Annotated in this window: 55 protein-coding genes, 1 tRNA gene and 2 pseudogenes (2 of these 58 only partly in view); 31 read left to right on the top strand and 27 right to left on the bottom strand. The window is 61.2% G+C overall.

Annotated features, from left to right (window positions below):
* The 3 genes in view from B5P46_RS08130 to B5P46_RS08120 are tightly spaced (at most 3 nt apart) and all read right to left on the bottom strand, a layout consistent with a single transcriptional unit that may run on beyond the window.
* Positions 1 to 447 carry the 5' portion of a hypothetical protein gene (locus B5P46_RS08130; RefSeq protein ID WP_129418229.1) on the bottom strand. It extends 258 nt beyond the left edge of the window, so 447 of the gene's 705 nt are visible here — the first part of the coding sequence; it begins with the start codon at positions 445 to 447; the stop codon falls past the left edge of the window.
* Positions 444 to 1,574 carry a hypothetical protein gene (locus tag B5P46_RS08125; RefSeq protein WP_129418228.1) on the bottom strand — a complete coding sequence of 377 codons (1,131 nt, stop codon included), beginning with the start codon at positions 1,572 to 1,574 and terminating at the stop codon, positions 444 to 446. Before B5P46_RS08125 ends, B5P46_RS08130 begins: the two co-directional genes overlap by 4 nt.
* Before the next feature lie 3 nt (positions 1,575 to 1,577).
* Positions 1,578 to 3,863: a sensor histidine kinase gene (locus B5P46_RS08120; protein WP_129418227.1), complete on the bottom strand. Its 2,286-nt coding sequence runs from the start codon at positions 3,861 to 3,863 to the stop codon at positions 1,578 to 1,580.
* Positions 3,864 to 4,009: 146 nt separating this feature from the next.
* Between B5P46_RS08120 and B5P46_RS08115 the strand changes: the two genes are divergently transcribed.
* Both B5P46_RS08115 and B5P46_RS08110 read left to right on the top strand, forming a co-directional pair.
* Positions 4,010 to 5,509 (top strand): Eco57I restriction-modification methylase domain-containing protein, encoded by a 1,500-nt coding sequence (locus tag B5P46_RS08115; RefSeq protein WP_129418226.1) that lies wholly within the window; start codon positions 4,010 to 4,012, stop codon positions 5,507 to 5,509.
* Positions 5,506 to 5,934, top strand: coding sequence for a very short patch repair endonuclease (locus B5P46_RS08110; RefSeq protein WP_129418225.1), 429 nt, complete (start codon positions 5,506 to 5,508; stop codon positions 5,932 to 5,934). Before B5P46_RS08115 ends, B5P46_RS08110 begins: the two co-directional genes overlap by 4 nt.
* Before the next feature lie 25 nt (positions 5,935 to 5,959).
* Here the strand turns inward: B5P46_RS08110 and B5P46_RS08105 are convergent.
* Positions 5,960 to 6,033 (bottom strand) — tRNA-Gln (locus B5P46_RS08105).
* Positions 6,034 to 6,196: 163 nt separating this feature from the next.
* Between B5P46_RS08105 and B5P46_RS08100 the strand changes: the two genes are divergently transcribed.
* The 3 genes from B5P46_RS08100 to B5P46_RS08090 are packed head-to-tail and all read left to right on the top strand — an operon-like array spanning position 6,197 to position 9,315.
* Entirely contained in the window at positions 6,197 to 7,108 is a 912-nt protein-coding gene (locus B5P46_RS08100; protein ID WP_129418224.1) for an MBL fold metallo-hydrolase, read from the top strand.
* Positions 7,109 to 7,138: 30 nt separating this feature from the next.
* Complete coding sequence (locus B5P46_RS08095) at positions 7,139 to 7,597, top strand: thiol-disulfide oxidoreductase DCC family protein (protein ID WP_129418223.1); 459 nt, start codon at positions 7,139 to 7,141, stop codon at positions 7,595 to 7,597.
* Complete coding sequence (locus B5P46_RS08090) at positions 7,594 to 9,315, top strand: SDR family oxidoreductase (protein ID WP_129418222.1); 1,722 nt, start codon at positions 7,594 to 7,596, stop codon at positions 9,313 to 9,315. Before B5P46_RS08095 ends, B5P46_RS08090 begins: the two co-directional genes overlap by 4 nt.
* Before the next feature lie 653 nt (positions 9,316 to 9,968).
* Here the strand turns inward: B5P46_RS08090 and B5P46_RS08080 are convergent.
* Positions 9,969 to 10,880, bottom strand: a complete 912-nt coding sequence (locus B5P46_RS08080) for a DUF1499 domain-containing protein (RefSeq protein ID WP_129418221.1) — start codon at positions 10,878 to 10,880, stop codon at positions 9,969 to 9,971.
* 339 nt (positions 10,881 to 11,219) lie between these two features.
* Between B5P46_RS08080 and B5P46_RS08075 the strand changes: the two genes are divergently transcribed.
* Entirely contained in the window at positions 11,220 to 11,612 is a 393-nt protein-coding gene (locus B5P46_RS08075) for a hypothetical protein (RefSeq protein ID WP_129418220.1), read from the top strand.
* A gap of 15 nt (positions 11,613 to 11,627) precedes the next feature.
* On the opposite strand, the gene B5P46_RS08070 is transcribed toward B5P46_RS08075, so the two are convergent.
* Positions 11,628 to 11,873 carry a hypothetical protein gene (locus B5P46_RS08070; RefSeq protein WP_003546063.1) on the bottom strand — a complete coding sequence of 82 codons (246 nt, stop codon included), beginning with the start codon at positions 11,871 to 11,873 and terminating at the stop codon, positions 11,628 to 11,630.
* Positions 11,874 to 11,997: 124 nt separating this feature from the next.
* On the opposite strand from B5P46_RS08070, the gene B5P46_RS08065 reads away from it, so the two are divergent.
* Entirely contained in the window at positions 11,998 to 12,195 is a 198-nt protein-coding gene (locus B5P46_RS08065; protein ID WP_003546062.1) for a hypothetical protein, read from the top strand.
* Between the two features lie 307 nt (positions 12,196 to 12,502).
* Complete coding sequence (locus tag B5P46_RS08055) at positions 12,503 to 12,781, top strand: hypothetical protein (RefSeq protein ID WP_129418218.1); 279 nt, start codon at positions 12,503 to 12,505, stop codon at positions 12,779 to 12,781.
* A gap of 38 nt (positions 12,782 to 12,819) precedes the next feature.
* Here the strand turns inward: B5P46_RS08055 and ppdK are convergent, their stop codons facing one another.
* The 7 genes from ppdK to B5P46_RS08015 form a co-directional block, all read right to left on the bottom strand.
* Positions 12,820 to 15,528 (bottom strand): pyruvate, phosphate dikinase, encoded by a 2,709-nt coding sequence (ppdK, locus tag B5P46_RS08050; protein ID WP_129418217.1) that lies wholly within the window; start codon positions 15,526 to 15,528, stop codon positions 12,820 to 12,822.
* A gap of 982 nt (positions 15,529 to 16,510) precedes the next feature.
* Complete coding sequence (locus B5P46_RS08045) at positions 16,511 to 19,972, bottom strand: chromosome segregation SMC family protein (RefSeq protein ID WP_129418216.1); 3,462 nt, start codon at positions 19,970 to 19,972, stop codon at positions 16,511 to 16,513.
* Between the two features lie 219 nt (positions 19,973 to 20,191).
* Complete coding sequence (locus B5P46_RS08035) at positions 20,192 to 20,962, bottom strand: DsbA family protein (protein ID WP_432431467.1); 771 nt, start codon at positions 20,960 to 20,962, stop codon at positions 20,192 to 20,194.
* 216 nt (positions 20,963 to 21,178) lie between these two features.
* Positions 21,179 to 21,403, bottom strand: a complete 225-nt coding sequence (relB, locus tag B5P46_RS08030) for a type II toxin-antitoxin system RelB family antitoxin (RefSeq protein ID WP_129418213.1) — start codon at positions 21,401 to 21,403, stop codon at positions 21,179 to 21,181.
* A gap of 92 nt (positions 21,404 to 21,495) precedes the next feature.
* Complete coding sequence (locus tag B5P46_RS08025) at positions 21,496 to 22,062, bottom strand: Fic/DOC family protein (protein WP_129418212.1); 567 nt, start codon at positions 22,060 to 22,062, stop codon at positions 21,496 to 21,498.
* Positions 22,063 to 22,065: 3 nt separating this feature from the next.
* Positions 22,066 to 22,263: a hypothetical protein gene (locus B5P46_RS08020; protein WP_064647302.1), complete on the bottom strand. Its 198-nt coding sequence runs from the start codon at positions 22,261 to 22,263 to the stop codon at positions 22,066 to 22,068.
* A 117-nt stretch (positions 22,264 to 22,380) separates the two neighbouring features.
* On the bottom strand, positions 22,381 to 22,878 hold the full coding sequence (locus B5P46_RS08015; protein WP_018069144.1) for a DUF721 domain-containing protein: 498 nt from the start codon (positions 22,876 to 22,878) through the stop codon (positions 22,381 to 22,383).
* A gap of 108 nt (positions 22,879 to 22,986) precedes the next feature.
* Between B5P46_RS08015 and mutY the strand changes: the two genes are divergently transcribed.
* From mutY to B5P46_RS08000, 3 genes are read left to right on the top strand one after another with little or no spacing between them, the layout of a single operon-like run.
* On the top strand, positions 22,987 to 24,090 hold the full coding sequence (gene mutY / locus B5P46_RS08010) for an A/G-specific adenine glycosylase (protein WP_129418211.1): 1,104 nt from the start codon (positions 22,987 to 22,989) through the stop codon (positions 24,088 to 24,090).
* Between the two features lie 2 nt (positions 24,091 to 24,092).
* Complete coding sequence (locus tag B5P46_RS08005; RefSeq protein ID WP_129418210.1) at positions 24,093 to 24,707, top strand: HAD family hydrolase; 615 nt, start codon at positions 24,093 to 24,095, stop codon at positions 24,705 to 24,707.
* 5 nt (positions 24,708 to 24,712) lie between these two features.
* A complete protein-coding gene (locus B5P46_RS08000) occupies positions 24,713 to 25,078 on the top strand; it encodes a nuclear transport factor 2 family protein (RefSeq protein WP_129418209.1) in 366 nt (121 codons plus the stop codon).
* 111 nt (positions 25,079 to 25,189) lie between these two features.
* On the opposite strand, the gene B5P46_RS07995 is transcribed toward B5P46_RS08000, so the two are convergent.
* The 3 genes and pseudogenes from B5P46_RS07995 to B5P46_RS07985 form a co-directional block, all read right to left on the bottom strand.
* Positions 25,190 to 26,344, bottom strand: a complete 1,155-nt coding sequence (locus B5P46_RS07995) for a site-specific DNA-methyltransferase (protein WP_129418208.1) — start codon at positions 26,342 to 26,344, stop codon at positions 25,190 to 25,192.
* A gap of 142 nt (positions 26,345 to 26,486) precedes the next feature.
* Positions 26,487 to 26,837: pseudogene (locus B5P46_RS07990) on the bottom strand (antibiotic biosynthesis monooxygenase family protein).
* Positions 26,834 to 27,163 carry an NIPSNAP family protein gene (locus B5P46_RS07985; protein ID WP_129418207.1) on the bottom strand — a complete coding sequence of 110 codons (330 nt, stop codon included), beginning with the start codon at positions 27,161 to 27,163 and terminating at the stop codon, positions 26,834 to 26,836. Before B5P46_RS07985 ends, B5P46_RS07990 begins: the two are co-directional and overlap by 4 nt.
* A 72-nt stretch (positions 27,164 to 27,235) precedes the next feature.
* Between B5P46_RS07985 and B5P46_RS07980 the strand changes: the two genes are divergently transcribed.
* Positions 27,236 to 27,922: an ArsR/SmtB family transcription factor gene (locus B5P46_RS07980; protein ID WP_129418206.1), complete on the top strand. Its 687-nt coding sequence runs from the start codon at positions 27,236 to 27,238 to the stop codon at positions 27,920 to 27,922.
* 46 nt (positions 27,923 to 27,968) lie between these two features.
* On the opposite strand, the gene B5P46_RS07975 is transcribed toward B5P46_RS07980, so the two are convergent.
* Entirely contained in the window at positions 27,969 to 28,400 is a 432-nt protein-coding gene (locus tag B5P46_RS07975; RefSeq protein ID WP_245456114.1) for a hypothetical protein, read from the bottom strand.
* Between the two features lie 377 nt (positions 28,401 to 28,777).
* On the opposite strand from B5P46_RS07975, the gene B5P46_RS07970 reads away from it, so the two are divergent.
* The 4 genes from B5P46_RS07970 (at position 28,778) to B5P46_RS07955 (ending at position 32,792) form a co-directional block, all read left to right on the top strand.
* The gene (locus B5P46_RS07970; RefSeq protein WP_129418204.1) at positions 28,778 to 30,610 is read left to right on the top strand and encodes a methyl-accepting chemotaxis protein; all 1,833 of its coding nucleotides are present in this window, start codon (positions 28,778 to 28,780) and stop codon (positions 30,608 to 30,610) included.
* 181 nt (positions 30,611 to 30,791) lie between these two features.
* Positions 30,792 to 31,481 carry an HAD family hydrolase gene (locus tag B5P46_RS07965; protein WP_003546036.1) on the top strand — a complete coding sequence of 230 codons (690 nt, stop codon included), beginning with the start codon at positions 30,792 to 30,794 and terminating at the stop codon, positions 31,479 to 31,481.
* A gap of 247 nt (positions 31,482 to 31,728) precedes the next feature.
* On the top strand, positions 31,729 to 32,364 hold the full coding sequence (locus tag B5P46_RS07960) for a DUF433 domain-containing protein (RefSeq protein WP_129418203.1): 636 nt from the start codon (positions 31,729 to 31,731) through the stop codon (positions 32,362 to 32,364).
* Positions 32,361 to 32,792, top strand: coding sequence for a type II toxin-antitoxin system VapC family toxin (locus B5P46_RS07955; RefSeq protein WP_129418202.1), 432 nt, complete (start codon positions 32,361 to 32,363; stop codon positions 32,790 to 32,792). Before B5P46_RS07960 ends, B5P46_RS07955 begins: the two co-directional genes overlap by 4 nt.
* 151 nt (positions 32,793 to 32,943) lie before the next feature.
* On the opposite strand, the gene B5P46_RS07950 is transcribed toward B5P46_RS07955, so the two are convergent.
* Entirely contained in the window at positions 32,944 to 33,591 is a 648-nt protein-coding gene (locus B5P46_RS07950; RefSeq protein WP_129418857.1) for a hypothetical protein, read from the bottom strand.
* Between the two features lie 275 nt (positions 33,592 to 33,866).
* On the opposite strand from B5P46_RS07950, the gene thrC reads away from it, so the two are divergent.
* The 4 genes from thrC to B5P46_RS07930 are packed head-to-tail and all read left to right on the top strand — an operon-like array spanning position 33,867 to position 40,146.
* The gene (gene thrC / locus B5P46_RS07945) at positions 33,867 to 35,291 is read left to right on the top strand and encodes a threonine synthase (RefSeq protein WP_129418201.1); all 1,425 of its coding nucleotides are present in this window, start codon (positions 33,867 to 33,869) and stop codon (positions 35,289 to 35,291) included.
* Positions 35,292 to 35,294: 3 nt separating this feature from the next.
* Positions 35,295 to 36,593 carry a M16 family metallopeptidase gene (locus B5P46_RS07940; protein ID WP_129418200.1) on the top strand — a complete coding sequence of 433 codons (1,299 nt, stop codon included), beginning with the start codon at positions 35,295 to 35,297 and terminating at the stop codon, positions 36,591 to 36,593.
* A gap of 29 nt (positions 36,594 to 36,622) precedes the next feature.
* A complete protein-coding gene (locus B5P46_RS07935; RefSeq protein ID WP_129418199.1) occupies positions 36,623 to 37,237 on the top strand; it encodes a GNAT family N-acetyltransferase in 615 nt (204 codons plus the stop codon).
* Positions 37,234 to 40,146, top strand: a complete 2,913-nt coding sequence (locus B5P46_RS07930) for a sensor domain-containing phosphodiesterase (protein WP_129418198.1) — start codon at positions 37,234 to 37,236, stop codon at positions 40,144 to 40,146. The genes B5P46_RS07935 and B5P46_RS07930 overlap by 4 nt, the downstream gene beginning before the upstream one ends.
* A gap of 25 nt (positions 40,147 to 40,171) precedes the next feature.
* Here B5P46_RS07930 and B5P46_RS07925 read toward each other — a convergent pair whose 3' ends face one another.
* Both B5P46_RS07925 and B5P46_RS07920 read right to left on the bottom strand, forming a co-directional pair.
* Positions 40,172 to 40,681 (bottom strand): nucleoside kinase, encoded by a 510-nt coding sequence (locus tag B5P46_RS07925; protein WP_129418197.1) that lies wholly within the window; start codon positions 40,679 to 40,681, stop codon positions 40,172 to 40,174.
* 373 nt (positions 40,682 to 41,054) lie between these two features.
* Positions 41,055 to 41,681 (bottom strand): class I SAM-dependent methyltransferase, encoded by a 627-nt coding sequence (locus B5P46_RS07920; RefSeq protein ID WP_129418196.1) that lies wholly within the window; start codon positions 41,679 to 41,681, stop codon positions 41,055 to 41,057.
* Positions 41,682 to 42,309: 628 nt separating this feature from the next.
* Here B5P46_RS07920 and B5P46_RS07915 point away from each other — a divergent pair.
* The 5 genes from B5P46_RS07915 (at position 42,310) to B5P46_RS07895 (ending at position 46,664) form a co-directional block, all read left to right on the top strand.
* Positions 42,310 to 43,440 (top strand): TRAP transporter substrate-binding protein, encoded by a 1,131-nt coding sequence (locus B5P46_RS07915; RefSeq protein ID WP_129418195.1) that lies wholly within the window; start codon positions 42,310 to 42,312, stop codon positions 43,438 to 43,440.
* A 59-nt stretch (positions 43,441 to 43,499) separates the two neighbouring features.
* Positions 43,500 to 44,147, top strand: a complete 648-nt coding sequence (locus B5P46_RS07910) for a TRAP transporter small permease subunit (RefSeq protein WP_011649261.1) — start codon at positions 43,500 to 43,502, stop codon at positions 44,145 to 44,147.
* Complete coding sequence (locus B5P46_RS07905) at positions 44,144 to 45,571, top strand: TRAP transporter large permease (RefSeq protein WP_020047374.1); 1,428 nt, start codon at positions 44,144 to 44,146, stop codon at positions 45,569 to 45,571. Before B5P46_RS07910 ends, B5P46_RS07905 begins: the two co-directional genes overlap by 4 nt.
* Before the next feature lie 34 nt (positions 45,572 to 45,605).
* Positions 45,606 to 45,788, top strand: a complete 183-nt coding sequence (locus B5P46_RS07900) for a hypothetical protein (RefSeq protein ID WP_129418194.1) — start codon at positions 45,606 to 45,608, stop codon at positions 45,786 to 45,788.
* Positions 45,789 to 46,313: 525 nt separating this feature from the next.
* Complete coding sequence (locus B5P46_RS07895) at positions 46,314 to 46,664, top strand: DUF2200 domain-containing protein (RefSeq protein ID WP_129418193.1); 351 nt, start codon at positions 46,314 to 46,316, stop codon at positions 46,662 to 46,664.
* Between the two features lie 87 nt (positions 46,665 to 46,751).
* Here B5P46_RS07895 and B5P46_RS07890 read toward each other — a convergent pair whose 3' ends face one another.
* Complete coding sequence (locus B5P46_RS07890; protein ID WP_129418192.1) at positions 46,752 to 47,450, bottom strand: TetR/AcrR family transcriptional regulator; 699 nt, start codon at positions 47,448 to 47,450, stop codon at positions 46,752 to 46,754.
* A 192-nt stretch (positions 47,451 to 47,642) separates the two neighbouring features.
* Between B5P46_RS07890 and B5P46_RS07885 the strand changes: the two genes are divergently transcribed.
* The 5 genes and pseudogenes from B5P46_RS07885 to B5P46_RS07865 all read left to right on the top strand — a co-directional run bounded on the left by B5P46_RS07885 (position 47,643) and on the right by B5P46_RS07865 (position 50,617).
* Entirely contained in the window at positions 47,643 to 48,128 is a 486-nt protein-coding gene (locus B5P46_RS07885; protein WP_129418191.1) for a RidA family protein, read from the top strand.
* Between the two features lie 142 nt (positions 48,129 to 48,270).
* Entirely contained in the window at positions 48,271 to 48,696 is a 426-nt protein-coding gene (locus tag B5P46_RS07880) for a hypothetical protein (RefSeq protein ID WP_129418190.1), read from the top strand.
* A 134-nt stretch (positions 48,697 to 48,830) separates the two neighbouring features.
* Complete coding sequence (locus B5P46_RS07875) at positions 48,831 to 49,139, top strand: Dabb family protein (protein WP_129418189.1); 309 nt, start codon at positions 48,831 to 48,833, stop codon at positions 49,137 to 49,139.
* Positions 49,140 to 49,298: 159 nt separating this feature from the next.
* Positions 49,299 to 50,028 (top strand): annotated as a pseudogene (locus B5P46_RS07870) (IS3 family transposase); the annotation flags it as partial.
* 166 nt (positions 50,029 to 50,194) lie between these two features.
* Complete coding sequence (locus B5P46_RS07865) at positions 50,195 to 50,617, top strand: hypothetical protein (RefSeq protein ID WP_129418188.1); 423 nt, start codon at positions 50,195 to 50,197, stop codon at positions 50,615 to 50,617.
* 150 nt (positions 50,618 to 50,767) lie between these two features.
* Here the strand turns inward: B5P46_RS07865 and B5P46_RS07860 are convergent, their stop codons facing one another.
* From B5P46_RS07860 to B5P46_RS07835, 6 genes are all read right to left on the bottom strand, one after another.
* Complete coding sequence (locus B5P46_RS07860; protein ID WP_129418187.1) at positions 50,768 to 51,667, bottom strand: metal ABC transporter solute-binding protein, Zn/Mn family; 900 nt, start codon at positions 51,665 to 51,667, stop codon at positions 50,768 to 50,770.
* A gap of 16 nt (positions 51,668 to 51,683) precedes the next feature.
* Positions 51,684 to 52,556: a metal ABC transporter permease gene (locus tag B5P46_RS07855; RefSeq protein WP_129418186.1), complete on the bottom strand. Its 873-nt coding sequence runs from the start codon at positions 52,554 to 52,556 to the stop codon at positions 51,684 to 51,686.
* Positions 52,553 to 53,302, bottom strand: coding sequence for a metal ABC transporter ATP-binding protein (locus B5P46_RS07850; protein WP_129418185.1), 750 nt, complete (start codon positions 53,300 to 53,302; stop codon positions 52,553 to 52,555). Before B5P46_RS07850 ends, B5P46_RS07855 begins: the two co-directional genes overlap by 4 nt.
* The gene (locus B5P46_RS35260; RefSeq protein ID WP_281022438.1) at positions 53,299 to 53,427 is read right to left on the bottom strand and encodes a hypothetical protein; all 129 of its coding nucleotides are present in this window, start codon (positions 53,425 to 53,427) and stop codon (positions 53,299 to 53,301) included. Before B5P46_RS35260 ends, B5P46_RS07850 begins: the two co-directional genes overlap by 4 nt.
* A 442-nt stretch (positions 53,428 to 53,869) precedes the next feature.
* Positions 53,870 to 54,355, bottom strand: coding sequence for a peroxiredoxin (locus tag B5P46_RS07840; RefSeq protein ID WP_011650769.1), 486 nt, complete (start codon positions 54,353 to 54,355; stop codon positions 53,870 to 53,872).
* A 105-nt stretch (positions 54,356 to 54,460) separates the two neighbouring features.
* On the bottom strand, positions 54,461 to 55,312 hold the full coding sequence (locus B5P46_RS07835; protein WP_129418184.1) for a protein-disulfide reductase DsbD domain-containing protein: 852 nt from the start codon (positions 55,310 to 55,312) through the stop codon (positions 54,461 to 54,463).
* A gap of 141 nt (positions 55,313 to 55,453) precedes the next feature.
* On the opposite strand from B5P46_RS07835, the gene B5P46_RS07830 reads away from it, so the two are divergent.
* Positions 55,454 to 55,461: the 5' portion of a YqgE/AlgH family protein gene (locus B5P46_RS07830; RefSeq protein ID WP_129418183.1), read on the top strand. Its footprint extends 598 nt past the window's final position; the window shows 8 of its 606 coding nt (coding positions 1-8); its start codon is at positions 55,454 to 55,456; its stop codon lies beyond the right edge, outside the window.

The raw sequence follows: 55,461 nt of genomic DNA, 5'->3' as shown, positions 1-55,461 counted from the left end.
TATGCGCCCCTTGTTTTTCAGGTAGTGCTCTGAGAATTGCATGTGAACATGCGGACCAAGCTGCTCACGATTTTTTAGATCATGATGAAAATGTAAAATCTCTGAATCATCATCCGCATTGTAGATCCGGATGTGGGTAACCATTTTTTTTATGTTCCACAGGGATGTTTTTTTGGATTGCCCATCACTTTCGAATGTTGATTCGAACTGCCAGCCGACCTTTACTTTATGAGGTGTTTTATCAGGGCCATCGTACCGCTCTGCTTCTTTAGTCACAATTGGCCTGTCTAATTTCCAATCGAAAGCTGGTCGAAGGTTGTCTCGGCCGTTTTCAAGCTGATCCTTCAAAGCTGACAACGCGCGATGAGACTCCTTACCGATGAACGGTTTCAGCGCGTCGATCCAATAGCTCAGTTCCGTAGCGTATTTTCTAAGATTTATTCTCATTCGGAAACTTCCAGAAGTTCACGATCCTCATAGACTACTTTTGCCGCTAGTTTCCGATCCGCACGCGCAGAAGCGGTGAGTACCCAAGCAGGATCGATACTTGCTGGAAAATCTTCGTCAGTTACTCGTACACAGTCACTTGCTTCGGCAATCTCATCGGTTTCTACTAGATCGGCATCAGAAACCAAAACCGGTTCAGATTGGGAAATCCAAACGACCTCGACGTTGTCAGAGAGTTGCTGTAGGGCCGGACGGAAGCCGGCACCGTCCTGAGAGAGATGCCATGCCAGGTCGTCAATCGCCGCGCGCCACCATCGCGGCCCTAAGAATTTCGATAGAGGCCCCTTGTATCTACAGGCCTTAAACTTTGTTTGATAGAGATTGGTATCCCCAGCGGATTCTACAGCGTTTACGAGTGCTCTAAAGCTCGCTGGCGTTAGCTCAAGACGAAGGGCCGCTTGCCTATCGGTTAGCAAAAACGACGGGTATGGCAGTATATGTGCGAGCAGCCAGCCTACTATAGACTGAGCGGTAGTCGGACCAGAGGTGTTTGATACTTCGCGCGGAGGGCGGGCGCGATCGATCTGGCGCATGGCGCTGTTTGCCCATTCCGCATCGCGCGACACACCTAGGATGTCAAAGCATAGGCTTGCAGGATCGTAAGTGCCGAACTGCTTGTTATCGAGGGGAGTAATCAGAAGGTTATTGCCAATGAGATCTGCTGCATCAGCAAGTTCTACGATCCGATCCAATGTTTCCTTTGTTTTCGTCCCGACCCATTCTACGCCGTGCTTTTGTGCAATTACATGATGACGTTCGAAAGGGCCAAGGGGTGCCCCTACAGCTCTTTCTATATCGCTGCTGACGACTACTGTAGTTGGGCGGCCCCCGATAGTCGCCTTCCATTTCTGGAATAGACTAAGTCCGTTCTCATCTCCGTGTTCCGTATGAGCTGGGGCAACTAAGAAAAAATCAAATAGCCAAACATTCGCCGCCTGCGCAGCGTTGAATGCGAGATCGTTCGAGCCATTTTCCTCAAACTCAAACGGCGTTATCCGGGCGCCGTGCGCTCCTGCCTCGGACAGAAGGTCATTTGGAGTATCATCGATGTATACGATATCGGTCATGGGTTACCTCATCGGAATTCTGAAGCGTACCGCCGTCGCAAAACCGCTTGATGGCGCGATGAAATCGATTTCGCCGCCATACTCCTGAACGAAGGCGCGGGTGATCGTAAGTCCCATGCCCATGCCTTGGCCCAAAATGGCGTCAGGTCGCTCGGTAGTGGACACGAACGCATCGAAGAGACGCCGGGCTCGGGATAGATCCACGGCTGCACCGGTGTTGGAGACCTGAACCTCGCAGAAACCGCCGTGCTCACGTGCCGAGACTTCGATACGTCCGCCGGCGTCGCTGAACTTGACCGCATTCGACAGCAGGTTGGTGAATATTCCGGACAACTCGGACGGGAACATCGGCGGGCTTCGAATATCGGCCGGGATATCGTTAATCAGCGTGATGTTCTTTTGTTCGATCCTGGATTCGAAGAACAATCGTACGGTTTCGAATCTGTCCCGCAACGTTAGTCGCGCACGCCGCCGACGTCCTTCGAAACTGGTCGCGTCGACCAGGTAGGTGGCATTGCGCCGAATCCGATCGGCAAGGTCCAAAGCCCTTTGTCTGGCCTTGCGGATCGCCGTTCGGGTGCGTGCAAGATCATCGATCGTCAGGGCATTCTCAAGCTCACGAGCCAATGCCGATATCTGAAGCCCAACGGCATTGATCTCGTGAACGAAGGCCGCGAGTTCGGCGCCCAGCGACGCCAGCACGCGCCACTGTACGGCCTCGCTCCCGAACTGGTCGGCCATCTCGCGAATCTCGGAAAGATTCGGCTGCAACTCTCTGGCTTCACGCGTGGCCGTTACGAAATCGTTGCGTTCGACGGCCTGCTGGATATTGGCGAAGCTGCGCTCGACTTGCAGCGCGTGTTCTCTGACTCGCAATGCAGTCGGGGTTTCGTTCACATCCGAGCGCAGGGCCGCGTCCCTTTGCGCTACGCGCTGCTGATTCTTGATTTCCTTCGCTTCTTTGCGGGCAACCGACCCCAATCGGACAATCAGGTCGGTGGTCACGCGAGCCCATTGAGTAATGAAGTCGAATGCTGCTCCAGGAAGGAAGCCCTCGCGGCTGACGACCATTTCAAGTCCTGGACTGCTCGACCTGTGCAGGAAAATACCGCCCATGTAGGCGTGATTGCCTTGAACCACGAGCTCTTCCGCTTCCAGGCCGGCGGGAATTTGATCTGCATTTAAGGTTGCCAGGCTCGTCAACTGACGTTTCTGTCGAGAAAGATAGGTGCGTTCCAGGCCCAGCCAGTCGTCGCGAAGATCGCCATAGGGCGACACACGAAAGCCTTCCATGAATACGCGAATGCCTTGAACTTCAGCTTCCCAGGACGCTTGGGAACGTTGAAGTATCCGTCCAGTGAAAGACGGCCCTGCGCCTGGGCCAAGATTTTTTTCTAACCGGAAACCCTCCGCGCCGGGAGCGTTGCGAACTCCCGCTTTCGTAGGCGACAAAGCTATTCGGAGCATGCCTGTGTCTCGATCGAAAGACAGTTCCGCGATCCAACTGGCTGCGGCTGCCACATCGGGCAGAAGGCGATCACCAAGATTGAGATCTCCGCCGAAGACGACTTCGAATCCCGGATCGCCCGTCTGTTGATCTCGGATCGGCAAGGTCTCGAACAGCAGTTCCTCGGCCACTATGCCATCCGGCAGCTTCTTCCACGTTGCGGCCAGAGGTGCGAGCGTAGCGGCCTCACGCAGGAAGCTCGAGCGTATACGATCGGACCATGCCGTTCGTAGCGGTGAGATCTTCAATGTCGTACCGCTATCAGGCTTGGATGGCTTCGCGTGTTCATCGACGCGCACAGCGCCGGACCCGTCGATCTGATCCAGCGTCTCCAGCGCTTCAATGGCACGCCAGTCTATCCGAGCGACCACCTCCGAAATCGCCGGCGGGAGAGCGATTGCGCCTCTAGGCGCCGGGCCGGCTTTGCGCGATTGAACCTCTACGACCGTCCCCAGTTTGTGAGAGGCGAGACGTCCCACGCCCTTTTCGCCGGTGTAGCGACGACCAAACACCGGAGATCGCCGGTCGCCAGAATTTTTGGTGCGGCCCGCGATGGTTAGAAAGCCACGCCGGAATTCGCCGCCATCCATGCCAACTCCATCGTCGGATACGACAATGCTGCCACTTGTCGCATCGCCAAGATTGACGCCAGTCACTGTTACCAAGGTGGCATCGGCGTCATAGGCATTTTTGACCAGCTCGACGAGAGCAGTGCTCTCTTTCGCGACCAGCAGTTCGCCGAGTTCTTGAAAGAGCTTGGTATCGACACTAAAGCCTGTCATTCGGATGAAATCTGGCAGGCGGCAAGGCCTGGCCGTTGGATGCTCATCGTTTCTTCAACCCTCGACCATATCAATGGTTTTCTAACTCCCCTTCGGGCCACGATATTGTTATAAGCACTGAATAGAAATTGCCAGAGGACGAATGAATGGAACTGCACGCAGCGATAGAGCAATTGCACGATCGTTGCGCAATATACACTTCGGCTCCCACTGCGGCCCGCTTGCTTGATTTGATTGATTGGACGCCCACCACGGACCTATCGCAGGCAGTTCTCTTGGAACCTTGCGCCGGGGAAGGCGCGATCCTCTTGGAAGCAGTTCGCCGTCTTATTCGCTCGTTCCATTCGCACGGCCAGACAGCTTCTCTGGCGACTTTGAAACCACGAATCAAGAGTTTCGAGCTTCATGCGGGAGCGGCAGCTACGGTGCGACGATTTCTTCGGGCGCTTCTCGTAGAGGAAAACCTTGGCCCACACCTCGCCGACCAACTCGTCCTAGAATGGGTAGCCGAGCGCGATTTCCTTTTAGAGAAGCCAGGACGCGCCACGCATGTTGCGGCAAACCCGCCTTACGTCCGTTGGAAAAATCTTCCGCCTATTTTGGCAGATATATATCGTGAGGCCTTGCCGACCATGAGCACGCGAGGTGACCTATCTGTCGCTTTCTTAAATAGAATGCAGGAGTGGGCCGAGGATGGGGGTTCTATTGCTGCGTTGACAAGCGATCGTTGGATGTTTGCACAGTACGGTGACGCATTTGTGGAAAACAGCAAGTCGCGAGGCTGGACGATTACCGTAGCGGACGAGCGTCCATCGGATCCATTTTTGCGAACGGTAGGCGCGTACAGCGCGATCGTCGTTTTGACGAAAAGTGATCGGTCGATCCATCGCGTATCTTCGAACAGGAGAGAAAAAGCGCGAGCGATACAGCGCGAACTGCTTGCGCGACATGGGAGTCTTTTCGAGGCTGGTTGCGTCGTCCGCGTGGGACCAGCGCTCGGGGCGGGCAGAACGTTTATACTAGAACCTGAGCAGGCCGCAGAAGTGGAGGACGAACTCATTCGACCTTTTCTCGAGCGAAGAGATTTGACCGATCCCGTGGTTGAGACCACGCGGTTGCGGGTAGTGGTACCGTATGACCGCTGCGGCATGCTTATCGATCCTGCGCAGTGGCCAGGCTTCGCCGCTTGGATCGAGGGGCACAAGGAAGCACTCGGCAAGAGAAGTCACTTCAGGGAAAAGGGCGAATACTGGCGTACGATTGATGCCGTTCCTGCCCTTTGGTCAGAAAATCCCAAACTTCTAATGCCCGAACTATGCAACAAACCGTTTGTCACCCTGGATCGAACGACGGCAATTCCGACACATTCCATCTACGCGATCTGGCCAGGAGAATGGCCGGTAGAAGTACTCCAACGGGTTCTAAACGGCGGCCTACTCGAGCTGACAGCAAAAGCAGAAGCGCCAGCACTTAAACAAGGTTGGATGCGTTTTTACAAACGTTTCTTGTTGAAAACGCCCTTGCCGAAGTGGAGTCATCTATCGTCCGAAGACCGCTCCGGTCTCGCGGGTGACAACTGCCTTCAGTTCGATAAGATATTCGAAAGGCTGTTCGGATTTACGCCTGGCGCTACCTTGGTGCCATGAAAACTCGCGATCTTTTTGCAGATGTCCCTGAGCAGCGCCGCCGGTTGATGGCAAAGGTGAGGCCGACCGATAGCAAGCCCGAAATGCTGGTAAGACGCGCAGCGCACGAGCTGGGCTTCCGATATCGGCTTCACGTTCGGACGCTCCCTGGCACGCCTGATCTCGTTTTTCCTCGGCTTCGCAAGGTTGTATTTGTCCATGGGTGCTTTTGGCATCGCCATCCGGGATGCATTCGAACCACTACGCCCAAAGCACATGCAGAATATTGGCAGCAAAAATTCGATGATAATGTCAGAAGAGATGAGGTAAGTCAGTCACGACTGGAGGCGCTTGGTTGGACTGTATTGGTAATCTGGGAATGCGATACGAACGACCAGGCAGGTCTAGCATCGCGCTTAAATGAGTTCCTGTCGGAAAACCAATGAATGCCAGAACGAACCATTTCAAAAATGGCTGGGGCGCCTGGATTCGAACCAGGGGTGACGGTACCAAAAACCGTTGCCTTACCGCTTGGCGACGCCCCACCAGAGCTTGAGCGGAAACCACCTGCTCAAATCGACGCCTGATTAGCAAAGCTCTTCGCCTGTCACAATGACTAAGTTTAACCCGGCGCAGATTTTATGCGCTGCGCGGTGCCGGCAGTCGTGCTAGAAATCGGCGACGTCATCGGCTCGAGATCATTCCTTCATGGACAGTCCCGCATTCGACCTCGCTTTCGAGCCGGCCTATGGGCAGGCCGTGCCGGTTGTTTCGGGTGTCGAGCGGGTTACAGTGAACAATCCCGGTCCTTTCACCTTTTTCGGCACCAACAGCTATATCGTCGGCTCTTCCTCGGTCGCGGTCATCGATCCCGGCCCGGAGGATGAGGCGCATTTTCAGGCTCTGATGGCAGCCCTTGGCGGACGCGAGGTGACGCATATCTTCGTCAGCCACACGCATCGCGACCACTCGCCGCTGGCCAGGCGCCTGCAGGCGGCAACGGGGGCGGTGACGGTGGGGCAAGGGCCGCACCGGCCGGCGCGGCCGCTCAGGGATGGCGAGATCAATCCCTTTTCCGAAAGCTCGGATATATCCTTCGTGCCGGATATCGCGCTCAGTGACGGCGAGACGATTTCGGGCGATGGCTGGGCGCTGAGCGCGGTGCTGACGCCGGGGCATACGGCCAATCATGCCGCCTTCGCGCTTGAGGGGCGCGACGTCCTGTTCTCCGGCGATCACGTCATGGCCTGGTCGACCTCGATCGTGGCACCCCCGGATGGCTCGATGGCGGATTACATGGGCTCGCTCGAGCGGCTGATTGAGCGCGAGGACGGCCTGCTGCTGCCCGGCCATGGCGGGCCGGTGACGGAACCCTCGACTTTCCTCCGGGCTCTGAAGGTGCATCGCCTCAGGCGCGAGCAGGCGGTGCTGGCGCGTGTCCAGGCGGGCGACCGTGGGATTGCCGAGATGGTGAAGGTGATCTATCGCGATACCGATCCGAAGCTGCATGGGGCGGCGGCCCTTTCCGTGCTCGCCCATATCGAGGATCTTTTGGAGCGCGGCGAGATTGCGGCGGATGGGCCGCCTTCGCTTGCCGCCACCTACCGGCCGGCGTCGTGAACACGAGGGTGGGGTCATGAGGATGGGGACATGACGATGAAGCCGCAAGCCGATTACAGCTATCGCGACGATCCCGATGTGCCCGCCTTTGCCGATGACCGGCCGTTGATCGTCTTCGATGGCGAATGCGTGTTCTGCTCCGGCTGGGTGAAATTCGTGCTGAAACATGACAAGCGGCAGCGATACCGTTTCCTGGCGGCGCAGACGCCGCTCGGCGAGGCGCTCTATCGGCATTACGGGCTCCACGCGCGCGACTACGAGACCAATATCCTGATTGAAAATGGCCGCGCATTCTTCAAGTCCGACGGCTCGATCCGCATGGTAGCGGGCCTCGGCTTTCCCTATTCGCTGGTGAAGATTTTCCGGCTGCTGCCGCGGCGGGCGGCCGATGCGCTCTATGAATTCATCGCCCGCAACAGGCTGAAGATTGCCGGGCGGCAAAGCTGCATGGTGCCGACGCCCGAGCAGCGAAGCCGCTTCATCACATGAGCGAGGACCGGTTTTCGCTGCTCATCATCGGCGGTTACGGCACTTTCGGCGGGCGGCTTGCCCGGCTGCTCGGCGATGAACCGCGGCTCAGGCTGCTGGTTGCGGGGCGCTCGCTGGAAAAGGCTGACGATTTCGTTGCAGATCTCCGGACGCCGAAAGATGGAGCCGAGGGCCTGGGAAGCAACAATCTCGGCGCGATGGTGCAGGCAGTAAGCTTCGACCGAGACGGCGATCTCACCGAACAGCTGACGCGGCTGAGGCCGCATCTCGTCGTCGATGCCTCGGGGCCGTTCCAGACCTTCGGGAAGGATGCTCATAAGGTGGTCGAGGCCTGCATCGGCCTCGGCATCGATTATGCCGATATCGCCGACAGCACCGGCTTCGTCGCCGGCGTCGGTGGGCTCGATGCTGCGGCCAAGGCAAAGGGCACCTTCGCGCTTTCGGGGCTCAGCAGCCTGCCCGCCCTCTCCTTCGCAGCGCTCGATGCGATGGCGCCGCATTTCTCCCGGATCGAATGTGTCGCGGCGGGCATTGCCCCTTCGGCGCATGTGCGGATCGGGCTCAATGTCGTGAGGGCGATCGCGAGCTATGCCGGCAAGAAGATCACCGTTCGGCGCGATGGGCAGCCGGCCTCGGGGCGCGGGCTGATCGATGCGATGCGGGTGACGGTGGCGCCGCCGGGGGTTAAGCCACTGCTCAGCCGGAAATTCCTGCTGGTGGATGCGCCGGATCTTAAGCTGCTGCCGCAGCACTTTTCCGATCTCAAATCCAGCTTCACCGGTGTCGGCACGGAGCCGCAGCCGCTGCAGCACTTGCTCAGCCTTGCGGCCAGGCTCGTCCGCCTGCGGCTGCTGCCGTCGCTGCTGCCGTTTTCTCGGGCGCTGCAGCGTGCCAGCCATAGCTTCGCGATCGGCGAACATCGCGGCGGCATGTTCGTCCGCGCCGGCGGCGTCGATCACGCGGGAAAGCGGCTGACCTGCGCCTGGCATCTGATTGCCGAAGGTGATGACGGGCCGTTCATTCCTGTTATCGGGGTGGACGCGCTGGTGCGCCGGCTGCTAACCGGCGTGCGGCCGGAGAATGGTGCCCGGCCGGCGGCGGGGGAATTGCAGCTTGCGGATTTCGAAGCGGCCTTCCGGCGTTTTCAGATCACATCCGGCATCAGGATGGAAAACGAGGCGGCGCCCCTGCCGCTCTACCGGCAGATTCTCGGCAGCGCCTGGGAGCGGCTGCCGCCGGCCATCTCAGCTCTCCATGCCGGCGGCACGCGCGTCGCGTCCGGCCGGGCGCGGATCGAGCGTGGCGGTGGGCTGCTGGCGAGGATCGTCGCCGGGGTGATCGGCTTTCCCAAAGCGGGCGAAGATGTGCCGGTCACGGTGCGTTTCGCCGCCGATGGCGACAGGGAGGTCTGGACACGGGATTTCGGCGGCACGGTGTTCCGCAGCTGGCAGGTCGAAGGCAAGGGCCGCGACCGGCATCTGCTCGCCGAGGTCTTCGGGCCGTTCCGGGTGCTGATGGCACTGGTGCCGGATGGGGAGAAGCTGGGGCTCGTCGTGCGCGGCTGGCGGTTTTTAGGGATTCCGCTGCCGATGTTTCTGGCGCCTGGCGGGGATACTTATGAGGAGGAGCGTGATGGGCGGTTCCACTTTCATGTGGAGATCGGCGGGCGGCTGACGGGGTTGGTGGTGCGGTATACGGGGTGGTTGGTGGTGGAGTGAGGGGTGCGCCTTTGACCTTACCGGGCTCGGGCCTAGCGAGAGGTAGCGAAGGAACGGAGAGATTGCTGCATGTGTCCTCTTCTCCCCAGCGGGGAGAAGGTGGCCCGAAGGGTCGGATGAGGGGGCTACACGGCACGCCCTCTCATCTTAACTATCCAGCCATGCCGACGCCAGCGCGGTCGAACCCCGCATGAACGTTGTGAGGAAGGACCGGCTTCGCCGGCCCCCTCATCCGCCCTACGGGCACCTTTGCCTGGGTTGAGCCACCGGTCTCAACCCGTCCTTCGGACCCCAGCTGGGGAGAAGAGGGTATCGAGAGGTCGCCGCAAATCTCTTCTCCCCTCGGGGAGAAGGTGCCGGCAGGCGGATGAGGGGGCCACACGGCACACCCGTAATAACCTATCCGGCGACTGAGACGACGCGAGTGGTGTAGAACTCACATGGTGTTGTTGGAAAGACCGGCTTCGCCGGCCCCCTCATCCGCCCTACGGGCACCTTCTCCCCGCTGGGGAGAAGAGGGAATCGAGACGTTGCGACCCGCAGCCTGTTGAATTTGCCGCACCGTATCCCGGCCCTTCGCTTTGGGCTCAGGGCGTTCGCCGCTGCAATCGATTCACTGGATCGATTGCTGCCGCCTCTGGCGGCACCGCGGCTCACCCACCCGCAATCCCAAGCAGCTCGGCATCCAGCGCCTTCAGATAATCGCCGGCGATTTCGGCGCTGAAGCCGAGGTCGTGTTGGCCGTAGCGGGAGGCGACGCGGATGTCGACGAAGGTGGTTTCGGCCTCTTCGCGCAGGCGAATGATGATATCGAAACGCAGGCCGAGGATCAGCGTGCGGGTGGTGCCCTGCAGCGTCACGCCGTTGACGCCGCGAATGAGCTTGGCGACGTCGTCGTCATAGGGGCGCGGCATCGGCACGGGAACGATATCGGGCGCATCGGCCACCGCATCGTCGCCCGGCTGCGGCGGCTTGACCGGCTTGTCCTCGGGATCGCGGCCGGGCTCGGTGTCGCCGCTGCTCCTGGTGATGGTCATGCCGCTCATCTTGGCGACCTTGCGCACCGCTTCGAGCACGCGGTCGAGCGCGCCCTCATAGCGCCGGCCTGTCAGTTCGGGATAGGCGGTGAGCTGCTTTTCGCGGTCTTCCGGCGTCACATCAACGTTTCGTTTCAGCCAGATCTGGTCGGAATAGGGCGGCGAAAGCCAGTCGGGTGCGGAGACCGGATCGGTGGAAACGTCGTAGATATCAGGCAGCGTCATGTAACGCTCGGTGGCATAGGCGCCAAGCCCCAGCGGAAAGGCGGCATAGATCAGCGCCGCGAGTGCGGCCAGCCCACCTTCGGCCCCGGTCATCCAGAGGCTGCGCAGCCCGAGGGCGGCGAACATGGCGGCGAGCAGCGCGCAGCCGGCGGCGGCAATCAGCAGCAGCACCAGATAGGGCGTGGCGAGGCCGCCGAAGCGATGGGCGATCATCACCGCCAGCGCCAGCACCAGGGAAAACGCCCCGAGCAGCCGCGAAAAGCGGGCGGCGTTGGAAACGGGGCGGTCGTAGCGGATGGGCATCAAACTTACCGGTTGCTCGTCAGCGCCCGCGTCCTGAACCACGCAAATCGCCTCAACCCTGTTTAGAGCATGATGCCGAAAAGTGTGAAGCGGTTTTCGGACGACATCATGCTCTATTCTTTGATTTAGATCCGGATTCAGATTTTAGGCCGGCCCGGCCTAAAATCATCCGGATCTGGGGCAAGATTCGGCTAAATTGAAACTATTGTCTGAGGCATTGCGTTGGAATCCACGGCGAAGGCCATGGCGAAACGGGGGCTGCTTCATAAGCCCTTGCTGATATGTCAAAAAAAGGCCATTCTGCCGCGGTTTCATCTCCAGATGCAGAGGAGAGACGGGATGATTTCACCCGAGATTGCAGCAAGGCCGCAGGCGTCTGCGCTTGGCGGGATCGACCACCAGTCCGAGCCGATGCTGCCGATGGAGCTGCTCGAGCTCGAACTTTCGCTCGAAGGTTATGCCGGCGGCGATGCCGGTTTCTGCGAGGCGGTGCGCCAGGCCGCGGCACGCTCCGGCGGCGAACTGCTGTTCGACCTGCCCGCCGGCGGCCTCGTCCAGGATTGCCGGCGCATTGCCGTGCTGCGCATTCCGGGCGACGGCCAGGAGATGCGCGTCGTGCTGGCGCTGCTCGATTATAACGGCACTGAGATCCGCATGCAGGCGCCCGACGAAGAGACCGCCCCTCTGGTGCGTTTCGCCGATGCCTTCGTCGAACTGCTGCAGCGGATCTAATTCTAGATCATGATGTTAGCGGCGCTCGGCCGCAGCTTCCGCAACGCTGCGGAAGGGGAACTTGCGCCCGCATTCGCACTTTATGACGAAATTTTCCTGATGATTGGAAGGCCGCTGCACGCCAAAACCGCGCGGCAGCTGATCGACCTTGAAATCCGGATGCTTGCGCTTGGGATCGTCGACTTCCGAGGCTTCGGCAAAGCCCTCATTGCCGCATTGCGGACAGTTCAGTTTTTTCGAAAATCGATCGCGAAGGGCCATGCTCGTTCCAAGGTTTGCAAGCTTTCCTCATACATAGGAATGGCCCTCATGCATAGAAAGGTTGGCCGGCGAAAGTGGAACCAAGTGCCAAGCCTGCCGTTCCTTTTTCGAAAAGGAGGCAATCATGCCCAACAGAGATCCGATCCCGACACCCAATGCCGACACACCGCGCGGCCCGACGCCGACCCCCGGCATTCCCGACCCCATCCAGCAAAAACCGCCGCTGACACCGGCGCAGGACCCGGCCGACACGAAGAACCCGCAGGATCCGCCGCTCAATCCGGCGCTGCTACCGATTGGAGATCCGGCTGGGGCGGCGTAAGGGGTGAGCGGCAAAGCCGCGAATGCGCTGAGCGCAAGCGAAGGGCAAACGAACGGCCTGCCGTGTGGCCCCCCTCATCCGACCCTTCGGGCCACCTTCTCCCCGCTGGGGAGAAGGGGATATGCCGCAACGTCTCGATGCCCTCTTCTCCCTCGGGGAGAAGGTGGCCCGAAGGGTCGGATGAGGGGGCTGCACGGCACACCGCTCACGTAATCACCAGCACTCAGCAATCTCCTGGACCAAGAGCAGCTTGACGCCCTCGCCCGAATGGCCTTTCCTCGGAGCGACCATTCCAAGGACCAAACCAATGCGCATTCGTCTTCTCATCACCGTCATGGCCACCATCGTCGCCGGGCTCTCGGCCTGCCAGACGATGACGCCGGAGGAGCGGCGGGCGGCGGATGAGCAGCGGTGCCTGAGCTATGGCTTCCGGCGCGGCACGGATGGTTTTGCCACCTGCCTGCAGCGCATCGATCTCGACCGGCGCGCCGAATCACGGGCGCAGAGTGCGGAGATGATGAACCGCATGGCCTGGGACCTGAACGGACCTTATATCTACCGCGATCGTTGGCGGTATCGTCACTGAGTGCCACGGGCGCCCTGCCCCAGACTCCAGCGAATATCTTACAAGCTTCCCCGCAGGTCTTTCGGACCCCGGCGGATCTCTTCCAGACCGCCTGCAATCACCGCCTGCGCCGCAGCCAGTCTGGCGATCGGCACGCGGAACGGCGAGCAGGAGACATAGTCGAGGCCGATGGTCTCGCAGAAGCGGATCGAGGCCGGGTCGCCGCCATGTTCGCCGCAGATGCCGAGTTTCATGTCGTTGCGGGTGCGCCTGCCGCGTTCGGCGGCGATGCTGATCAATTCGCCGACACCGTCGAAATCGAGCGAGATGAAGGGATCGTGCTCGATGATGCCCTTGCGCTGATAGGTGGGGATGAAGGCCGAGGCGTCGTCGCGCGAGATGCCGAAGGTGGTCTGCGTCAGGTCGTTGGTGCCGAAGGAGAAGAATTCGGCTGCCTCGGCAATCACATGGGCGCGAAGGGCCGCACGCGGCAGCTCGATCATCGTGCCGACGAGATAATCGATCTTCATGCCGGCCTCGCTCATCACGTCGCCGGCGACGGCATCGATGTGCGCCTTGACGTAATCGAGCTCTGAACGCAGGCCAACGAGCGGCACCATAATCTCCGGCACGACGGCGGCCCCCGTCTCCTGCGCCGCGGCAATCGCCGCCTCGAAGATGGCGCGGGCCTGCATCTCGACGATTTCGGGATAGGAGATTGCCAGCCGGCAGCCGCGATGGCCGAGCATCGGGTTGAACTCGTGCAGCGCATCGACGCGCTGGCGAAGCACGGATGCCTCCATGCCCATGGCGAAGGCGACTTCGGCCACCTCGTCGTCGGTCTTCGGCAGGAATTCGTGCAGCGGCGGATCAAGCAGGCGGATTGTCACCGGCAGGCCGTGCATGACGGTGAAGAGGCCGGTGAAATCCAGCCGCTGCATCGGCAGCAGCTTGTCGAGCGCCAACCGCCTGCCCTTCTCATCGACGGCCAGGATCATCTCGCGCATCACATGGATGCGCTCGCCCTCGAAGAACATGTGTTCGGTGCGGCAAAGGCCGATGCCTTCGGCGCCGAAGGAGCGGGCGGCCAGCGCATCGGCCGGCGTATCGGCATTGGTGCGCACCGTCATGCGCCGGGCGCGGTCGGCCCAGCCCATGATGCGGCCGAAATCGCCCGACAGCGCCGGCTGGATCATCGGCACCTCGCCCTTCAGCACCTGGCCGGCCGAGCCGTCGATGGTGATGATATCGCCCTTCTTGAGCGTCACGCCGACGCCGAGCAGCCGCTCGTTGCGTACGTCGATGCGCATGGTGCCGGCGCCGACGACGCAAGGGATGCCCATGCCGCGGGCAACGACCGCCGCATGGCTGGTCATGCCGCCGCGGGTGGTCAGAATGCCTTCGGCGGCATGCATGCCGTGAATGTCCTCGGGGCTGGTCTCGACTCTCAGCAGGATGACCTTGCGGCCTTCGGCTTCCGCCTCGACGGCCTCTTCCGCGGTGAAGACGATGGCGCCGGTGGCAGCGCCCGGCGAAGCCGGAAGGCCGCTGCCGATCACCTGGCGGGTGACGCGCGGATCGATCGTCGGATGCAGCAGCTGGTCGAGGCTGGAGGGCTCGATGCGCAGCACCGCCTCGTCCTCGGTGATCACCCCCTCATCGACCATGTCGACGGCGATCTTCATTGCCGCCCGCGTCGAGCGCTTGCCCGAACGGGTCTGCAGCATCCACAGCCTGCCGCGCTCGATGGTGAATTCGATATCCTGCATGTCGCGGTAATGAATCTCGAGCTCGGTGCAGATGCGGCAGAGCTCGCGAAACGCCTCCGGCATCAGCTTTTCCATCGAGGGTTTTTCGGAGCCGGAGGAAATCCGCCCCTCCTCGGTGATGCTTTGCGGCGTGCGGATGCCGGCAACGACATCCTCGCCCTGGGCATTGACCAGGAATTCGCCGTAAAGCGCCCTCTCGCCGGTCGAGGGGTTGCGGGTGAAGGCAACGCCGGTGGCTGAACTGTTGCCGAGATTGCCGAAGACCATCGCCTGGATGTTGATCGCCGTGCCCCAGCCTTCCGGAATATTGTGGAGCTGGCGGTAGGTGACGGCGCGCGCGCTCATCCAGCTGGAAAAGACCGCACCCACCGCACCCCAGAGCTGGACTTCGGGATCCTGCGGGAATTCCTGCTCCAGCTCTTCCTCGATCAGCTTCTTGTAGAGCGAGACGATATGCTGCCATTCCGAGGCGCTGAGTTCGGTATCGAACTCATGGCCGAGCTTGGCCTTCTCGTCTTCCAGGATCTCCTCGAAGGCGTCGTTGCCGAGACCCATGACGACATCGGCATACATCTGGATGAAGCGGCGGTAGCTGTCCCAGGCAAAACGCGCATCGCCGGCATCATGGCCGAGCGCCTGTACCGTCTCGTCGTTGAGGCCGAGATTGAGCACCGTGTCCATCATCCCCGGCATGGAGACGCGGGCGCCGGAACGCACCGAGAGCAGCAGCGGCTGGCTGACGGAACCGAAGCGGCGGCCGGTGATTGCCTCGATCGCCGATATGCCGGCGCGCACCTCCGCCTTCACCGCACCCTCGATATGGCGGCCGTTCTTGTAATAGGTGTTGCAGGCGTCACTGACGATCGTCAGCCCCGGCGGCACCGGCAATCCCAGGGCGCACATTTCCGCGAGATTGGCGCCCTTGCCGCCCAGAATCTCGTGATCGCGCGCCCGGCCCTCAGCCTGCCCGTCGCCGAACCTATAGACCCACTTGGTCATCTTCCCCCCAACACCGCAAAGGGATCAGCTTAATCCCTCAGACTGCCGACAACGCTGCGAACTTCTCTTTCGTCATGCTCGGGCTTGTGCCCCAGCATCTGCTACCGGTTGATGCGCAGCAGATCCTCGGCACAAGGCCGAGGATGACGCCGAGTAGAGAGCGACGTCTGTCAACAAACTTAGGGATTAGCTTAATCCCTTGGAGTTGAAATGAAAATCGACAAATGCGGCAAAATGTTGCGTTGCACAATAAATCTTGTGGCAGCTGGCGGTCAAAACGTTTGAAACATGGCTGACATGAAAAAGGGCACAAAAAAAGCTTTGCGGGACTGCAACAATGTCCCGCAAAGCCTTGTTTCCGTCCAGCCAGGAAAACTGGACGGGGGGTCCCTCAACCCAGGAACGGTTCAGCTTTTTTGTAAAACAGAACCGTTCTGACCTTCGTTCTACGCAATTCCTGGAAAATAGATCGCTACTTCCCTGGATTTGCTCCAACGGCTTCCGGTTCTTGCCCTCGCCCGGAAAACCGCACGCAAATTCGACAATGCGCAACCTTTGGTCGCCCGCTTTCCAGCAGAGTAATTAGGTTGCGTTGAAACAACTTCTAATGCAAGTCAGCGAAAAGAGCATCACCCAAATGGGGTACAAGGGGCAAGAGAGCCGACCTTTTTTGGTGTTTATTGCTCGCCCCTTGATTTTACACAATATCTGAACGCAAAACCGCGCCGCACCTTTGCTGAAATTGCGTCTGCGCTCGGCGGCTCCATGGATGCCTCGGGTCAAGCCCGAGCATGACGGAGACGGAGGGCGCGATGGCAAGAGGGGAGACGCCCGGAGCATTGTCTTGGTCAACAGGTTCCCCACCTCCGTCATCCTCGGGCTTGACCCGAGGATCCACGCCGCGAGCACTGCCGGACCGTGAAAATAAGAAATGTCGCCCTTCCCTAACGCAGGAGACCGCAAAGACTCTCCTCACGAAACCTCAGGCAATCTCGCGCAGGCGCTCGGCCATTTGCAGGTCGACGGAGACGAGTTGGGAGACGCCCTGCTCGGCCATGGTGACGCCGAAGAGGCGGTTCATGCGGGCCATGGTGATCGGATTGTGGGTGATAATGACGAAGCGGGTTTCGGTGGAGGCCGCCATTTCGTCCATCAGATTGCAGTAGCGCTCCACATTATGGTCGTCGAGCGGCGCGTCCACTTCGTCGAGCACGCAGATCGGCGCCGGATTGGTGAGGAAGACGGCGAAGATCAGCGCCATTGCCGTCAGCGCCTGTTCGCCGCCGGATAGCAGCGTCATGGTCTGCGGCTTCTTGCCGGGCGGACGGGCGAGAATTTCGAGGCCGGCTTCAAGCGGATCGTCGGATTCGATCAGCTGCAGCTCGGCGGTGCCGCCGCCGAAAAGATGGGTGAACAGCCGCTGGAACTGGGCGTTGACGATGTCGAAGGCGGCAATCAGCCGTTCGCGGCCCTCGCGATTGAGGCTCTGGATGGCGCCGCGCAGCTTGCGGATCGCATCGATGACGTCGTCGCGTTCCTTGATCAGCGCTTCGAGCTTCTCGCTCAGCTCCTTCTGCTCCTCGTCGGCGCGCAGGTTGACAGCACCCAGCCGCTCGCGCTCGATCCTCAGGCGTTCCAGCTCGCGCTCGACTTCGCGCGGATCGGGAAGCGCCTGCATGGTCGGGCGGCCGGTCAGCTGCAGCGCTTCATGCGGGGCGACGTTCAGGACCTCGCGGATGCGGCCTTCGCTTTCCTGCCGCTTCTCGCGGGCGGAGACGAGGCGCTCCTCGGCGCGGCCGCGGCGTTCACGGCATTCGGCAAGTTCCGACAGCGCCGTCGTCGCCTTCTGGTCGGCTTCGCGCTGGATGCGTTCGGCCTCGGCCAGCAGATCGCTGGCCTTTCGGCGCGCCTCCTCGGCCTTCTGCAATTCGCTGAGCAGGGCGCGGCGCTTGTCGTCGAATTCATCCGGCGCCAATTCGAGCTCGGCTGCCTCTTCGCGCGCCTCTTCCTCGCGCTCGCGCAGCGTCGCGACATGATCCTCGGCACTTGCCACCCGCTGGCGCCAGGTGTCGCGCTCCTGGCCGATCGCCATGATGCGGCGCTGGCGGGCTTCGTTTTCCCTCGCCAGACTTTCATGGCGGGCGCGGCTTTCGGCCAGCGCGCCGCGATCGGTCGCAACTTCCGCCTGCTGGAACCGCAGCCGCTCGTCGATATCAGTCAGATCAGGCGCGTCCTCCAGCTCGATGCGGGCATTCTCTTCCTGAATGGCGATCTCCTCCAGCTGCGCGCGCAGCTGGCTGGCGGCCTCGCTGACGACATCGCGGCGGCGGATGAGATCACCGGAGGCACGCTCGGCGGCAACAAGCGCATCGCGCGCCTCAGTGAGATGACGTGCCGAAAGACGGCTCATATCGCGCGCCTCGGCAAGCCGGCGCTCCTCGGCGCGGATCGCTTCGGCAGCGGCTGCCTGCCGTTCCTCGGCTTCGGCAAGCACATCGCGGGCAAGGGCTGCTTCGCTTTCGAGTTCGGCCAGGCGGTTCTTCTGGGCAAGGCGGAGCGCCGCAGCACTCGGGGCATCGGCACCGGTGACATGGCCGTCCCAGCGATAGACCGCACCCTCTTTCGTCACCAGCCGCTGGCCGGGCTTCAGCAACGCGATCAGCGACTCAGCATCGCCTTCCGCCACCAGGCCGATCTGACGCAGCCGGCGGGTGAGTGCGGCGGGCGCGCGGACATGGGCAAGCAGCGGCGCAACACCGGATGGAAGTGCTGGATCGCTGGCGCCATCGCCATTATCCGACCAATGGGCCGGCGCCTCGGCATCGAGCGGCGATTCCAGATCGTCGCCGAGGGCGGCACCGAGTGCCGTCTCGAAGCCGCGATCGACCTTCAGCTCGTCGGCAACCGGCGGAAATTTGCCGGCAGCAGCACCGGCGGCGAGCATGCGGGAAATGGTGCGCGCCTCGGTTTCCAGCGCATTCAGGCTCGAACGGGCCTGCTCGACCGGCGCGCGCGACAGTGCCTCGGTCTGGCGAGCGCCGGCAAGCGCCTGATCGACCGCCTGCACCGCGGCCTCCGCATCGGCGACGGCGATCTCGCCGGCTTCGACGATGGCGCGTTTTTCGTCGGGATCGGGCAGGCCGGCGATCTTCTCGCCGACGGCTGACAGTTCCTGGTTTGCCTCATCCATCTGGCGTTCGAGGCGCATCCGCCGGTCCGTGAGATCGCGGATGGCGCGTTCCAGCTGGTTGCGGCCGGCGGCGGCCTCGGCGCGCTCGGCCGTCAGCTGGGTGAAGATGCGCTCGCTGTCGGCAAGTTTTGCCGCCGCACCCTCGAAGGCCTCGCGGGTTTCCTCGGCATAACGGCCGGAATCGGCGAGGATTTCCGAAATCTCCGCCTCTTCGGCATCGAGCCTCGCCAGGATGACGGCATTGTCGGCCACCAGCCGCTCTTCGCGGCTTATATCCTCCGCAAGCTGGGCGAGACGGCGGGTCAGCTCGTCGCGGCGGCGCAGGATGCGGCCGGCATCTTCCTCCAGCTGGCTTCTGGCGATCTGCAGGCGCTGCAGGGCGGCGGCGGCACGGGCCTCGCCCTCGCGCAGTTCCGGCAGCTTCAGGCTGGCGATACCCTGGTTCTTTACCGCCTCCATCTGCATCTGCGCCTTTTCGGCGACGACGGAGGTCGCCTGGTTCAGCGCGCTGTCGGCCTCGGCCTCGGCCTCCTTGGCCTGCACCCAGCGGATATGCAGCAGCATCGCTTCGCGGGCGCGGATATCGGCAGACAGCGTCTTGAAGCGGTTTGCCTGGCGGGCCTGGCGCTTCAGGCTCTCGATCTGGCTTTCGAGCTGCGAGGTGACGTCGTCGAGGCGCTCGAGATTGCCTTCGGCGGCGCGCAGCCGCAGCTCGGCCTCGTGGCGGCGGGAATGCAGGCCTGAAATGCCGGCCGCCTCTTCGAGCAGCTGGCGGCGGGCCTGCGGCTTTGCCTGGATCAGCTCGCCGATACGCCCCTGCCCGACCATCGACGGCGAACGCGCGCCGGTGGAGGCATCGGCAAACAGCAGCTGCACGTCCTTGGCGCGGCTTTCCTTGCCGTTGATGCGATAGAGCGAGCCCTGTTCACGCTCGATGCGGCGGGTGACCTGGATCTCGTCGCTGTCGTTGAAGGCGGCAGGCGCGGTGCGTTCGCCATTGTCGAGATAGAGCGCCACTTCGGCGGTATTGCGCGCCGGGCGGTTTCCCGAGCCCGAGAAGATCACGTCGTCCATGCCGGAGGCGCGCATGTTCTTGTAGGAATTTTCGCCCATCACCCAGCGCAGCGCCTCGACGAGGTTCGACTTGCCGCAGCCGTTCGGGCCGACAACGCCCGTCAGCCCGCGCTCGATGATGAATTCCGTCGGCTCGACGAAGGATTTGAAGCCGACCAGGCGCAGCTTGTTGAACTTCATGCGGAAATATCCACGGCAGGAAGCCCCCTCATCCGCCCTACGGGCACCTTCTCCCCGCTGGGCAGAAGAGGGAATCGAGACGCTGCGGCAAATCCCCTTCGCCCCAGCGGGGAGAAGGTGCCGGCAGGCGGATGAGGGGGCCACACCTGCAAACTGCGCTGAAAACGAAAAACGGGCGCACGGCTTTCGTCGTCGCCCGTTCTATCGAAACGATCCGGTTCAGAGCAGGCTGTCGATGAGCTTCGACAAGGTGTCAACCGGCATGTCTCCAGAGTAGCGCTTGCCATTGATCAGGAAAGTCGGGGTGGCGTTGACGCCGAAATCCTTGGAACCTCTTTCCCGCGTGGCATTCACTTCATCCAGAAGCTTCTGGTTCGTCAAGCATTTCGTGAAGCTATCCTCAGTAAATCCGGCAAGCTTCGACATCTGCAGCAGTGCGGCGCGGCCATCATCGGCGGCGGCCCAGATCTGCTGCTGCTTGAACAGCATCGAAACCATCGGGAAATACTGTTCCGGCGTGCTCAACTGCTCCGGATTGGAAGAATTGCAGCGGGCGAGCATGAAGGCGGCGGCAGCGCGCGGGTCGAAGGGGAATTCGCGGATGATGAACTGCACCTTGCCGTTGTCGACATATTTCTGCTTGATCGTGTCGAAGGTGGTGTTGTGGAAATGGGCGCAATGCGGGCAGGTCATCGACATATATTCGACGATCTTGACCGGGGCGTCGGCCTTGCCAAGCGCCATTTCCGGCAGTGCGCCGGGCTTCAGCACTTCTGTCATGTCGACATCGCCGTCAGACTCCGGCATTTCGGTCGCCGCTGTGGCCGCCGTCTGCATGGTATCGACATTGGTGCCATCAGCCATGGTCTTGCCGGAGGACGAAGCATCGGCAGCGTCCTTGCTGTCGTTGCAGGCGACAAGCGCTACGGCAGCTGCGGCGATGGCGATACCGCTGAGCAGGCGGCGTTTCGTCAGTTGCATTTCGGACATCTGCATGGATTCCCCATAACGTAATGAGATTGACGGCGTGACTGTGCGATATAACGGCTGACGGCCGCTCACAAGGCACGGTTGGCCAACTTCCTTCAAAGAATTGTGACCGCGGGAAGACGACTAGACCAAAAATTGCAGAATTGGAGGTTTTGCCCGATTTCATCGGCAGACATCGCGGCGGCTGCCCACCTCGTATCGGCCGCTCGATGAAACTCAGTTGTCCAAGCCATGACGCGCCAACAGCTCGGCCAGAGGCACGGTATCGCTCTCGTCGCGACGAAGCTCTTCCAGGCGTTTTTCGGCAAGATAGATATCTTCGAGGTCGTCGAGATGCGCGAGGATGGCTTGACGCGCATAGAAGCTCTTGCTGCGGCCGGTACGCCTGGAAAGCTCATTGAGCCGCGCTTCAATTTCGGGCGGCAACCGCAGGACCAGCATGATTTTTCTCCCGTCTGCTATACAAGTATGGCATCCGAGGTGTTCGATCGCCAGTGCCTCTACACCGCCGAGGAATATTCAAGAGGTTAGCGTCAAGGTTCGGTGACGATGTCGAGGATCAGCGTCGCTAGCGGCTGCTCGGAGCCCGCAAAGCTCTCGATCATGGCCTCGATGACACATTCACGATCAAGCACTTCGGCATTGAATGGCAGGCCGACATGCCTGGCCAGAAGCGCGAGAAAGGTCAATTGGGTGCGGCCATTGCCTTCACGGAACGGGTGGATGGCGTTAATTTCGGCAAGGAGGTGCGCCGCCTGAGCGGCAAAGTCAGCCGGTGTCAGACCTTCGAAATAATCCGCCCGCGCCAGCTCCTGGAAAATCCGATTAAGCTCGTTTGCGATAAATTCCGGGTAGCAGAACCAGTTGCCACCCTTACCGATACGGATGGTGCGGATCTCACCGCCCCAATCATAGTGATGATGAAGGGCGAGATAGTGGGTGACATCCAGGTTACCCTCCGGCCAAGGTTCTTCCGAGCGGAGCACGAACATCGTTGTCTCGAACTCGTCGAGCTCGCTCTGGTCCGTGAGGTCCAGTTTGTTGCGGAGCACGGTCGTGCCCGGATAACAGAGGGGATCGGATTCGGCGGTATAGACCAACGCTTAGGCGGACTTGCGCGTGAACTGTGCGCGGATCGCCTGGCGACGTTCTTCGGGCGGCTGATCCTTGGTCTCGGCGAGGAGCTTGCGCATGCGCGGGCTGAGGACCAGGCCTTCAACCGCACTGATCTTTTCGGCACTGGCCTGGGTCAGGCCGCCGGTCTTGGCGTTGCGGGTCAACTTGGGCGTTTTGCTCGTCATGAGTCAGAATCTAGCACGACCTTACGCGGATCAGCAAAAGGAATTCGCTTAGCTGAAGTCAACGCTTGTGGTTCACGGCGAGTGCAGTTCAGGTTGGCAACCCATGACCGTAAAGGGTTAGCGTTGATTTCCCCGCTTCCCCATCACCGCGGTCCCTAAGCGCTGGATCGCCTGGCGCAGCTTGTCGTTCTCGATGCCCTCCATCATGCCTTCGAGCTTGCGGGCGGCTTCGCCTTTCAGCGGCGGCGGGGTGCGGGAGCGGCGGATGGCTTGTGAGACCGGCTTCTGGACGATGCGGATCTGGTGGACGGCGGCAAAGCCGAAGAAGCTGTTGATGCGCTGGATGAGTTCGCCCTGGGCATGGGTGAGGAAGAGTGCACGCGCGCCTTCGCAGGCAATCGTCAGCACGCCGGGGCGGAAGCCGCCGGTCTCATTGCCGCCGCGGGCCCAGGCGATCTTTTCCGGCCGGGTGCAATCGGCGAAATCCTCGCCGGCGATTTCGCTCCACGAGCCGAGCAGCGCCGTATTGATGCCGGCGCGCCTCGCAAGCACGGGATCGATCAGCCCGTTCGCCAGCTCGGAAATCTGCTTTGCACCTTTGCGTGGATAACTCATCGAAACCCTTCAGCGACGCCGCCAATTCGCATGCCAACTCGCACAGGCGACTTGATCGCGCGGCATTGCTTCGCCAAGTATAGGCACTTCCCCTCATCGCGGCAAATCATGACGATCACCACACTCGACACGCCCTTAGCCAAGCCCCTGCTCGACTGGTACGATCGCCACCACCGCGACCTGCCCTGGCGCGTTTCGCCCGGCATGGCGGCCCGCGGCGTCAAGGCCGACCCCTATCGCGTCTGGCTGTCCGAGGTGATGCTGCAGCAGACGACGGTGCAGGCGGTCAAACCCTATTTCGAGCGGTTTCTTGAGCGGTGGCCGGAGGTGACCGATCTTGCCGCAGCCGAAAACGACGCGGTGATGGCCGCCTGGGCAGGGCTTGGTTATTATGCGCGGGCCCGCAACTTGAAGAAATGCGCCGAAGCGGTGGCGAACGAGCATGGCGGCATCTTTCCCGATACCGAAGAGGGCCTGAAGTCGCTCCCCGGCATCGGCGACTATACGGCAGCGGCCGTCGCGGCCATCGCCTTCAACCGGCAGGCCGCGGTCATGGACGGCAATGTCGAGCGGGTGATCTCCAGGCTTTATGCGATCACCACGCCGCTTCCGGCCGCAAAGCCGGCGATGAGAGAGAAGGTGGCGCTGCTGACGCCCGCGACACGGCCCGGCGATTTCGCCCAGGCGATGATGGATCTGGGGGCGACGATCTGCACGCCGAAGCGGCCGGCCTGTTCGCTCTGTCCGTTCCGGGGTGCCTGCGAGGCGCTCAAACTTTCCGATCCCGAGCTCTTTCCGGTCAAGGCGGCGAAGAAGGAGAAGCCGGTCAGATATGGCGCGGCTTTCATCGCGGTGACCGGTGATGGCGAGATCCTGTTGCGGCGGCGCATCGACAGCGGCTTGCTCGGCGGCATGACCGAGGTGCCGACGACGGCGTGGACGGCGCGCATCGACGGCGAGACCTCGGCTGCCGCCGCGCCCTTCGAAGCGGCATGGCAGTTCTCTGGCACCGTCGTCCATGTCTTCACCCATTTTGAGCTCAGGCTTTCGATCTGGCGTGCGGCCGTCGCTGCCAAGGTCGCCATGGATGACGGCCCGAATGACGGATGGTGGGAGCCGGTTACAAATCTTGAAGCCCAGGCCTTGCCGACCATCATGAAAAAAGCGATCGCAGCGGCTATTCCTCTCGCGTTTAAAACATCCAAGGGATGACCATGACCACCGACATAAGACATATCGTTTTCGACATCGGCAAAGTCCTTATTCATTACGATCCGCATCTGCCTTTCAGCCGCCTCATCCCGGATGAGACCGAGCGCAACTGGTTCTTCGCCAATATCTGCACCCATGACTGGAACATCGAGCAGGACCGCGGCCGCACCTGGGCGGAGGCCGAAGCGCTGCTGATCGAACAGCACCCTGCCCGCGAAGAGCATATCCGCGCCTTCCGCAAATATTGGCATGAGATGGTGCCGCACGCCTATGACGATAGCGTCGCGATCATGGAAGGGCTGATTTCCGAAGGGCGCGACGTGACGATGCTCACCAACTTCGCCTCCGACACCTTCCGCGAGGCGCAGGCGCGCTTCCCCTTCCTGACCAAACCGCGCGGCGTCACCGTTTCCGGCGATGTCGGCCTGATCAAGCCCGATATCGCCATCTACGAGACGCATACGAAAAGTTTCGGCCTCGATCCGGCCGCGACGATCTTCATCGACGACGCGCCGGTCAATGTCGAAGGCGCCAAAGCCTTTGGCTGGAATGCGGTGCTGTTTTCAGGGCCTGAGAAGCTGCGCAGCGATCTTGCCGCTTACGGATTGAAGGTCTGAGACCCATGGCTTTCGACCCGGCAGACGAAATCGAACGTTTTCACGCCGCCATCAACGCCCTCGATTTTCCCGCGATCGAGGCCTATTTCGCCGAGGGCGCGACCTATGTCTCGAACGGCGTCGGCAGCCTTGCTGGACACGCTGAGATCATGGCTGCCTTCGTGAAATATTTCGACGACTATCCCGATCAGACGGCGGAAAATTCGCTGGTGGAAAGACTGACGCCACTCTCCGGCCGCGCAGTCTGGTCGCTTCGCGCCACCCACAGCAAGACGGGTAAGCCGCTGATCCGTAAGGGCGAGGAGACGATTACCTTCAACCCGGAAGGGCGCATCACACGCGTCGACGTCACCGATTATCAGGACTTTTGAAACAGGGTTTCTGAATAGAGGGCGCCCGGGGTGTGACCCCGGGCGCCTTGGTCTTCTTCCGCAACTGGAGGGAAATCGGAAGAAGGTGGTTTCGATCCGTAGAGGCGCTGCTCACTCCGCCTTTGCCAGATCACTGCGGATGACGGACCTGAGATCGTCGATCGGGCGCAGGGACTGCCCGTCTTCGAAATGCCAGAAGGTCCATCCGTTGCATGCATCGAGACCCTGCACCTTGGCGCCGAGACGATGAATAGAGCCGGCCTCGCCGCCGGATGCTACCGTGCCGTCGGCGCGGACAATCGCGCTATAGCGGCGCTTGGCGTCGGTCAGCACCTGGCCGGGCTTGATCAGGCCGCTTTCAACCAGCACGTTGAAGGCGACGCGGACTTCGGCCTTCTTGCCGGTCATGACGGTCAGTTCCGCCTTGCCGAGCGGCTCGATGGCGGCGATGCGGGCCGAGGCCGCATCGATATAATCCTGTTCGCGCTCGATGCCGACGAAGTGGCGGCCGAGACGCTTGGCGACGGCGCCCGTCGTTCCCGAGCCGAAGAAGGGATCGAGCACGATATCGCCGGGCTTGGTCGAGGCCATGATGACACGGGCGAGCAGCGCTTCCGGCTTTTGTGTCGGATGCGCCTTCTTGCCGTCCTCGCCCTTCAGCCGCTCGCTGCCGTTGCAGATCGGAAAGAGCCAGTCGGAGCGCATCTGGACGTCGTCATTGGCAGCCTTCAACGCATCGTAATTGAAGGTATAGCCCTTGGCCTTGGCGCTGGGGCTTGCCCAGATCATCGTCTCATGGGCGTTCTGGAAACGGCGGCCCTTGAAATTCGGCATCGGGTTGGTCTTGCGCCAGATGATGTCGTTGAGGATCCAGAAATTCAGATCCTGCAGCGTGGCGCCGACACGGAAGATATTGTGGTAGGAGCCGATCACCCAGATTGAGCCTGTCGGCTTCAGCACGCGGCGGCAGGCCAGCAGCCAGGCACGGGTGAAGGCGTCATAGGCCTCGAAGGAGGCGAACTGGTCCCATTCGTCGTCGACCGCATCGACCAGCGACTGATCGGGACGATGCAGCGTTCCGCCGAGCTGGAGATTATACGGCGGATCGGCAAAGATGACATCGACGGAGTGACTGGGCAAAGCTTCAAGGGCGCTGACGCAATCGCCCTTGATGATCGTGTCGACCCAAGACCCGGCCCTGGAATCCTGCCGGGAATCCGACGTGACGGAAGCCTTGAGGTCGGCAAGCGGAAAAACTGATGCCATTCTGATACTCACTCATACACTCTACGCTTAACTGTCCGTTATGGTTACGCAACTTAGTTACCAAAGCCTGAAGCGGTGGCCGATTTCGGGAATTTATTCGGCCGGCCGATGAGTGAGCGGCAGACTTTGCCGCCGCCGGCGATCAGGCCGCATCATGAACGCTTCGGCTGTCGGCCGGCGCCTCGTCGCGTTCGAACATGCCGTAATCGCGGACGATACTGGCGATCCGCAGGCGATAATCGGCGAAGATGCCGCCGCGTCCGGCCTGCTGGGCTGCCCGGTGCGACTAGAGATTGCGCCATTGCTTCACCGCCGCGTCGTCGCGGAAGAAGGAGAGCGACAGCAGCTTGCCGCGGGTCGTCAGGCTCTCGAAACGCTCGATCGAAATGAAGCCGTCGATCTTTTCGAGTTCGCCGCGCAACTCGCCGGCGAGATCCAGATATTTGTGGCGTTCGCCCATATAGGGCACGACTTCGAAGATGACGGCGATCATGGCAGCACCAGCTTGGCGTGAGGAGCGGAGACATTCTTGAGGAAGATGCGATCTTCCTTCAGGATGAAGCCTTCGCGTCTGGCAAATTCATAATTCTCACGGCCGAGTGGGTCGGAAGCCAGCCTAGCGCGATAGGCTTCGTAGGCGGCGAGGCTCTCGATATTATAGACGCCGTAAGCCGTCGTTGCCGATCCCTCGTGCGGGCCGAAATAGCCGATCAGGTCGGCGCCGTTTCGCGGAATCGCCTGGCCCCAGTTGCGGGCATATTCGGCGAACGCCTCCTTCTTGAAGGGGTCGATCTGATAGCGGATGAAGCAGGTGATCATATCGTTTCTCCTTTGGCTGCCCACCCGTTTTCGCACATTGCCTGACGGCGATGCTTCGGTTACGATCGAACTATGAAGGAAGGTCCAGACATTGCGCAGATCGGCGCGCTCATCGGCGATCCGGCGCGCGCCAACATGCTGGCAGCACTAACCGGCGGCCGGGCGCTGACCGCGACCGAGCTTGCCGGCGTCGGCGGCATAACCGTGCAGACGGCGAGCACGCATCTTGCCAAGCTCGAGGCCGGCGGGCTGCTTGCCCAGCGCAAGCAGGGGCGCCACCGCTATTTCACGCTCGCCGACGAGGCCGTCGCCCGGCTGATCGAAAGCATGATGGGCTTTGCCGCCGGACGCGGCCATCTGCGCCATCAGCCGGGACCGAAGGAGCCGGCGCTGCGCAAGGCGCGCATCTGCTACGATCATCTTGCCGGCGATTACGGCGTGCGCATGCTCGACAGCCTGATTGCCTCCGGCGCGATCGAGGCGGTCGGCGAAGGCCTGGCGCTGACGGAAAAGGGCGAAAGCGACCTCGAATGCATCGGCATCGATGTTAGCGACCTCAGATCCTCGCGCCGCCCGCTCTGCCGCTCTTGCCTCGACTGGAGCGAAAGACGCGCGCATCTGGCCGGCAGCCTCGGCAAGGCGCTGCTCTCAAGCTTCCTCGACAAAGGCTGGGCGCGGCGAACGGCCGAAAGCCGCTCGATCCGCTTCTCCCCGGAGGGCGACCGGCAGTTTCTGAAGCTCTTCCCGGTCGATCCATAGGTTTATTGCGGACCCGCAAGAGGTTCCGAGGCCGCATTCAGCCCCCTCACCCACCTGCCCTCTTTTCATCTTCCTGCCGCACATGCGCCCGCAGCGCCGCCAGCGTCAGCGCCAGCGCCGCGTGATTGCTCTCGGCTTCACCGAGCACGCTTTCGTCCTCCCGGATCTCGCGCAGCTGCGCACCGTAAAGCGACTCGTCCGCTGCCTGGCGGCCGCGGGCAAGGTGCCAAACCGCATCCGGCCGGACTTCCCGGCACAGATCGATGGCGTGATTGACGTCGTGTGTGAAGGGCCGCGCCATCAGGAAGCCGTGCTCTGACTTGATGCTGCTCGGCAGGTAGTCGTTAGGACCGTCGAAATCGTTGGGCTCGGCCGGCCGGAGTTGCTTCAACAGAAATGCACAGGTGATGAAGGCGTCGATCCGGCTGTCGGGCATGTCAGTCTTTTCCAGGGTTTCGATAATGTCCTCGATCGTCATGCAGTCTTCCTCTTCATCCATTCTTTGGCATGCCGCTTCTCTTCCCAATAGCGGCGGTGGCGTTCTCCTCCCGATCGCCATCTAGTGCATGAGATTGCCAAAGGTAGCCCCGGGGCCGCGGTTAGCCTGACATGACGCGGATTTGATGGATGTGGCGTCGTCCTAGACGAAGGCGCATACCCCATCGCGCAATCATCTTCCGGCGCGAAGGTGCCGCAGCGAGCATCCGCTCGACGCACAAAGAGCTCAACTTTTCATCGAGGATGAAACACCGACTGCAACCTATTGTTTTCGCGCCGCTAACCGACATGGTGCTGAGAAAATAATTAAGCATGTTCGGCTAGTCTCATGTTCTGAATTAACGAGAGAGCCCTGTCATGGCATCGATCCAGCATAAGATCATCATTGCGAGCATCGCGATTTTCGCCCTGGCGGGTAGCGCCACGGGGGTCGGCATCTGGTCCGCCTCGACTCTTTCCGAAAACAACGCCGAGGTTGCCCGGTCGGCCCAAATTCTGCGGAACCACATGCAGGCCGACATGATGCATGACGCGCTGCGCTCGGATGCGCTCGCATCATTGCTGGCGTCCAATCCGGCAGCAGGCATCGATGTCGACACGGTGAAGGCTGATCTGGCGGAGCATGAGGCGTCGTTCCGCGAGATGCTTGACGCCAACAAGGCTCTTGCCGCCGACGACAAGACGAAAACGATCCTTGCCAGCGTCGACCCTCCCCTGCTTGCCTATATCGCAAGCGCCACTGAGATCGTCGAACTTGCCGGTAAGGACCCCACGGCAGCTTTGAAGGCATTGCCGGAGTTCATGGCGCAGTTCTCGACGCTGGAAGCGGCGATGGAACAGGCCGGCGATCAGATCACGGCGGCGTCGGAGGATATGTCCAAGCGCAGCTCTGATATAAAGGCGTCGGTCGATATTGTTTTGGAAGCCCTCTTGGCTTCGACCGTGCTCTTCGCCTTTGGTCTCTATTTCCTCACCCGCAAGACCGTCACCAAGCCGATCCTTTCGCTTTCCCGCGATATGCAAAGGCTCGCCGGCGGTGACACGGCGATTGCCTGCGCCGGGATCGGCCGCACCGATGAAATCGGAACGATGGCATCGGCCGTCGAAGTCTTCCGCCAGGCGGCGATTGCCAACAAGCAACTCGAAAAAGATGCCGAGGCCGCCCGATTGCAGGGTGAAACCGAGCGGGTCACGGCCCGAAAGCAGGCTGACGAAGATGCAGCCGAACGGCTGCGGGCGGCGACATCCGGCCTCGCCGCAGGCCTGAAAAGGCTTGCATCCGGCGATCTCGCCTTCCAGATCGACGAACCCTTCGCCCCGGATTTCGAGAACCTCCGGCATGATTTCAACATGTCGATCCGGCAGCTCGACCAGACGCTCAGCGCGATCGCGGCCGCCATTGCCGCGATCGACGAAGGCACAAGGGAAATCGCCTCCGGGGCCGGCGATCTGTCGAAGCGAACCGAACAGCAGGCGGCCTCGCTCGAAGAAACCGCCGCAGCGCTCGATCAGATCACCGCCAATGTCTCGAACTCGAGCAAGCGGACCGACGAGGCGCGCACGGAAGCAACCGATGCAAACCGCAATGCCGCCAAGTCTTCCGAAGTCGTGTCGCATGCCGAAGAAGCCATGCGCCGCATTGAGGCCTCGTCCCAGCAGATCTCCAGCATTATCGGCGTGATCGACGAGATCGCCTTCCAGACCAATCTGCTGGCGCTGAATGCCGGCGTCGAAGCGGCACGCGCCGGCGACGCGGGCAAGGGTTTTGCGGTGGTCGCCCAGGAAGTGCGCGAGCTCGCCCAGAGATCGGCTCAGGCGGCAAAGGAAATCAAAGGCCACATCCAGAAATCATCGGTGGAAGTGGAAAGCGGCGTCAAACTGGTTCTCGACACCAGCCAGGTTCTGAAGGCGATCAGCGAACAGATTGCCCGCATCAATCAGCACATGGATGCAATCGCCGTATCGGCAAGAGAGCAGTCGACAGGCCTTGCCGAAGTCAACACCGCCGTCAACTCCATGGACCAGGTGACCCAGCAGAACGCGGCGATGGTGGAGCAATCCACCGCGGCATCCGGTCAGCTCGCCGAGGAAGCTGCCAAGCTGCGCGAACTCGTTTCCCGGTTCAGGCTTCGAGCGACAGCTTCGACGCCATCTGCAGCTGGACGCCGGAGCGGGCAGCTGGCGGCCTGACGGCTGCTATCTGCCTGCCATTGTTCAAACCAACCCGGCACGACCGATCCGGCAGCAACGACGGAGCCCGTCGCATGCCGCATCGCTGCCATGCTTGAGATCAGGTTGAGCTTTGGCCGGGCATCGTGTAAAGCCGCTGCATTCCCGGACAAGGCCCAGACTTTCAGCAAGGCGTGAACATATGGACGGCTTCGACCTCATCATCTTCGACTGCGACGGCGTTCTCGTCGATTCGGAAATCATCGCGGCGGAAGTCGAATCCGCGCTTCTGACAGAGGCCGGATATCCGATCGACGCCGAGGAAATGGGCGAGCGCTTCGCCGGCATGACGTGGCGCAACATCCTGCTGCAGATCGAGCGCGAGGCAAGCATCCCGTTTTCGGCCTCCCTGCTCGACAAGTCGGAGCATATGCTCGACCTCAGGCTGGCGCAGGACGTCCAGGCCATCCCAGGCGTCGAATTCGCCGTCTCCAGACTGCCGATCAAGCGCTGCATCTGCTCGAATTCGAGCACCAAGCGGCTCGACATGATGCTGAGCAAGGTCGGGCTGAAGCCGCTGTTTGCGCCGAACATCTTTTCCGCCAAGGATCTCGGTCCCGACCGCGTCAAGCCGAAGCCCGACATCTTCCTGCACGGCGCAAGCCAGATGGGCGTTTCGCCTGACAAGGTTGTCGTGGTCGAGGATTCCGTCCACGGCGTGCACGCGGCGCGCGCCGCCGGCATGCGCGTCATCGGCTTTACCGGCGCCTCACACAGCTATCCCGCCCATGCCGATAAATTGACGGATGCCGGCGCCGAAACGGCAATCTCCCGCATGAACGACCTGCCCGGCGTCGTCGCCGCACTGGCGGCATGGGACAACGTTCTCTGAGGCGCTTCGAGCCTTGAGCCGCGATCGGCGACTATGACGACGACGACTTTGATCGGGACAGCGGCAGCTTCAGGCCCCGCTGACATCGGTGTTCTAGAACCTGAATAAACGAAGCTGAGAAGTGGGTTTCGCACCTCTGCGCCAATCGGCGCGGAATTGGGGACGGCAATGAAGCTGTCGTTCGATCTTACCTTGCTAGGCGCTTAAATCATCCCTATGTTGGAGATCAATTAGCAAGGAAGTGCTTATGCCTGCTGCCCACGCTCTCACTTTGACCGAGGCCGGTTACGTCCTGAACCGGTCCGCGACCGCTCTCAACAAGGCTGTCGATACAGGTATTATCCGTGCGCGCCAGCGCAAGGTCGGCAGCGTTGTTCAACGGCTTTTAGGCCCTGCAGAAATGCGGTTTTTGCTCGTCGCCGATGGCCTCGATAAGGACCTAACTCCTGCCGGCCGTCGCAGACTATACGATGCGATCCGTCAACTCTCGTTCGACGCCCATCGCGTCAGTCTCGGGGAAATCGAGCTCGATCTAGGGAAGATAGATGCAGATCTCGAAACTCGGCTTCAACGCCTCAAAGCTCTGCGAGAGTGGGTAGACATAGAGCGTGGCGAACCGCTGATAAAGGCTACCCGAGTTCCGGTCCATATGGTGGCAGCACTTGCCCGCGGACAGACAGTCGCGGAGATCGTCGAGGACTTTCCTTCCCTCAGCCGCGAGCAGGTCGAGGCCGCTACAGAATACGCGAAAGCATATCCGAAGCGGGGGCGACCCTATCCATCCCGCAGTCTCAAGCGATCGCTCGCCGACCTCGCCGAACTTGGGGCCTTCGATGAAGTCGACGATGCAGCGGATGTTGCAGGCCCGCGAATAATTCCGTGACCGGCTACTTGCTGGACGAGAATGTCTTGCGTGAGTTCAGCCCGCGAGGGAACGCCAACGTCCGCAAGTGGATCGCCGGCGTCGATGACGCGGAACTGCGCCTCAGCGTAGCGACACTATTCGAGAAGCGCCGAGGTGCTGAAATGCTCAAGCGGCGCGACCCGGAACGCGCCGCTGCTATCATTCGCGGAATTGCCAACCTAGAGAAAGCGTTTGCAGATCGGATTTTGCCGGTGGATGCCACGGTTGTGGAAGAATGGACGCGCCTGCTCGGAGCCAAGAACAAGGACCGCTGGGATTTGGCCCTTGCAGCGACTGCGCGCGTTCACCGCCTTGTGCTTGTCACGCGCAACATCAAAGATTTCGAGGGCCGCGGCGCGCGGCTGCTCAATCCGTTCACCGATCCCCCGGAGCGGATCGAGCCCTAAAGCGCGTCGCAATCTTTCAGATTCGCTCCTTGCGCTTTAGGTCTTTGTTTTTACGCATGTCGTTAGCGCAAAACCGCTGCACACTTTTGCGCGACATGCTTTAGAACAGGATGTCGTCCGAAAACCGCTGCGCACTTTTCCTGAAATTGCTTCAGCTGCTCTTCTTGGTCTTTGCCGGCTGGGTGTCGAAGCCGATATTGACGCGCACCAGGGCGCCGGAGCCGACCGGCATCTTGATGCCGTCCTTGCGGAAGATGACCTGTGTGCCCGGCGCGCCCGGCGGGATCTCGGTCGAGAATTTGGTGACCTCGGAATAGAGCACGGTCTCGCCATCGACGACGGAGATGCGGATCGGCAGCGTCAGCGGGCCTGGCGTGCCGGCCGGGCCGGTGATCAGGCGGAGCTGGGCAACGACCGTCATCGTCAGGTTCGTGTCGTTCAGCGTGCACTGGCGGGTGTAGTCGCCGAAGGAGGCCTGGTAGACGATCTGCTGCGGATCATCCTTCTTGCCCTTGGCATAGGTGCGGAAGATCGCGTCCTGGTCACGCATGAAGATCTGCGGGCAGGCGCCCTGGACGACGGGGGCGACCGTCCCCTGCGCCGTCGTGCCGGTACCGATCGAAGGATTGTTCGAGGACGGATTGGCGGGCGCCAGCGGCATGATCTGGGCGGTGCCGTTCGGCTGGGTCGGCGGCGCCGACGACTTGCTGTCGCCGCCTATGCCGAGCGAGTTGCAACCGGTGAGCAGGGCAAGAACAGATGCGGAGACGATGAGACGCGAGACCTTGCCGAGCACCATATTCCATCCCTTGTACAAGCGTTTCTTGGAGGCCCCATGTCTTTTCAGCAGGGCCTTTCATGACGGTTTGCGATGGTCTATATCAGCGGCGCAAACAAAAATCGATTGGGTAAGCGCCGTTTTGATGCACTTTTCGCCGCCGGATGCAGGCAACTTCAACAGGATACCTGCAAAGCCATGCCTGCAGGGCGGCGCCTGCCCAATTTCCGGTCCGATTTCCGGCGGACCGAGCCACGGCTGCGGTGAGCCGGATTTCCTCCAGCGATAGATCAAGGATGACGAACGTGGATTATATCTCGACCCGCGGCGAAGCCCCTTCCCTCGGCTTTTGCGACGCCCTTTTGACCGGGCTGGCGCGCGATGGCGGGCTCTATGTTCCGCGCAAATGGCCGAGTTTTTCCAAGAAAGAGATCCGCGCCCTGCGGGGCAAGACCTATCAGGAGATCGCCTTTGCCATCCTGTCGCCCTTCACCAATGGCGAGATCCCCGACGACACTTTCCGGGCGATGATCGACGAGGCCTATGGCACCTTCCGCCACCCGGCGATCGCGCCGCTCGTCCAGACCGGGCCGAACAGCTTCGTCATGGAGCTGTTCCACGGCACGACGCTCGCCTTCAAGGACGTGGCGATGCAGCTGCTCGCCCGGCTGATGGACTATGCGCTGGAAAAGCGCGGAGAGCGGGCGACGATCGTCGGCGCCACCTCGGGCGACACCGGCGGGGCTGCGATCGACGCCTTTGCCGGCCGCGAGCGCACCGACATCTTCATCCTCTTCCCGCATGGCAAGGTCTCGCCGGTGCAGCAGCGGCAGATGACGACCTCGTCGTCGCCGAATGTGCATGCGCTTGCCGTCGAGGGCAATTTCGACGATTGCCAGAACCTCGTGAAGGCGATGTTCAACGACGTGGCCTTTCGCGACAAGGTTCGTCTATCAGGGGTCAACTCGATCAACTGGGCGCGCATCATGGCCCAGATCGTCTACTATTTCACGGCGGCGGTGGCACTCGGCGGACCGGACCGGAAGATCTCGTTCACGGTACCGACCGGCAATTTCGGCGATATCTTCGCCGGCTACTGCGCCAAGCGCATGGGCCTGCCGATCGACCGGCTGGTGATCGCCACCAACGAGAATGACATCCTGGCGCGGACGCTGAAGACCGGCCGCTACGACATGAAGGCGGTCAAGACGACGAGTTCGCCGTCGATGGACATCCAGATCTCCTCGAACTTCGAACGGCTGCTGTTCGAAGCCTATGACCGCGACGCCTCGAAGGTGCGTGCGGCGATGGAAAGCCTCAAGCAATCCAACGGCTTCGAGATTGGCGAGCAGGCACTGAAGGCGATCCGCCGCGACTTCCGCGCCGGGCGCGCCAGCGAGAAGCAGGTCGCCGAGACGATCCGCAAGACCCATGCCGAGACCGGTTATCTGCTGGATCCACATTCGGCGATCGGCGTCTTCGTCGCTGCCAAGAAAGAAAAGCCGAATACGCCGATGGTGACGCTTTCGACCGCGCATCCGGCGAAATTCCCGGTCGCCGTAAAATCCGCCTGCGGTATTGACCCGGCGCTTCCGACGTGGCTTGCTGATCTGATGCAAAGGGAGGAGCGTTTCCAGATCATCAAACCGGAGCTGAAAGCCGTTGAAACCTTTATCGGCAAGCACGCCCGCGGCGAGACGACAGCAGGCGCAGAAAGATAGCCAATGACAGTTGAGTGCACCCGGCTGAAATCCGGGCTGACAGTAGTCACAGAGACCATGCCGCATCTTGAAAGCGTTGCGCTCGGAGTCTGGATCAAATCGGGATCGCGTAACGAGACGGACAACGAGCACGGCATCGCTCACCTGCTCGAACACATGGCCTTCAAGGGCACGGCGCGCCGCACGGCCCGCCAGATTGCCGAGGAAATCGAGGATGTCGGCGGTGAAGTCAATGCCGCCACCTCGACCGAGACGACCTCCTATTACGCCCGCGTGCTCAAGGACTACGTGCCGCTCGCCGTCGATATCCTCGCCGACATCCTGACGGAATCGGCCTTCGAGGAAGAGGAGCTGGAGCGCGAGAAGCAGGTGATCCTGCAGGAGATCAACGCCGCCAACGACACGCCCGACGACGTGGTGTTCGACCGGTTCTCCGAGGTCGCCTATCGCGACCAGACGCTCGGCCGGGCGATCCTCGGCACGCCGGAGACCGTCGTCTCCTTCACGCCGCAGCAGATCCGTAGCTATCTCGGCCGCAACTACACGACCGACCGCATGTTCGTGGTCGCCACCGGCGCCGTCGAGCATGAAGAATTCCTGCGCATGGTCGAGGATCGTTTCGCCAGCCTGCCGACGGCCCCTTCCGCGCCGCCCGTCATGGAACCGGCGCGTTATATCGGCGGCAGCGTGCGCGAACCGCGCGACCTGATGGACGCGCAGATCCTGCTCGGCTTCGAAGGCAAGCCCTACCACGCCCGCGATTTCTACTGCTCGCAGATCCTCGCCAATATCCTTGGCGGCGGCATGTCCTCCAGGCTCTTCCAGGAGGTGCGCGAGTTCCGCGGCCTGTGTTATTCGGTCTATGCCTTCCACTGGGGCTTTTCCGACACCGGCATCTTCGGCATTCATGCCGCAACCGGCGGCGAAAACCTGCCGGAGCTGGTGCCGGTCATCATCGACGAGCTGCACAAGTCGGCCGATGCGATCCACCAGAAGGAAATCGAGCGCGCCCGCGCCCAGATCCGCGCCCAGCTGTTGATGGGTGCCGAAAGCCCGGCTGCCCGCGCCGGCCAGATTGCCAGGCAAATGATGCTCTACGGCCGGCCGATCTCCAATCCGGAGATGATGGAGCGGCTCGAAGGCATCACCATCGAGCGGCTGACCGACCTTGCCGGCCGGCTGTTCTATGACACGGTGCCGACGCTTTCGGCGATCGGTCCGTTGGAACAGCTCGCGCCGATGGAAGACATCACAGCCTCGCTTTCGGTCCCGGCGTCGAAGACGCTGCAGGCAAGCCGCTGAGCCGACGTCCGTCCTGCCGGGAGTGATCGATGCCAAAATCGGTTTTTCGGTTCCTGCACCGGCAGCCGGAAGCGGTGGAGCTGGAGAGCGACAGATATTTCCTGCGCCTACCGCGCTACCAGGATTTCAACCAGTGGCACCGGCTGCGCGCCGAAAGCCGCAAGTTCCTGGAACCCTGGGAGCCGACCTGGCGGCGCGACGAGCTGACGGAGGGCGCCTACCGCGCCCGCGTCGTCCGCGGCAAGCAGGAATATGCCTCGGGCCAGGCGGTGCCGCTGTTCATTTTCCTGAAAGGCGACATGACGCTCGTGGGCGGCGTCACCATCGGCTACATCAGAAGAGGTGCGGCACAAAGCTGCATGATCGGCTACTGGATGGGCGAACGCCATGCCGGCCAGGGGCATATGTTCGCCGCTCTTCAATTGGTTATTCCTTACATCTTCGCCGGGCTTGAGTTGCACCGTATCGAAGCAGCCTGTATTCCAGATAACGCGCGCAGCATCCGTCTGCTTGAAAAAGCCGGGTTTCAGCAGGAAGGCTATCTGCGCGGATATTTAAAGATCAACGGTCAGTGGCATGACCATGTGATGTTTTCACGTCTCGCCACCGATACGGATAAAGGCAGGAAAACCGACAGCCGATGACAAGAGACCGCATGCTGCCCAAGTCACCGTCCGGACGAGTGATCGCGGTGATCGCAGCCCTTTTTCTGGCGGCCTTCGCCTTCGTGGCGGGCGTTGCCCAGGCGGCCGAACCGGTAAAAATTTCCCGAGACGATACCGCCCTCGATCTGACCGCGACGACCGAAATCTATGTCAACCAGGGCGAGGCTTTCCAGGTTTCGACGGCAGCCGGCGCCGACGGCATCCGCCGTCGCATCGAGGTCAGGGCAAGTTCGGAGAACCATCAGGGCGACTGGGCGGTGTTTGCGCTCGCCAACGTCTCGGAAGAACAGCTCGAGCGCGTCATCGTCGCGCCGCATTTCCGTCTGGTCAATTCCAAGCTCTTCTGGCCGGATCTCGGCTCGCAGCGCATCAGCGCGATTACGCCGAGCGAAGGTTTTGCGCTCGATCGGCAGCCGAGCGACGAGGCTGACGTCTTCCGCATCACGCTGAACCCCGGCGCCGTCATAACCTTCGTCGCCGAACTGTCGACGCCGGAACTGCCGCAGATCTATCTCTGGGAACCGAACGCCTACAAGGACACGATCAACGCCTTTACGCTCTATCGCGGCATCGTGCTCGGCATTGCCGGCCTGCTCGCCGTGTTCCTGACCATCCTCTTCGTCGTCAAAGGCACCTCGATGCTGCCGGCGACGGCAGCACTCGCCTGGGCGGTGCTCGGCTATATCTGCGTCGATTTCGGTTTTCTCGGCAAGCTGATCAGCGTCGCCTCGGCGGACCAGCGAATATGGCGCGCCTGCGCCGAGGTGGCGCTGGCGTCGAGTTTCGTCATCTTCCTCTTCACCTATCTCAACCTCAACCGCTGGCATGCGCATCTCGGCTACGCCACGCTTGCCTGGGTGCTTGGCCTCGCCCTGCTCTTTGGCGTCGCGATCTACGATCCGTCGATCGCCGCCGGCATCGCCAGGCTTTCCTTCGCGCTGACGGCGACGATGGGGCTGCTGCTGATCATCTATCTCGGCTTCAACCGCTACGACCGCGCCATCCTTTTGGTGCCGGCCTGGGCGCTGATCCTGGTCTGGCTGTTCGGGGCGTGGCTGACGGTCACCGGACGGCTCGACAACGACATCATCCAGCCCGCACTCGGCGGCGGCCTCGTGCTCATCGTGCTGTTGATCGGCTTCACCGTCATGCAGCACGCGTTTGCCGGCGGCGCCTACCAGCAAGGGCTGTTTTCCGATCTCGAGCGGCAATCGCTGGCGCTGACCGGCTCCGGCGACATGGTGTGGGATTGGGACGTGGCGCGCGATCGCGTCGTCACCATTCCCGATGTCTCGATCAAGCTCGGCCTATCGCCGGGCGCCATGCATGGCGCGGCGCGCAACTGGCTGCCGCGGCTGCATCCCGACGACCGCGACCGCTTCCGCGCCACGCTCGACGTGCTGCTCGAACACCGGCGCGGGCGGCTGAACCACGAGTTCCGCATCCGCGCCGAGGACGGGCATTTCCACTGGCTGTTGATCCGCGCCCGGCCGGTGCTCGGTTCGAACGGCGAGATCATCCGCTGCGTCGGCACGATCGTCGACGTGACCGAACAGAAGAATTCCGTCGAACGGTTGCTGCACGATGCGCTGCACGACAATCTGACCGGCCTGCCGAACCGGCAGGTGTTCCTCGACCGGCTGCAGTCGGTGCTGGCGCTGGCGCCGGGCGGCGACACGCTGCGCCCGACGGTGATGGTGATCGACATCGACCGCTACAAGCTGGTCAATGATTCGCTCGGCGTTGCCGCCGGCGACAACATCCTCATCGCGCTGACGCGGCGCCTGCGCCGGCTCTTGAAACCGCAGGACACGCTGGCGCGGCTTGCCGGCGACCAGTTCGGCCTCATCCTGGTTTCCGAGCACAATCCGGCCAAGGTCGCCGATTTTGCCGATGCGATCAGCAAGGCGATCATGGTGCCGATCAACTTCGCCAATCGCGAGATCATCCTGACCGCCTCGGTCGGGCTTGCCTCCTGGGTCGACCGGCAGGAGAGCGCCACCGGCCTGCTCAGCGATGCCGAGCTTGCGATGTACCGGGCAAAACGGGCCGGCGGCAACCGCGTCGAGCCGTTCCAGCCGGCCTTCCGCGAGTTCGGCACCGACCGGCTGCAGCTCGAAACGGATCTGCGCCGCGCCATCGAGCGCAAGGAATTGTCGATGGTCTACCAGCCGATCGCAAGGCTGGAGGATGTCGAGGTCGCCGGTTTCGAGGCGCTGATGCGCTGGGAACATCCCAAACGCGGCAATATCCCGCCGTCCGAATTCATTCCGATCGCCGAGGCCTCCGATATCGTCGGCGCGCTCGGCATGTTCGCCTTGGAACAGGCGACCAACGATCTGATGAGCTGGCAGCACCAGACCGGCGAACTGCCGATCTTCGTCTCGATCAACCTATCGAGCGTCCAGCTTCTCAACCACGAGCTCTATGACGATGTCCGTTCGGTTCTCGCCAAGACACATTGCCAGCCCTCGCGCCTCAAGCTCGAACTGACGGAATCCATGGTGATGGAAAATCCGGAACAGGCCCGGCTGGTGCTGCAGAAGCTGAAGGAAGCCGGCATCGGCCTGGCGCTCGACGATTTCGGCACCGGATATTCGTCGCTTGCCTATCTCACCCGCTTCCCCTTCGACACGATCAAGCTCGACAAGGCCTTGGTGCGCGACAGCAGCGACAAGAAGGCGACCGTGCTCCGGTCGGTGATCGCGATGGCGCGCGAGCTTGACATGAAGGTGGTGGCGGAGGGGATCGAATCCAACGAGGATGCGATCGAACTCGCCAAGATGGGCTGCAACTACGGCCAGAGCTATCTTTTCGGCCCGCCGATCCCTTCGGAATCGGTGCTGCGGCTGCTGCGCGACCGGTTTCCGCTGACAAAACGGGCTTGAGCGGAGCGGCCGACCTCATCGGTCGTCAGGTGAGTTGAGCGAGGATATCGTCGACGACACTTGGGACAGTACCCGCCGTGTCGATATTGATGCCGATGGGAAGATATTCCCGGGTATGATGGTAGCGGAGCACCAGCGCCCGCTCGGCCGGCTCGAAGCCCGGCTCATTTGGCCGCCCATCCAGTCGTCGGTTCAAGGTCTCAACGTCTATGTCGAGCACGAAAACCTTATCGAACAGGTCCAGGAATTTGTGGAAATTGCGCGAGCCGCCACAGAAGAAAGTGGCAGGATGGGTGGTGTCGGCAGCAATAGCGCGGACCTTGTCGACAAGCCAGATCCAGTGGGCGTATCCCCAAACGATGCGGTCCGCGCCTTCGGGTGGTCCTGCGAGTGCCTGGCCCGTCTGGGGGTCGCCGACATAGGCCAACACCCGGTCACCATGGACGACATGGTAGCCCCGCCGCTCCAGTTCGGTAGCGACAGACGTTTTCCCAGTGCCGGAACCGCCTTCGATCAGATAGTTCTTGATTCCCATAGGCGCCGCTTATCATGGACTTCGATCTGGTGAGAAGACACTCTACCTAAGAACGCTTCGCCAAAGAAATGACGGCCCCTCTCACTGCTCACGTACGTTTTCCGAGCGGCCAATCCTTGGCCGAAGGGGGGATTTTGAGGATGCGCTGGAACTAGCGGAGCATACCGAGATTTGACATTGTGCGGCCCCGCATCCAGCGGGGCCGTACTACTCGGCGCGAATGTTCTCGCCTGAACAATTCGACCGAGCTGCTTTGCGCCCCCTTGTCGGCCACAGAGGGGATCTTTGCCTTCGCCCGGAACCCGACATTGCGGTGACCACCTGGAGTTCATAGTCGCGCCACAATCGACCGTTCCCGCAAGTTCTATGTGCGTCACGCCCGACTCGCCCGAACGCTCAGCCACCGATCATGGGGCTTTCCGACGCACCGACGCACCTCGCTGACGATCCAGCCGGCGTCTGTCAGTGCGGAGCGCAAGGCAGACTCGCGCCAGTACGTCTCGACGTAGCGCCGGGGCGCTGCAGCACTGCCGTGTGTGGACACATCCTCGCCTTCGCCCTCTCTAACCGAGGCGTGCAATCGGCCACCGGTCCGGGTCGCCTCGGCAAGCCGTCCAAGCACCGTACCGAAATCCTCGCGCGCGACATGAATCAGGCAGGCACAGGCCCAGATCCCGTCGTACGGCGTGCCGGGACGCTGCGGGTCGGCCAAGTCTTCGATCAACGGGTCCAACAGGTCGGCTTCGAAGCCACTTTCGCGAAGCAGTTCGACGAAACCCTTTGCAATGTCGGTGCGCCGGACGCTCATTCCCCGCTTCTCAAGCTCAAGTGCATCTCGCCCGCCACCGCTTCCGATCTCCAGCACCCTGCCCGAGCCGCCCAGCTCGGTCACGAACGCATCGATCTCTGTCGCGACCCATTCGGGCATCGCCGCGGCCTCCGCAGCGTACTCCGCCGCGACCGTATCATAGGACCGCACGGTATCCAGGTCGGTGCTCATCCTAGCGCTCCTCCTTCAAGACAAGAGGCCTGATGAGCGAGAGGCCTATCAGCCCGTTGCGCCCTTCACACTTCGGCAGTTGGTGACACCGCGGGCGATTTGCTTCCCAGCTTTAGCAGAAATGCGGTCGGAGACACCACCGACCGAGCCAATGCTGCCGGGCGGCAATGCGCTTCCTTCTCGGTCATAGAGGCAATTGTTGCCGCTCCCCGAAAGCGGCCATAGCATTGGTTTGACGAGACGACATCTGTGCGCCATGTGTGGACGTCGGCTCTCGTCGGCTTCATCGACTTGGGACGAAGGCGATCAAGAACGAGCACATGGTTCCAGTTCAGCACATGGCTCGAGTTCATCGTCGACGGGCGAAAGCAGCTTTTTCTTTCTAAGCTGAGGTAGTCCGGACAACGCGGAGCAGCGGTACTGTGCCTTGGCCGTTGGACCACAGCCCCAAGCTGTCATCAACAACACTTGAACGTCTGTCAGAATTGCAAAAAGTGTGCATAATTGACAAATGAGAACAATCAGTTGTTGATACTGATCGCGAAGAGGTTGGGAGCCCTCTTCTTCAACTGAGCAGACTACCAGGAAATGCAGGGAGAATTCGACAACAATCCAGGGAGGAAGAACAATGAACAAAAAGGCAGTATCGCGTCGAGAGTTGCTGGGAGCATCTACGCTCGTTGGAGTAACCGCAGTTGGGGCTCTTGCCGCCCCGGCCGTGCTGGCCCAGGCACCCACCGTCATTAAAATGCAAACATCCTGGCCCGCGTCGGACATCTGGATGGATTTTGCCCGCCAGTACGTCGAACGGGTCGAACGAATGTCCGGCGGACGCCTGAAGTTCGAACTAATGCCTGCCGGTACGGTCGTCGGCGCGTTTCAGGTGCTCGACGGCGTCAACGATGGCGTGATCGACGCAGCCCACACCGTTCCGGTCTATTGGTACGGAAAGCACAAGGCAGCTTCCCTCTTCGGTACCGGGCCGGTATTTGGCGGCAGCGCAACCACCATGCTTGGATGGTTCCATCAAGGTGGCGGCAAGGATCTCTACCGAGAACTCACCCAGGACATCATGGGGCTGAATCTTTACGGCTTCTATGGCTTCCCGATGCCCGCGCAGCCGTTCGGCTGGTTCAAGAACCAGGTCGCGACCGTGAACGACGTCAACGGCCTCAAATATCGCACGGTCGGGCTCGCCGCCGATCTCATGCAGAATATGGGCATGAGCGTCGCTCAACTTCCGGGCGGCGAGATCGTGCCGGCAATGGAGCGAGGTGTCATCGACGCCTTCGAGTTCAACAATCCCTCCTCTGACCTACGGTTTGGTTCGCAGGATGTCGCCAAAAACTACATGCTGTCGTCCTACCATCAAGCGAGCGAATCTTTCGAGTTCCTCTTCAACAAGGATGTGTTTGACGACCTTCCCGACGATCTGCAGGCGATCCTGGAATATGGCGTGGAGGCAGCAAGCACGGCGAATACAGCGTCCGCGATGGACAACTATTCAAGCGACCTTCGAAAACTCCAGGCCGAACATGGCGTGACCGTGCACCGCACTCCAAAGGAAATTCTGGATGCGCAACTGAAGGCCTGGGATGCGATCATCCCCACGCTTGAAGCGGATGCGTTCATGAAGAAGGTACTCGACAGTCAGCGGCAGTGGGTGGAGAGGGTCGTGTACTACGAATTGATGAACTCCGCCGATCTCGCACTCGCCTATGAGCACTATTTCCCCGGAAAATTGAACCTCGGAAAATAGATGGTGAAGGCCCGGTATTTCCGGGCCTCGTCCCTCATCGAGGTTAGGGAGGCGCTTGCATGCTCCGTTACATTGCATTCGCCGACGATTTGTCGGCGTGGTTCGGCAAGGTGTTCGCGTGGGGGATACTCATCATGGCCTTCGGCGTCGGCTATGAGGTTGTTGCACGCTACCTCTTTCGCGCGCCGACCCCCTGGGCCTTCGATCTGAGCTACATGCTCTATGGAACGATCTTCATGATGGCGGGAGCGTATACCCTCTCGCGTGATGGCCATGTGCGCGGCGACTTCATCTACCGGCTCTGGAAACCGCGCACGCAGGCCAGGCTGGAACTGGTGTTGTACTTCATCTTTTTCTTTCCCGGTATAACCGCGCTGGTGTTCTCGGGCTGGAAATATGCCGCACGCAGTTGGGGCTACCTGGAGGTCAGTTCCAACAGTCCCGCCGGTGTGCCGATCTTCCAGTTCAAGGCCGTGATCGTCGCCGCCGGCATTCTCCTGTTCCTGCAGGGCGTGGCGCAGGTCTTCCGCTGCATTCTCTGCATAAGGACGGGCGAATGGCCGAAGCAGGCCGAAGATGTCGAAGAACTGGAAAAGGTACTACTGGAAACAAAAAGCCTGGACGTGCTCAAGTCCGAGGACGAGGGTTTCCTTCCGTCGCGGGAACTTGACGCTGGACGTGAACCACGGGATCGGGACGCTCAATGACGGATGCACATATCGCCGTCGGGATGCTCCTCATCCTGATCCTCACCATCTTCCTCGGTTTCCCGGTGGCGTTCACCTTGATGGCTCTGGGTGTCGGCTTCGGATACTATGCCTATTACGATGCCGGCCGCATGTGGCGCGGCTATGACCGCGCGCTCGAATCCGGCGGCGATGCCTTTACACTGGCGCAGACCTGGATCGGCGGTTTCTTCAACAACCGGATCTTCGATCTGTTCGTCAACCAGACCTACTCGGTCATCCAGAACGACGTGCTGACGGCTATCCCGCTGTTCCTGTTCATGGGCTACATCGTCGAGCGCGCCAACATCGTCGATCGGCTGTTCTCGACGCTATTCAGCGTCACGCGCCGGGTGCCCGGCTCGATGGCGGTCGCCGCCCTGGCCACCTGCACACTCTTTGCCACGGCAACCGGCATCGTCGGGGCCGTGGTGACGTTGATGGGACTGCTCGCCCTACCAGCGATGCTGAAGGCAAAGTATGACGTGCGCTACGCGACGGGCGTGATCTGCGCGGGCGGCACGCTCGGGATCCTGATCCCGCCTTCCATCCTGCTGATCGTCTATGCGGCCACCTCCGGGATCTCGGTTGTCCGAATGTATGCGGCGGCGCTCCTGCCCGGCCTCGCCCTGGCCGGGTTTTATCTCATCTATGTCGTGGTGCGAGCAATCCTGCAGCCGCAACTGGCGCCGCGGCCAACGAAAGAAGATGTGGGCGAGCACACGCCGGTCCAACTCGCCTGGATGATGCTTACATCCTTCGCGCCGCTCGCCTTTCTGATTCTTGCGGTGCTGGGTGCTATTCTCTTTGGCCTGGCAACGCCGTCGGAAGCCGCCGCAATCGGCGCATTGGGGGGACTGGCGCTTGCTGCGGCCTATCGGGCGCTGACCTGGCAGCGACTGAAGGAGTCGGTGTATCTGACGGCGCGAACGACCGCGATGGTCTGCTGGTTGTTCGTCGGTTCGGCGACCTTCGCATCGGTATTCGCCTATCTCGGCGGCCAACAGTTCATCAGTGACTTCGTGACCGGCCTGGACATGTCGCCGCTGATGTTCCTGATCCTGGCCCAGATCATCATCTTCATTCTCGGCTGGCCTCTGGAATGGACTGAAATCATCGTCATCTTCATCCCGATCTTCATTCCGCTGCTGCCGCATTTCGGGATCGATCCGCTGTTCTTCGGTATCCTCGTGGCAATCAACCTGCAGACGGCCTTCCTATCACCACCCATGGCGATGTCGGCATACTACTTGAAGGGCGTCTCGCCTCCGCATGTCAAACTGACAGACATCTTCCGCGGCATGATGCCGTATATGTTGATCGTCATTCTCTGCATGGTGGTCATCTATCTGTTCCCGAGCATCGTCTACATGCTGCCGAATCTACTCTATGGAGTACAGAGATGACGCAGTGTCTGGCCAATTCCGAAAGGATAGACCGATGAACAGAAGCCGGTTTTTTGCAATATTTGCATTCATGACGCTTGTCGCGTTCTGCGCGGTCATCCTGGCGTTTGTTCCACGGTTCGATTTGGCCGCTGCACTGCTGATCGGGATTGTCCCTGCGGGGTACGACATCTGGGATCAGCTCTTTCGGCGACGCCCGTCGAAATCGTCTGGTTAGACTGCAATCGTTCAACCGCCGCCCTTTCGTGACGGCAATCCGCTGCAAAAAGCCCGTTCGTCCATCGACCTACGGGCTCTTGGCTTGGAAATTGATCACCCATGGCCCCTCCCTGTGAAAGCAGGCACCGTCGTTACGCGAACTTCCGGTTAACTCGCGTCGAGAAGGCGTCGGTGCGCGAAGTCCGCGATGAGCGCCAAATCGAGCCGTACGTCATACTCGTGGTCTACGACTGCTCCGGGCCGATCCCGGACCTTCGCACCGAGGCCTCGCATGTCCGCTTTCGTGCTAGGTGTCCTCGCAGCGGACGGTCCGCCGTCGGCCCCGTAGCGGCCGTGTACCCAAGCCGAGCCGATGTCCGTTGTTGGTGCAAGCCGGTCGAAGACATGCGGCGCTGTAGAGATGCCGCCTTTGCACTAATCTACTTCCCGCCCGCGGAAGGGTCGCCCATTATCGGCCACTTGTTGAGGTCTTGAAATCAGCTATCTCAAGCCGGAAAATATCTGGAACGTTGAGGAGCACTCGATGACGAAGCACCGCATCTATTTCATCAGCGTCGCAAGCGTCTATCCCCACTATGTCGCCAAGGCAGAGAAGAAGGGACGCACGAAGACAGAGGTCGATGAAATCATCTGTTGGCTGACGGGGCATAGCCAGCAGAGCCTAAACGACCAGTTGGCTGAGAAGACCAACTTCGAGGATTTCTTTGCGCAAGCGCCTCAGATGAATCCCTCCCGATCGTTGATTACGGGCGTGATCTGCGGCGTCCGCGTGGAAGACATCCAAGAAACGACGATGCGGGAAATCCGCTATCTGGACAAATTGATCGACGAACTCGCGAAGGGGAAAGCGATGGAGAAAATCCTGCGGAAATAGCCGGGAAACCGTGTCGCGGCAGTACCCGCAATCACCCGCGATACGCGCACAGAATCCGGCACCGTTTCGTCCAGGAATGACGAATGTTCACTGTCTCGGAGCGAGGCCATCGAGCAGGAAGTCGAGGCCCTTCCTGAAAGCGCCGTCCCAATCATTATCCAGCAGCAGACGGGAGCGTTCGATCGTCGGGTAGTGTTGGCTGAGACCCGTCAGGCGCTGCTGCGCGGCCGCCCTGTCGTCGTCGGAGAGGTCGAAGTTCGCCCGGGTGATGGTCGCGCCGAGCACAAAGTTCCAGAGCGACCATATCGCGACGTTCAAATCCGCATCGGCGACACCGGCTCCGGACAAGGTCTTGCTCAGCAGTTCCAGGCGACTGAGGATGTTCGGGCCGAGCGCCCGGCGCGGCAGCAGCGATGCCGACCAGGGATGGCGCAGCATGCTGGCGCGCCAGTCTTCGAGCATATGCACGACCTCCCCGCGCCAGTCTCGAGACTCGACGATGTCAGACGGTCCGCGATATTCGAGCACCGAATCCAGCGCCAGATCGAAGACCTCCTCCTTGTTGCCGACGTGCCAATAGAGGCTCATCGCGCCCGAGCCGAGGCGATCGGCCAGCCGGCGCATCTTCAATCCGTCGACACCCTCGGCGTCCAGCAGGTCCACTGCGGTCGCCACGATCCGCTCCAGGGAGAGAGGCGGCTCACTGCGCTGCTCCTGCCCGGACTGGGGTGACGCACCTCTCCGCCCAGACCCTTTGCTCCCAGCGCCGCTGCGTTTGGCTGCCATTCGTCTTCCTTTACTCATCAGAACGTCGATCTAAGCCGACAATGCTGGGAATGTCGATGCCGGCCGATTGACTCGTACGGCGTACGATGCAATTTAATCGTACGCCGTACGAGTCAATCATATGGCGATAAGGTTCCATCCTGCAGGCCGCGAGGATCCGTCGCTCGCAGCCCTGAGAAGCCAGGAGAAGTCATGTCACGCGCAATCAAACATCTCATTATCGGAGGACTCATCATGACCATCAGCGTTCCCACCGCGGCGACAGCCAATGAGGACGATCTCAAGTTGACCATCGTCAATCCGAAAAACCTCTACGACCCCTCGCCGAATGGCTACAGCACGGCGGTGATCGTGCCCCGCCAAGGCCGGCTGGCCTATATCTCCGGACAGGGCGGCCAGGACGGTACGGGGGCCTTGTCGCCCGACTTCGCCGTCCAGGTGAAGCAGGCCTATGCGAATTTGCACACCGCCCTCGATGCGCTCGGCGCAAGGCCGGATCAGGTCGCCAAGCTGACGGTCTTCGTGGTCGATCACGATATGTCCAAGCTCGAAGTGTTGACCAGGAACGTCAAGGACATGTTCGGCGAAGCACTGCCGGCGCAGACGCTGATTCCCGTTCCCAAGCTTGCCATCGACCCCATGCTTTTCGAGGTCGAAGCCGTCGTCATTCTGGAATAGCGGCGGCGACGGATCTGCGCAATTTTCGGATTTTCCGGGTGGCGTGCCAAGGTCAGTCGGGCGCGCCACGTTCGTTTTATCGATGGCCATTGACCAACGGCCTGCGATGTGCGCCTCTCATTGCTTGCACAAGGAAAATCCCATGCTCAAGTTTCTGCTCGCCCTCTCGATGGGTGTTTTTTGCGTCTCGCCGCTTCAGGCCGGCGACGTCACTCCCGTTACCAAGAGCTGCCAGCCGGGGGCAAAACAGGCGCAATGCGAGCGATGGGTCACGGATATCAAGAAAGCCGTCGAGCTGGCCTATAAAGGCGACCACGGTGCGCAGGTGACCGTTGCCTTCTGCCTGTCCACCGGTTGCCATGGTGCTGTCGCCATCGACAAGGTCGCCTCCTGCAGCTGGCATCTCGTCATCGCCAATTCCGGTTCCACGACAGTGCTCGACAGTTCGAACACCAGGAACACCTGCCGGCCGATGACGGCAGCTGAGAAAGACGAAGCCCGCGCGCTGGCGAGCGATCTCGTCCAGAAGATCTACAAGCGGCCCCTGGTTAAGACCGACCAGATGTAATCTGCCGGCTCACGGCTTGCGGCGCAACGCCTGCGTGAAAATAAATCCCATTGCTCTCCGGGCTTTCGCCGCTATTCTCCACCCAAAGAAAATCGGGCCAAAGAAATCGGCCAAAGAAATCGGGAGGACCACTGATGATCCTGCACTGCGTATTCCTGCGGCTGAAGACCGCGATGACGACCGACGACAAGCAGTCGCTGTTTGCGGCGATCGTCGCCCTGAAACAGCTCATTCCCGGCATATTGGATATCAAATACGGGCCGAATGTTTCCCCCGAGGGCTTGCATGGCGGCTTCGTCGACGGGTTTGCCGTGACCTTTGAAAGCGCCGAAGCCCGGGATGCCTATCTCATCCATCCCGAGCACGTGACCGTGGGCGAGCGCATCGTCTCGTCGACGGATGGAGGTCTCGCCGGCATCCTGGTCTTCGACCTTAATTTGTGAGAATGCATAAGAAGCCGATTTATCGATGTTGCACGACCGCGTGTTACCGTGCACGCATGTCGCCCCTGCCGTCAGCGTGAGCGGCCGTCTTTCATGGACAGCAGTCGGCTTTAAGGAAGTGGCTAGCAAAGGTTTACGACCAGCTGCCGTCCGCCACTGCTGTTCATCCTGCTTCGACGGGACGGAGAGCCGTCCGGGGTCAATCGCATCTACCGACTGTATCGCGAGGAAGGTCTTTCCGTGCGCAAGCGGAAAGCCAGGCGGCGTGCTGGCGGCACGCGTGCGCCGATCCTCGTCGAAGCAAAGCCAATGCCCGCTGGTCATTGGATTTCGTCAATGACCAGTTCGCCTGCGGCAGACGCTTTCGCGTGCTCCACATTGTCGATGACGTGACGCGGGAATGCCTGGCAGCAATCCCCGACACCTCGATCTCCGGTCGTCGTGTCGCGCGAGAGTTGACAGCACCGATAGAACGGCGAGGAAAACCGGGAATGATTGTTTCCGACAACGGCACCGAACTAACATCGAGCGCCATCCTCGCTTGGTCAAAGGACCACAAAGTCGAGTGGCACTACATCGCGCCGGGACGGCCAATGCAGAACGGCTATGTCGAGAGCTTCAACGGCCGTATGCGCGGCGAGCTGCTCAACGAGAGCTTCTTCCTCGGCCTTGAACATGCCCGAAGCGCCATTGCCGAATGGGCGGACGATTACAATAATTTCCGTCCGCACTCATCGCTCGGATACCAGACCCCGGCAGACTATGCCGGGATCATCGGCGCAACCGGCTCCAACGCTGCGCAAAATGGAAGCTCCGCGTTTCCGCCGGTTGCTACCACCGCGCCAATTGGCGGCTCAAAACCACCGAGGCTCTAATCGCAGCCGGATGAAAGTTCAGTGGCAGGTCACGCATGATCGAGTTGGGCGGAACTTTGCCATACGCCTCCATAGGATGCGGCAAGCCATTTCCAAAAAGTTGATTTGACAACCACCCGCGCCGAGGTTGCTTTAGTAATTCATAATATTCATCCTAACAAATTGGCTAGGGAGGAAACAATGGAAGCCGTCAATCGTAGAACCATGCTCGCACTCGGTCTTACAACGGCCGCAACGCCACTGATCGCCTGGGCGACGCCAGCAGCCGCCCAGACTTACGGCCCCGATGAGGGCGAGGAGATCGGACCCGGTGTCAGAGTTGTCGCGCTCGGTGAGCGGGCTTCGGTCATACCAGCTTACAAAATGGTGAAACTGCGGGATGTTGTTATCCAACCTGGGGCGAAGACGCCGGACAACATGATGAAGAACGACATGCTCTGCCATATGACTGAGGGAGAACTTTCGGTCGTTCAGAACGAAAAAAAGTTCACGGTCAAGAAGGGCGATGTTTGGACCTGCGCTAACGCCGATACGACGGAAGGCACCCAGAACACGAGCAATTCGGTCGCGATCATGCGGGTCATCGATTTGATGACCGCATAAGGAGGCGACGCGCGGAAGTGGGCGATTTATATGCAGGAATGTCCACTTTTGGCAGAAAACCACCTATCAGGACTTTCGAAGCGTTTCTGTAGAGGGGCAGCTTCAGGCCCCAAGCTGGCCGCAGGCTCAGCCTGCGGCCAGCCGAGATCCTCAGCTCGATTTCGCCATGGCGGTGGCGAGCTGGTCGACATTGTACCGGAACATCTTTTCATAGGTCGGCGCCGGCCCCTTGGCGTCGGACAGGGATTCGACATAGAGCTCGCCGCCGGGCTCAGCACCGGTTGCCTTGGCGACCTGCTTGACCAGGCGCGGATCGTTGGAATTCTCGAAGAAATAGGCCTTCACATGCTCGCCCTTGATCTGCTCGATCAGCTTGGCGACGTCGGCGGCCGATGCCTCGCTCTCGGTGGACAGACCGAGCGGCGCCAGGAAGCTGACATTATATTCGCGGCCGAAATAACCGAAGGCATCATGGCTGGTCAGCACCTTGCGGCGATCGTCGGCCACCTTGTCGAATTTCGCATGGGCATAGGCGTTCAATTCATCCAGCGTCCTGGTGTACTTCTCGGCATTGGCCTTGAAGGCGGCGGCGTCAGCGGGATCGGCCGATGACAGCGCCTTTTCGATATTGGCGACCCAGATCTTGACGTTGACGGGGCTGTTCCAGACATGCGGGTCGGTGATTTTTTCGCCGTCCTCTTCCATCGTGCGGGTGTTAATGCCGTCGGAAACGGTGACCGGCTTGCCCTTATAACCCGAGGCGGTGATCAGCCGGTCCATCCAGCCTTCCAGCCCCTCGCCGCTGACGAAGGTGACTTCAGCCGCGTTCAAATTCTTCGCGTCGGCCGGCGACGGCTCGAATTCATGGGGGTCGCCATTCGGCCCGACGAGACTCGTCACCTTGACGTGCTCGCCGCCGACCTGCTTGACGACATCGGCAAGCACGGTGAAGGACGCCACAACCTTTAGCGTCTCGGCGGAAGCGGGCATGGCCGACAGCGCCATCAAAGCGGGGATTGCTGCGGAGAGAAGCAGTCTGTGCTGTGTCATCGAAGTCTCCTTGATATCAGCCCTTTAGATGCGGGCGGGGAAAGAAGCGCCGGGCCAAGCCGGAGGGCGCGAAAAGAATCGAAAAGCCGTAAAGGATCGCCGCCGTCATGATGATCGTCGGGCCGGAGGCGAGCTCGAGATGGTAGGAGGCGATCAGGCCGAGATAGCCGGATGCGGCAGCACTAACGGCTGCTATCGCCATCATCACCGGCAGACTGCGCGACCAGAGCTGGGCAACGGCTGCCGGCAGCATCATCAGGCCGACCGCCATCAGCGTGCCGAGCGCCTGGAAGCTGGCGACGAGGTTCAGCACCACGAGCAGCAGGAAGAGCACGTGATAGACCGGCCCGCGCCCACCGACGGCACGCAGAAAACCCGGATCGAAACATTCGGCCACCAAAGGCCGGTAGATGAAGCCGAGGATGACGAGGGTCAGCGAGGTGATCGCGCCGATCAGATAAAGGGCGGGCGCATCGATCGCCAGGATGGTGCCGAAGAGCACATGCAAGAGATCGATATTCGAGCCGCGCAGCGAGACGATCAGCACACCGAGCGCCAGCGATGCGAGATAGAAGCTGGCAAAGCTCGCATCCTCCTGCAGCACGGTCATCCGGCTGACGGCGCCGGACAGCAGTGCCACCGACAGGCCGGCGATCAGACCGCCGAGGCCCATCGCCGTCAGCGACAGCGAGCCGGCGACGAGGTAACCGATCGCAGCCCCCGGCAGCACGGCATGGCTCATCGCGTCGCCCATCAGGCTCATGCGCCGCAGCATCAGGAAGACGCCGATCGGGCCGGAACCGAGCCCGAGGCAGAGGCAGGCGACGAGCGCGCGGCGCATGAAACCGTAATCGGCAAAGGGCGCCAGGAAGAGATCGTAAGCCGTCATGCCGCCGGCGCCTGTTCGGGTGCGCAGGCATTCGCATCCTCATCCCAGCGCTCGGCCATGGCGCGGGCCTTCAGGAGATTGACGGAGGACATGACGTCTGCGGTCGCACCCCAGCCGACCAGCTCGCGGGCAAGCAGCAGGGTTTGCGGGAAATGCGCGCGAACCAGCTCGAAATCGTGCAGCACGGCAATCACCGTGCGGCCCTCGCCGTGCCAGCGGGTGACGATATCGACGAGATCCCTGGTCGTGCGGGCATCGATTGCCGTAAACGGCTCGTCGAGCAGGATGATGCCGGCATCCTGCAGCAGCAGCCGGGCAAAGAGCACGCGCTGGAACTGGCCGGCCGACAGCGACCCGACATGGCGGCGGCCGAAGCCTTCGAGCCCGACGGCCGATAGCGCCTCGCCCGCCCTTTTCACCTCGCCGGGCGCGATGCGGCCGAAGGCGCCCGTCTTCTTCCAGGCGCCGAGCATGACGGTGTCGATGACCGAGATTGGAAAGCGCCGGTCGATTTCGGCCGCCTGCGGCAGATAACCGAATTCCGCCCGCCCCAGCCGGTGCTCGACCCTGCCTTCGGCCGGGCGAAGCTCCCCCATGATCGCCTTCAGCAACGTCGACTTGCCCGCCCCATTCGGCCCGGCAATCGCCGTCAGGCTGCCTGAGGCGAAGGCGCCGGAGACATGATGGACGGCGGGGTGCCTGCTATAGGCGACGGTCAGATTCTCCAGACGGATCAGCGGCGTCATGGCAAGAGAACCGCCCAGTGGATCGCCAACCAAAGGACGGCAATGACCAGCGCCATGCCGATCACCCTGGATAAAGCCGACTGTCCCAGCAGGCTGACGGAGGGGCGGTCGGGGCGTGGGGGCATGGGGCATCCTACAATGTAATAACATTACGGTTATGTTATAACGATTGCGGCAAGATTGAGGCGGGAGGAACGACCGCCGGCCATTCAGGCCATTGGATCTAGCAAGGAGCAACGTTGCGGCGCGTCCTTCGAGGCTCCGGCCTTCGGCCTCCGCACCTCAGGATGAGGGAGGTTGGAGGGTGGCGCGACCTGGCTTCCGCCTTGCCCTTCGTCCGGGCGTCGATGATCGACTGAGAGGCACCGACATTCAAGAGAGCCTCATCCTGAGGTGCCCCGCAGGGGCCTCGAAGGACGAGGCGGGCGCGCCGACGCTTGATGCATGCAAGAAGCAGCGTTGCCGCGTGTCCCTCGGGGCTCCGGCCTTTGGCCTCCGCGCCTTCTGCTCCCCCGACAACAAAAGGGCGACCGAACGGCCGCCCTTTCGTCGATCAGGAATGAACGCTCAGAGCTGTTCCAGCATCGCGGCAGCACCCGAGACTGTGGCCTGGCCGGGGCTTTCCTCGACGTTGAGGGCTTTCACCACGCCGTCTTCCACCAGCATCGAATAGCGCTTGGAGCGGAGGCCGAGGCCGCCGGCGGAGAGGTCGGCGTCGAGGCCGACGGCCTTGGTGAAGCCGGCATCCCAATCGGCGAGGAAATGGATCTTGCCCATGCCGCCGGAGGATTGCGCCCAGGCGCCCATCACGTGCCAGTCGTTGACGGCGACGACGGCGATGTCGTCGACGCCCTTGCCAAGGATGGTGTCGCGGTTTTCGAGATAACCCGGCAGGTGGTTCAGCGAGCAGGTGGGCGTGAAGGCGCCCGGCACGGCGAAGAGCACGACGCGCTTGCCGGCGAAGAGCTGATCGGTGGTGATTTCGACCGGGCCGTCAGCCGTCTTTTCCTTGAAGGTGGCGGCAGGAAGCTTGTCGCCGATCGCGATGGTCATGGTCTTCTCCTTGAGTTCTGGCTTTGGGGATTCCGGCTTGGTAGCGGCGGGCGCCGCAGGGGATCGAGGCGACTATAGGAGCCCATCATTGAAAGGCAAGGCCGGTCATTCGAAGGCAAGCGTCGTCTCCATCGCCCTTTCACCGTCGATGACCAGCACGCTCCATTGCTTACCTGATATGTCGTAATCCTTCGGCAGCTTGCCGATTGACATATCGACCTTGAAGGTGGCGCCATCGCGCTTGCCGCCGATCTGCTTGGTGAAGGCATAACCGCTCGGGCCGGTGACGATGATATCGGGCACGGCCTTCCCCTCACCCGGCCCCCCGGCCGGCAGAGCGAGTGTCAACGACAGCGTCTTCCTGTCAGGCGACATCGCATGCGCCGTCACGTCGAAATCCTGCGATGGCGGCTTCGGCAGCCTCGCATCGGCGGCCTGAAGGATCGCCTCCTCCTGCGGGTGCGACTGGATGGCGGGGCCAAGCTTCAGCTGAAAATTCGCCTGGAAGGGAATGCAGATATCCTTGCAGATGCCGATGAAGGCGGCGGCGTCGATCGTAACCGGGCCTTTGCCGGCCGCCGTCAGCGACAGCGGCAGCGTCACCGGCGCGTCATAGGCGATATCCTCGATCGCGCCCTTGAAAAAATGCTTCGGAACGGGATAGGCGATGGCATCGAGCGTGACGCCGCTTTCCGCCGCGATGGTGATCTGGGGCGGAATGCCGCTGTTGCCGGGCTCTTTCCAATAGGTGATCCAGCCGGGCTTCGGCTCGATCTGAAGGGCGGCGCGGATTTTACCGCCGGTATCGGGCGCGAGCGCCACGAGGCGCATGCGGCCGCCCTCGTTGTCCGCCCAGGCGCTCATTTCCGCATGGGCGGAATAAAATGGCACAAGGGCTGCGGCCACCGACACAGCCGCGATTAAAAGCCTGCGCGGGCCTGAGGAAATAATCATCATGGAACAAAGGTTTACCGAATGTGGTGTTTGGCCGCCAGAAGTCGCGGCAATTTAAATCTTCATTTTCAGTTGATTGATGTGTGACATTGGCCCATGTTTCTTTTGTCGAGGCCTTGGTGCGGTCTAGCAGCAGGAGGAACGATGTCCTT

It is taken from the genome of Rhizobium leguminosarum (assembly GCF_004123835.1).
Classification (GTDB): Bacteria; Pseudomonadota; Alphaproteobacteria; order Rhizobiales; family Rhizobiaceae; genus Rhizobium; species Rhizobium leguminosarum_M.
This window is presented reverse-complemented; position numbering and strand designations above follow the sequence as displayed.

Bases quoted from the DNA above. Each gene is read 5' to 3' on its own strand.
- B5P46_RS08095 (WP_129418223.1), top strand. From the start codon at position 7,139: ATGACGATGAAGCCGCAAGCCGATTACAGCTATCGCGACGATCCCGAT.
- B5P46_RS07875 (WP_129418189.1), top strand. From the start codon at position 48,831: ATGATCCTGCACTGCGTATTCCTGCGGCTGAAGACCGCGATGACGACC.
- ppdK (WP_129418217.1), bottom strand. From the start codon at position 15,528: ATGACCAAGTGGGTCTATAGGTTCGGCGACGGGCAGGCTGAGGGCCGG.
- B5P46_RS07915 (WP_129418195.1), top strand. From the start codon at position 42,310: ATGAACAAAAAGGCAGTATCGCGTCGAGAGTTGCTGGGAGCATCTACG.
- B5P46_RS08015 (WP_018069144.1), bottom strand. From the start codon at position 22,878: ATGAGTTATCCACGCAAAGGTGCAAAGCAGATTTCCGAGCTGGCGAAC.
- thrC (WP_129418201.1), top strand. From the start codon at position 33,867: ATGACGAACGTGGATTATATCTCGACCCGCGGCGAAGCCCCTTCCCTC.
- B5P46_RS07970 (WP_129418204.1), top strand. From the start codon at position 28,778: ATGGCATCGATCCAGCATAAGATCATCATTGCGAGCATCGCGATTTTC.
- B5P46_RS08100 (WP_129418224.1), top strand. From the start codon at position 6,197: ATGGACAGTCCCGCATTCGACCTCGCTTTCGAGCCGGCCTATGGGCAG.
- B5P46_RS07920 (WP_129418196.1), bottom strand. From the start codon at position 41,681: ATGAGCACCGACCTGGATACCGTGCGGTCCTATGATACGGTCGCGGCG.
- B5P46_RS07900 (WP_129418194.1), top strand. From the start codon at position 45,606: ATGAACAGAAGCCGGTTTTTTGCAATATTTGCATTCATGACGCTTGTC.
- B5P46_RS08065 (WP_003546062.1), top strand. From the start codon at position 11,998: ATGCCCAACAGAGATCCGATCCCGACACCCAATGCCGACACACCGCGC.
- B5P46_RS07930 (WP_129418198.1), top strand. From the start codon at position 37,234: ATGACAAGAGACCGCATGCTGCCCAAGTCACCGTCCGGACGAGTGATC.
- B5P46_RS08020 (WP_064647302.1), bottom strand. From the start codon at position 22,263: ATGACGAGCAAAACGCCCAAGTTGACCCGCAACGCCAAGACCGGCGGC.
- B5P46_RS08055 (WP_129418218.1), top strand. From the start codon at position 12,503: ATGCGCATTCGTCTTCTCATCACCGTCATGGCCACCATCGTCGCCGGG.
- B5P46_RS07840 (WP_011650769.1), bottom strand. From the start codon at position 54,355: ATGACCATCGCGATCGGCGACAAGCTTCCTGCCGCCACCTTCAAGGAA.
- B5P46_RS07860 (WP_129418187.1), bottom strand. From the start codon at position 51,667: ATGACACAGCACAGACTGCTTCTCTCCGCAGCAATCCCCGCTTTGATG.
- B5P46_RS07940 (WP_129418200.1), top strand. From the start codon at position 35,295: ATGACAGTTGAGTGCACCCGGCTGAAATCCGGGCTGACAGTAGTCACA.
- B5P46_RS07885 (WP_129418191.1), top strand. From the start codon at position 47,643: ATGTCACGCGCAATCAAACATCTCATTATCGGAGGACTCATCATGACC.
- B5P46_RS07905 (WP_020047374.1), top strand. From the start codon at position 44,144: ATGACGGATGCACATATCGCCGTCGGGATGCTCCTCATCCTGATCCTC.
- B5P46_RS35260 (WP_281022438.1), bottom strand. From the start codon at position 53,427: ATGCCCCCACGCCCCGACCGCCCCTCCGTCAGCCTGCTGGGACAGTCG.
- B5P46_RS07890 (WP_129418192.1), bottom strand. From the start codon at position 47,450: ATGGCAGCCAAACGCAGCGGCGCTGGGAGCAAAGGGTCTGGGCGGAGA.
- B5P46_RS07950 (WP_129418857.1), bottom strand. From the start codon at position 33,591: ATGGTGCTCGGCAAGGTCTCGCGTCTCATCGTCTCCGCATCTGTTCTT.
- B5P46_RS07995 (WP_129418208.1), bottom strand. From the start codon at position 26,344: ATGGCATCAGTTTTTCCGCTTGCCGACCTCAAGGCTTCCGTCACGTCG.
- B5P46_RS07835 (WP_129418184.1), bottom strand. From the start codon at position 55,312: ATGATGATTATTTCCTCAGGCCCGCGCAGGCTTTTAATCGCGGCTGTG.
- B5P46_RS07985 (WP_129418207.1), bottom strand. From the start codon at position 27,163: ATGATCACCTGCTTCATCCGCTATCAGATCGACCCCTTCAAGAAGGAG.
- B5P46_RS08080 (WP_129418221.1), bottom strand. From the start codon at position 10,880: ATGCCCATCCGCTACGACCGCCCCGTTTCCAACGCCGCCCGCTTTTCG.
- B5P46_RS07850 (WP_129418185.1), bottom strand. From the start codon at position 53,302: ATGACGCCGCTGATCCGTCTGGAGAATCTGACCGTCGCCTATAGCAGG.
- B5P46_RS08115 (WP_129418226.1), top strand. From the start codon at position 4,010: ATGGAACTGCACGCAGCGATAGAGCAATTGCACGATCGTTGCGCAATA.
- mutY (WP_129418211.1), top strand. From the start codon at position 22,987: ATGACGATCACCACACTCGACACGCCCTTAGCCAAGCCCCTGCTCGAC.
- relB (WP_129418213.1), bottom strand. From the start codon at position 21,403: ATGCTGGTCCTGCGGTTGCCGCCCGAAATTGAAGCGCGGCTCAATGAG.
- B5P46_RS08000 (WP_129418209.1), top strand. From the start codon at position 24,713: ATGGCTTTCGACCCGGCAGACGAAATCGAACGTTTTCACGCCGCCATC.
- B5P46_RS07960 (WP_129418203.1), top strand. From the start codon at position 31,729: ATGCCTGCTGCCCACGCTCTCACTTTGACCGAGGCCGGTTACGTCCTG.
- B5P46_RS08005 (WP_129418210.1), top strand. From the start codon at position 24,093: ATGACCACCGACATAAGACATATCGTTTTCGACATCGGCAAAGTCCTT.
- B5P46_RS07880 (WP_129418190.1), top strand. From the start codon at position 48,271: ATGCTCAAGTTTCTGCTCGCCCTCTCGATGGGTGTTTTTTGCGTCTCG.
- B5P46_RS07925 (WP_129418197.1), bottom strand. From the start codon at position 40,681: ATGGGAATCAAGAACTATCTGATCGAAGGCGGTTCCGGCACTGGGAAA.
- B5P46_RS08045 (WP_129418216.1), bottom strand. From the start codon at position 19,972: ATGAAGTTCAACAAGCTGCGCCTGGTCGGCTTCAAATCCTTCGTCGAG.
- B5P46_RS08120 (WP_129418227.1), bottom strand. From the start codon at position 3,863: ATGACAGGCTTTAGTGTCGATACCAAGCTCTTTCAAGAACTCGGCGAA.
- B5P46_RS07975 (WP_245456114.1), bottom strand. From the start codon at position 28,400: ATGACGATCGAGGACATTATCGAAACCCTGGAAAAGACTGACATGCCC.
- B5P46_RS07935 (WP_129418199.1), top strand. From the start codon at position 36,623: ATGCCAAAATCGGTTTTTCGGTTCCTGCACCGGCAGCCGGAAGCGGTG.
- B5P46_RS08075 (WP_129418220.1), top strand. From the start codon at position 11,220: ATGATTTCACCCGAGATTGCAGCAAGGCCGCAGGCGTCTGCGCTTGGC.
- B5P46_RS07965 (WP_003546036.1), top strand. From the start codon at position 30,792: ATGGACGGCTTCGACCTCATCATCTTCGACTGCGACGGCGTTCTCGTC.
- B5P46_RS08110 (WP_129418225.1), top strand. From the start codon at position 5,506: ATGAAAACTCGCGATCTTTTTGCAGATGTCCCTGAGCAGCGCCGCCGG.
- B5P46_RS08070 (WP_003546063.1), bottom strand. From the start codon at position 11,873: ATGGCCCTTCGCGATCGATTTTCGAAAAAACTGAACTGTCCGCAATGC.
- B5P46_RS08090 (WP_129418222.1), top strand. From the start codon at position 7,594: ATGAGCGAGGACCGGTTTTCGCTGCTCATCATCGGCGGTTACGGCACT.
- B5P46_RS07895 (WP_129418193.1), top strand. From the start codon at position 46,314: ATGACGAAGCACCGCATCTATTTCATCAGCGTCGCAAGCGTCTATCCC.
- B5P46_RS07910 (WP_011649261.1), top strand. From the start codon at position 43,500: ATGCTCCGTTACATTGCATTCGCCGACGATTTGTCGGCGTGGTTCGGC.
- B5P46_RS07980 (WP_129418206.1), top strand. From the start codon at position 27,236: ATGAAGGAAGGTCCAGACATTGCGCAGATCGGCGCGCTCATCGGCGAT.
- B5P46_RS07865 (WP_129418188.1), top strand. From the start codon at position 50,195: ATGGAAGCCGTCAATCGTAGAACCATGCTCGCACTCGGTCTTACAACG.
- B5P46_RS08125 (WP_129418228.1), bottom strand. From the start codon at position 1,574: ATGACCGATATCGTATACATCGATGATACTCCAAATGACCTTCTGTCC.
- B5P46_RS08035 (WP_432431467.1), bottom strand. From the start codon at position 20,962: ATGTCCGAAATGCAACTGACGAAACGCCGCCTGCTCAGCGGTATCGCC.
- B5P46_RS07855 (WP_129418186.1), bottom strand. From the start codon at position 52,556: ATGACGGCTTACGATCTCTTCCTGGCGCCCTTTGCCGATTACGGTTTC.